The 57,671-nt window shown below is 59.8% G+C and carries 50 protein-coding genes and 1 pseudogene (1 of these 51 only partly in view); 26 read left to right on the forward strand and 25 right to left on the reverse strand.

Annotated features, from left to right (window positions below; all coding sequences use genetic code 11):
- Positions 1–65 precede the first annotated feature (65 nt).
- The gene (locus HQN82_RS20300) at positions 66–1,217 is read right to left on the reverse strand and encodes a glucoamylase family protein (protein WP_173616027.1); all 1,152 of its coding nucleotides are present in this window, start codon (positions 1,215–1,217) and stop codon (positions 66–68) included.
- Positions 1,218–1,542: 325 nt separating this feature from the next.
- Here HQN82_RS20300 and HQN82_RS20305 point away from each other — a divergent pair, with 325 nt between their 5' ends.
- From HQN82_RS20305 to HQN82_RS20315, 3 genes are read left to right on the forward strand one after another with little or no spacing between them, the layout of a single operon-like run.
- Entirely contained in the window at positions 1,543–2,202 is a 660-nt protein-coding gene (locus HQN82_RS20305; RefSeq protein WP_173615732.1) for an ABC transporter ATP-binding protein, read from the forward strand.
- Positions 2,199–4,607, forward strand: coding sequence for an ABC transporter permease (locus tag HQN82_RS20310; protein WP_173615733.1), 2,409 nt, complete (start codon positions 2,199–2,201; stop codon positions 4,605–4,607). The genes HQN82_RS20305 and HQN82_RS20310 overlap by 4 nt, the downstream gene beginning before the upstream one ends.
- The gene (locus tag HQN82_RS20315) at positions 4,597–5,664 is read left to right on the forward strand and encodes a lipocalin-like domain-containing protein (protein ID WP_173615734.1); all 1,068 of its coding nucleotides are present in this window, start codon (positions 4,597–4,599) and stop codon (positions 5,662–5,664) included. Before HQN82_RS20310 ends, HQN82_RS20315 begins: the two co-directional genes overlap by 11 nt.
- A gap of 68 nt (positions 5,665–5,732) precedes the next feature.
- Here HQN82_RS20315 and HQN82_RS20320 read toward each other — a convergent pair whose 3' ends face one another.
- A complete protein-coding gene (locus HQN82_RS20320; RefSeq protein ID WP_234823732.1) occupies positions 5,733–6,674 on the reverse strand; it encodes a GlxA family transcriptional regulator in 942 nt (313 codons plus the stop codon).
- 121 nt (positions 6,675–6,795) lie between these two features.
- On the opposite strand from HQN82_RS20320, the gene HQN82_RS20325 reads away from it, so the two are divergent.
- The gene (locus HQN82_RS20325; RefSeq protein WP_173615735.1) at positions 6,796–7,590 is read left to right on the forward strand and encodes an SDR family NAD(P)-dependent oxidoreductase; all 795 of its coding nucleotides are present in this window, start codon (positions 6,796–6,798) and stop codon (positions 7,588–7,590) included.
- 52 nt (positions 7,591–7,642) lie between these two features.
- On the opposite strand, the gene HQN82_RS20330 is transcribed toward HQN82_RS20325, so the two are convergent.
- The 6 genes from HQN82_RS20330 to HQN82_RS20355 form a co-directional block, all read right to left on the reverse strand.
- Positions 7,643–8,155, reverse strand: coding sequence for a 2'-5' RNA ligase family protein (locus HQN82_RS20330; protein ID WP_234904884.1), 513 nt, complete (start codon positions 8,153–8,155; stop codon positions 7,643–7,645).
- A 71-nt stretch (positions 8,156–8,226) separates the two neighbouring features.
- Positions 8,227–9,351, reverse strand: coding sequence for a zinc-dependent alcohol dehydrogenase family protein (locus tag HQN82_RS20335; protein WP_173615736.1), 1,125 nt, complete (start codon positions 9,349–9,351; stop codon positions 8,227–8,229).
- Between the two features lie 457 nt (positions 9,352–9,808).
- Complete coding sequence (locus tag HQN82_RS20340; protein WP_234904885.1) at positions 9,809–11,413, reverse strand: gamma-glutamyltransferase family protein; 1,605 nt, start codon at positions 11,411–11,413, stop codon at positions 9,809–9,811.
- 63 nt (positions 11,414–11,476) lie between these two features.
- Positions 11,477–12,499, reverse strand: a complete 1,023-nt coding sequence (locus tag HQN82_RS20345; RefSeq protein WP_173615737.1) for an ABC transporter substrate-binding protein — start codon at positions 12,497–12,499, stop codon at positions 11,477–11,479.
- A gap of 29 nt (positions 12,500–12,528) precedes the next feature.
- Positions 12,529–13,302, reverse strand: a complete 774-nt coding sequence (locus tag HQN82_RS20350) for an ABC transporter permease (protein WP_173615738.1) — start codon at positions 13,300–13,302, stop codon at positions 12,529–12,531.
- Between the two features lie 3 nt (positions 13,303–13,305).
- The gene (locus HQN82_RS20355; RefSeq protein ID WP_173615739.1) at positions 13,306–14,145 is read right to left on the reverse strand and encodes an ABC transporter ATP-binding protein; all 840 of its coding nucleotides are present in this window, start codon (positions 14,143–14,145) and stop codon (positions 13,306–13,308) included.
- A gap of 232 nt (positions 14,146–14,377) precedes the next feature.
- On the opposite strand from HQN82_RS20355, the gene HQN82_RS20360 reads away from it, so the two are divergent.
- A complete protein-coding gene (locus HQN82_RS20360) occupies positions 14,378–15,082 on the forward strand; it encodes a GntR family transcriptional regulator (protein ID WP_173615740.1) in 705 nt (234 codons plus the stop codon).
- Between the two features lie 23 nt (positions 15,083–15,105).
- On the opposite strand, the gene HQN82_RS20365 is transcribed toward HQN82_RS20360, so the two are convergent.
- Entirely contained in the window at positions 15,106–15,504 is a 399-nt protein-coding gene (locus tag HQN82_RS20365; protein ID WP_006698707.1) for a nuclear transport factor 2-like protein, read from the reverse strand.
- Between the two features lie 81 nt (positions 15,505–15,585).
- Here HQN82_RS20365 and HQN82_RS20370 point away from each other — a divergent pair, with 81 nt between their 5' ends.
- Positions 15,586–16,824 (forward strand): amidohydrolase family protein, encoded by a 1,239-nt coding sequence (locus HQN82_RS20370; RefSeq protein WP_173615741.1) that lies wholly within the window; start codon positions 15,586–15,588, stop codon positions 16,822–16,824.
- A gap of 104 nt (positions 16,825–16,928) precedes the next feature.
- Here the strand turns inward: HQN82_RS20370 and glgX are convergent, their stop codons facing one another.
- The 3 genes from glgX to HQN82_RS20385 form a co-directional block, all read right to left on the reverse strand.
- The gene (gene glgX, locus HQN82_RS20375; RefSeq protein WP_173615742.1) at positions 16,929–19,004 is read right to left on the reverse strand and encodes a glycogen debranching protein GlgX; all 2,076 of its coding nucleotides are present in this window, start codon (positions 19,002–19,004) and stop codon (positions 16,929–16,931) included.
- A gap of 282 nt (positions 19,005–19,286) precedes the next feature.
- A complete protein-coding gene (locus HQN82_RS20380) occupies positions 19,287–19,475 on the reverse strand; it encodes a DUF2934 domain-containing protein (protein ID WP_173615743.1) in 189 nt (62 codons plus the stop codon).
- A 318-nt stretch (positions 19,476–19,793) separates the two neighbouring features.
- Positions 19,794–20,630 (reverse strand): helix-turn-helix domain-containing protein, encoded by an 837-nt coding sequence (locus HQN82_RS20385; protein WP_006698704.1) that lies wholly within the window; start codon positions 20,628–20,630, stop codon positions 19,794–19,796.
- 135 nt (positions 20,631–20,765) lie between these two features.
- Between HQN82_RS20385 and HQN82_RS20390 the strand changes: the two genes are divergently transcribed.
- Together HQN82_RS20390 and HQN82_RS20395 are read left to right on the forward strand one after the other, a co-directional pair.
- On the forward strand, positions 20,766–21,800 hold the full coding sequence (locus HQN82_RS20390; protein ID WP_173615744.1) for a fatty acid desaturase: 1,035 nt from the start codon (positions 20,766–20,768) through the stop codon (positions 21,798–21,800).
- A gap of 20 nt (positions 21,801–21,820) precedes the next feature.
- Positions 21,821–22,567 (forward strand): phosphate/phosphite/phosphonate ABC transporter substrate-binding protein, encoded by a 747-nt coding sequence (locus HQN82_RS20395; protein ID WP_173616030.1) that lies wholly within the window; start codon positions 21,821–21,823, stop codon positions 22,565–22,567.
- A 63-nt stretch (positions 22,568–22,630) separates the two neighbouring features.
- Here the strand turns inward: HQN82_RS20395 and HQN82_RS20400 are convergent, their stop codons facing one another.
- The 6 genes from HQN82_RS20400 to HQN82_RS20425 form a co-directional block, all read right to left on the reverse strand.
- A complete protein-coding gene (locus HQN82_RS20400) occupies positions 22,631–24,118 on the reverse strand; it encodes an HAL/PAL/TAL family ammonia-lyase (RefSeq protein ID WP_173615745.1) in 1,488 nt (495 codons plus the stop codon).
- Positions 24,119–24,205: 87 nt separating this feature from the next.
- Positions 24,206–24,946: a histidine utilization transcriptional repressor HutC gene (gene hutC / locus HQN82_RS20405; protein ID WP_173615746.1), complete on the reverse strand. Its 741-nt coding sequence runs from the start codon at positions 24,944–24,946 to the stop codon at positions 24,206–24,208.
- A 100-nt stretch (positions 24,947–25,046) separates the two neighbouring features.
- Complete coding sequence (locus tag HQN82_RS20410; protein WP_172873720.1) at positions 25,047–25,961, reverse strand: ABC transporter substrate-binding protein; 915 nt, start codon at positions 25,959–25,961, stop codon at positions 25,047–25,049.
- A 62-nt stretch (positions 25,962–26,023) separates the two neighbouring features.
- Complete coding sequence (locus tag HQN82_RS20415; RefSeq protein WP_004438136.1) at positions 26,024–26,695, reverse strand: ABC transporter permease; 672 nt, start codon at positions 26,693–26,695, stop codon at positions 26,024–26,026.
- Complete coding sequence (locus HQN82_RS20420; RefSeq protein WP_006698697.1) at positions 26,692–27,342, reverse strand: ABC transporter permease; 651 nt, start codon at positions 27,340–27,342, stop codon at positions 26,692–26,694. Before HQN82_RS20420 ends, HQN82_RS20415 begins: the two co-directional genes overlap by 4 nt.
- Positions 27,339–28,451: an ABC transporter ATP-binding protein gene (locus tag HQN82_RS20425; RefSeq protein ID WP_173615747.1), complete on the reverse strand. Its 1,113-nt coding sequence runs from the start codon at positions 28,449–28,451 to the stop codon at positions 27,339–27,341. Before HQN82_RS20425 ends, HQN82_RS20420 begins: the two co-directional genes overlap by 4 nt.
- Positions 28,452–29,100: 649 nt before the next feature.
- On the opposite strand from HQN82_RS20425, the gene HQN82_RS20430 reads away from it, so the two are divergent.
- The 4 genes and pseudogenes from HQN82_RS20430 to HQN82_RS20445 form a co-directional block, all read left to right on the forward strand.
- Positions 29,101–30,720 (forward strand): GMC oxidoreductase, encoded by a 1,620-nt coding sequence (locus HQN82_RS20430; protein WP_173615748.1) that lies wholly within the window; start codon positions 29,101–29,103, stop codon positions 30,718–30,720.
- 112 nt (positions 30,721–30,832) lie between these two features.
- Complete coding sequence (locus HQN82_RS20435) at positions 30,833–31,012, forward strand: hypothetical protein (protein ID WP_006698694.1); 180 nt, start codon at positions 30,833–30,835, stop codon at positions 31,010–31,012.
- 78 nt (positions 31,013–31,090) lie between these two features.
- Entirely contained in the window at positions 31,091–31,948 is an 858-nt protein-coding gene (locus tag HQN82_RS20440) for an SDR family oxidoreductase (RefSeq protein ID WP_034498416.1), read from the forward strand.
- 181 nt (positions 31,949–32,129) lie between these two features.
- Positions 32,130–32,438 (forward strand): annotated as a pseudogene (locus HQN82_RS20445) (thiamine pyrophosphate-binding protein); the annotation flags it as partial.
- A gap of 380 nt (positions 32,439–32,818) precedes the next feature.
- Here the strand turns inward: HQN82_RS20445 and HQN82_RS20450 are convergent.
- Positions 32,819–34,414, reverse strand: a complete 1,596-nt coding sequence (locus HQN82_RS20450; RefSeq protein WP_173615749.1) for an EAL domain-containing protein — start codon at positions 34,412–34,414, stop codon at positions 32,819–32,821.
- A gap of 454 nt (positions 34,415–34,868) precedes the next feature.
- Positions 34,869–35,717 (reverse strand): LysR family transcriptional regulator, encoded by an 849-nt coding sequence (locus tag HQN82_RS20455; protein WP_173615750.1) that lies wholly within the window; start codon positions 35,715–35,717, stop codon positions 34,869–34,871.
- A gap of 103 nt (positions 35,718–35,820) precedes the next feature.
- Here HQN82_RS20455 and HQN82_RS20460 point away from each other — a divergent pair, with 103 nt between their 5' ends.
- Positions 35,821–37,155 (forward strand): aspartate aminotransferase family protein, encoded by a 1,335-nt coding sequence (locus tag HQN82_RS20460; protein ID WP_037090986.1) that lies wholly within the window; start codon positions 35,821–35,823, stop codon positions 37,153–37,155.
- Positions 37,156–37,185: 30 nt separating this feature from the next.
- Here the strand turns inward: HQN82_RS20460 and HQN82_RS20465 are convergent, their stop codons facing one another.
- Together HQN82_RS20465 and HQN82_RS20470 are read right to left on the reverse strand one after the other, a co-directional pair.
- Complete coding sequence (locus HQN82_RS20465; protein WP_037090987.1) at positions 37,186–37,812, reverse strand: GDSL-type esterase/lipase family protein; 627 nt, start codon at positions 37,810–37,812, stop codon at positions 37,186–37,188.
- A gap of 55 nt (positions 37,813–37,867) precedes the next feature.
- Positions 37,868–38,779: a 2-dehydro-3-deoxygalactonokinase gene (locus tag HQN82_RS20470; protein ID WP_173615751.1), complete on the reverse strand. Its 912-nt coding sequence runs from the start codon at positions 38,777–38,779 to the stop codon at positions 37,868–37,870.
- A gap of 116 nt (positions 38,780–38,895) precedes the next feature.
- On the opposite strand from HQN82_RS20470, the gene HQN82_RS20475 reads away from it, so the two are divergent.
- From HQN82_RS20475 to HQN82_RS20515, 9 genes are all read left to right on the forward strand, one after another.
- Positions 38,896–39,804 (forward strand): dihydrodipicolinate synthase family protein, encoded by a 909-nt coding sequence (locus HQN82_RS20475; protein WP_173615752.1) that lies wholly within the window; start codon positions 38,896–38,898, stop codon positions 39,802–39,804.
- Complete coding sequence (locus HQN82_RS20480) at positions 39,801–40,967, forward strand: mandelate racemase/muconate lactonizing enzyme family protein (RefSeq protein ID WP_173615753.1); 1,167 nt, start codon at positions 39,801–39,803, stop codon at positions 40,965–40,967. Before HQN82_RS20475 ends, HQN82_RS20480 begins: the two co-directional genes overlap by 4 nt.
- Before the next feature lie 24 nt (positions 40,968–40,991).
- Positions 40,992–42,263, forward strand: a complete 1,272-nt coding sequence (locus HQN82_RS20485) for an ABC transporter substrate-binding protein (protein WP_044459758.1) — start codon at positions 40,992–40,994, stop codon at positions 42,261–42,263.
- A gap of 66 nt (positions 42,264–42,329) precedes the next feature.
- The gene (locus tag HQN82_RS20490; RefSeq protein ID WP_006698684.1) at positions 42,330–43,256 is read left to right on the forward strand and encodes a carbohydrate ABC transporter permease; all 927 of its coding nucleotides are present in this window, start codon (positions 42,330–42,332) and stop codon (positions 43,254–43,256) included.
- A gap of 10 nt (positions 43,257–43,266) precedes the next feature.
- On the forward strand, positions 43,267–44,097 hold the full coding sequence (locus HQN82_RS20495; RefSeq protein ID WP_004438176.1) for a carbohydrate ABC transporter permease: 831 nt from the start codon (positions 43,267–43,269) through the stop codon (positions 44,095–44,097).
- A gap of 2 nt (positions 44,098–44,099) precedes the next feature.
- Positions 44,100–45,182, forward strand: coding sequence for an ABC transporter ATP-binding protein (locus HQN82_RS20500; protein ID WP_173615754.1), 1,083 nt, complete (start codon positions 44,100–44,102; stop codon positions 45,180–45,182).
- A complete protein-coding gene (locus HQN82_RS20505) occupies positions 45,179–46,159 on the forward strand; it encodes an NAD-dependent epimerase/dehydratase family protein (RefSeq protein WP_173615755.1) in 981 nt (326 codons plus the stop codon). The genes HQN82_RS20500 and HQN82_RS20505 overlap by 4 nt, the downstream gene beginning before the upstream one ends.
- Positions 46,087–47,838, forward strand: coding sequence for an SMP-30/gluconolactonase/LRE family protein (locus tag HQN82_RS20510; RefSeq protein WP_172965675.1), 1,752 nt, complete (start codon positions 46,087–46,089; stop codon positions 47,836–47,838). Before HQN82_RS20505 ends, HQN82_RS20510 begins: the two co-directional genes overlap by 73 nt.
- Before the next feature lie 3 nt (positions 47,839–47,841).
- Positions 47,842–48,603: an SDR family NAD(P)-dependent oxidoreductase gene (locus tag HQN82_RS20515; protein ID WP_107340162.1), complete on the forward strand. Its 762-nt coding sequence runs from the start codon at positions 47,842–47,844 to the stop codon at positions 48,601–48,603.
- Positions 48,604–48,696: 93 nt separating this feature from the next.
- Here the strand turns inward: HQN82_RS20515 and HQN82_RS20520 are convergent, their stop codons facing one another.
- Positions 48,697–49,923: an MFS transporter gene (locus HQN82_RS20520; RefSeq protein ID WP_173615756.1), complete on the reverse strand. Its 1,227-nt coding sequence runs from the start codon at positions 49,921–49,923 to the stop codon at positions 48,697–48,699.
- Positions 49,924–50,043: 120 nt separating this feature from the next.
- Between HQN82_RS20520 and HQN82_RS20525 the strand changes: the two genes are divergently transcribed.
- The gene (locus tag HQN82_RS20525; RefSeq protein WP_004438189.1) at positions 50,044–50,637 is read left to right on the forward strand and encodes a TetR/AcrR family transcriptional regulator; all 594 of its coding nucleotides are present in this window, start codon (positions 50,044–50,046) and stop codon (positions 50,635–50,637) included.
- A 37-nt stretch (positions 50,638–50,674) separates the two neighbouring features.
- Here HQN82_RS20525 and HQN82_RS20530 read toward each other — a convergent pair whose 3' ends face one another.
- Positions 50,675–52,783 carry a sensor histidine kinase gene (locus HQN82_RS20530; protein WP_173615757.1) on the reverse strand — a complete coding sequence of 703 codons (2,109 nt, stop codon included), beginning with the start codon at positions 52,781–52,783 and terminating at the stop codon, positions 50,675–50,677.
- A complete protein-coding gene (locus HQN82_RS20535; RefSeq protein ID WP_107340158.1) occupies positions 52,780–53,520 on the reverse strand; it encodes a response regulator transcription factor in 741 nt (246 codons plus the stop codon). Before HQN82_RS20535 ends, HQN82_RS20530 begins: the two co-directional genes overlap by 4 nt.
- Positions 53,521–53,729: 209 nt before the next feature.
- Here HQN82_RS20535 and HQN82_RS20540 point away from each other — a divergent pair, with 209 nt between their 5' ends.
- The 3 genes from HQN82_RS20540 to HQN82_RS20550 all read left to right on the forward strand — a co-directional run.
- Positions 53,730–54,758, forward strand: a complete 1,029-nt coding sequence (locus HQN82_RS20540) for an ABC transporter substrate-binding protein (protein ID WP_486598865.1) — start codon at positions 53,730–53,732, stop codon at positions 54,756–54,758.
- 113 nt (positions 54,759–54,871) lie between these two features.
- On the forward strand, positions 54,872–55,897 hold the full coding sequence (locus tag HQN82_RS20545; protein WP_173615758.1) for an ABC transporter substrate-binding protein: 1,026 nt from the start codon (positions 54,872–54,874) through the stop codon (positions 55,895–55,897).
- A gap of 85 nt (positions 55,898–55,982) precedes the next feature.
- A protein-coding gene (locus tag HQN82_RS20550; RefSeq protein WP_173615759.1) for an ABC transporter permease crosses the window boundary here: on the forward strand, positions 55,983–57,671 show its 5' portion. Its footprint extends 543 nt past the window's final position; 1,689 of the gene's 2,232 nt are visible here — the first part of the coding sequence; the start codon lies at positions 55,983–55,985; the stop codon falls past the right edge of the window.

The following is a 57,671-nucleotide window of genomic DNA, read 5'->3' on the forward strand; positions in this document are numbered from 1 at the left end:
TCAAGTGATTAAACTCTGCCTCCCGGGGGGCGCTGCAGCCGATCATAGGGAGTGGCAGGTCTCCCTTACCGGGACGCCAGGAGATCATCTGCTCCCCGGTACCTGTCCGTGTGAAAGCCCAGCTTGATCAAGCCACGGCTGACCTCCGCCGCATTCATGAATAAATCCCAGATCAGGCCGCTGCGATGGTTTTCCATCATAGCAACCACCGGCCCCTGATCGATGGCGAGATGGGTTTTTGAAACCCAGCCGGTGGAAGGCTGGAAGGAATCCATCAGGCCGAAACGGCCCCTCAGCGCGCCGCCACGCCATTGCAGAAAGCGCACCGCCGCCCGTATTGATCGAACCGGCAGGAACGGTATGCTGGAGAGTGCAGCCGTCGTGGCAATGATGCCATGATCATCGGTTGGAGAATTGACGGCATACCCCTTCGGCCCGTCGCAGGCCGATAGACCCCATCCATCTTCCGGCGCGTAACGGGTGCTGCAATAGCGATAGTTGATGAGGCTATGGGCATGGACCTGCTCGAGATAATCACTGCAATAGGCATCACGCAAGCCGCGTGGATCGAGAGTGCAGAATGAATATTGCGACAGGAAGAGCGGACCTCCATACGGCTCGCCGAGCGGCAGCCTGACGCCAAGATATCTCGCGCCGTTTCTGATCTCGCCATCGCGCGCCCAGCCGGAGTGGTAGGAGACCGGGTTTATTGCATGCGCGGCCGATCCTGCCGCAAGAACGTAAGTGACAAGAGCCTCGTTCCATCCCACAATCGGCAGGTTCTTCGCCCAGCCGAAGCGGGGGCTCCAATGCCAGTAGAGAGGGCCGGGCTTTCCCTGTGTAAACCAGTTCCACTCCACTGCCTCCACGATGTGGGTAACCGACCGGCGCAGATCCATTTCCGTTGATGTCGGCTCGTCAAAGAACTCGCGGGCGCAGATCAGCGCCTGAACCAGAAGTGCAGTCTCAACGAGATCGCCGCCGTCATCGAACTTCGCAAATGGAATTGTCTTTCCGCCGGAGCTGTGGACAAAATGCGGAAAAGCGCCGTGAAATCGTTTCACCGCGCCGAGAGATCGCAGCATAAGGTTCGCCCGATCGATCGCCTCCTGCCGCGTAATCCAGGACCGGTGAACGCCGACAATGAGCGCAAGAAATCCGAACCCCACCCCCGATATGGATGTGATTTCGTAGATCGGCTGACCATCTGATCCCATGCGGTCCCTGGGAAGTCCGCTCTCGGGATGGCTGCCGGACCAGAAGTAGTCGAATGTAGTGCGATGCAAGTCATCAAGTTCAGCAGAAAATTCGTCCGTCACCTCAAACCTCGAATGATCCGCAGCAAATCGCAACCACATCCGCAAACAGGCTTATCCGACTTGGCCATTGATTCCAAATATCCGTGGAAGTGGTGGACATCGGATTGGTAGACAAAATCGGGGCCGGCTTCTCTCTCGCGCCAAGGGAACATCGTCGGGTCAGCTTGGTTGAAATCTGTGACCACATCCGATCATATAAGATCAGTTAGAGACCGAAGCTCCCATGATCCTATCAATTTCCGGCCTCAGAAAGACCTATCAGACCGCCGAAGGGACGATACCGGTTCTCAATGGCGTTGATCTGAGCGTTGACGCAGGAGAGAGCCTTGCATTGACGGGAGAATCCGGCAGCGGGAAAAGCACCCTCCTCCATCTTGTCGGCGGCCTTGATCTGCCCGACAGCGGCACCATCCTGGTGAACGGCCGTACGATCACCGATCTTAACGACAGAGACCGGGCAATATTTCGCCGGCATGACGTCGGTTTGATTTTTCAGCAGTTCAATCTGATTCCGAGCCTCGATGTCGGCTCCAATGTCTCTTTCCACGCAAAGCTCGCGGGCCGTTTTGATCGGACGTGGGAAAAGACACTGGTCGAAGCCCTGGGAATTGCGGCGCTCCTCGACCGCTATCCCGAGCAGCTCTCGGGAGGGCAACAGCAGCGGGTTGCGATCGCAAGGACGCTTGCGGCCCGGCCGCCGCTGATCCTTGCCGACGAACCGACCGGCAACCTCGACGAGAACACCGCAGATATCGTTATCGACATCATGCTGCGACTGACGACGTCAGCGAAATTGGCGCTTCTGCTCGTCACCCATTCCAGCCGGCTCGCCGCAAAACTCGATCGGCGCATTACCCTCAGCGGCGGGAAGGTGTCGCAATGAACGCGACCGCTTTCAGTGCGCTGCTCTCGCACTGGCGCCACAGACCCCTGCAATTCTTGATGCTCGTCATGGGCGTGGCGCTCGCGACAGCGCTATGGTCTGCCGTACAGGCCATCAATTCCGAAGCGCGTGCCAGCTATGACAGGGCGGCCTCGGTATTGTCTCAAAACCAGCTGGATCAGCTGGTAGCCAAAGACGGCGGCATGATAGCCTTGGAAACCTACGCCAGACTTCGCCGGGCCGGCTTGGATGTCTCTCCGGTGATCGAAGGTCAACACCGGTTCGGGACGACGCGTATCAGGCTGATCGGGATTGACCCGTTGACGATGCCCTCGGATGGATCGGTACTTCCCCCTTCGGACCGATCCGGCCTTATCGACTTCATGACGGCGCCCGGCGTTATGATCGTCTCACCGGCGACGGCCAGCGCCTTAAAGGATACAGCGGGTCTTGCCGTCAGACCGACGGCCAATATTCCCGACGGGGCGGCTTTCGTCGACATTTCCACTGCCGCCCGCATCCTCGAACGCAAAGGAGATCTCAGCCAGATCGTCATTTCACCCTCACAAGCAGTGGATCGTCAGGCGATCGCGGTTGCCGCACCGGACCTGACAATAAGAGAAGCGGGCGGGCGATCGGATGTTGCGCGGCTCACCGACAGTTTTCATCTCAACCTCACGGCATTCGGCTTCCTTGCCTTTGTCGTTGGTCTGTTTATCGCCTATTCCGCAACCGGTCTGTCATTCGAGCAGAGGCGAGGCACCTTCAGAACCTTGAGATCGCTCGGCATCTCGCTCAGCTCACTCACGCTGATGCTTGTTTTTGAAATTACGCTTTTTGCCCTCTTGTCCGGCGCCTTTGGCGTCGTTCTCGGCTATGTCATCGCTTCTGCACTTCTGCCAGGGGTTGCCGCAACGCTCAGTGGGCTTTACGGGGCGAGCGTTTCAGGCTCACTTTCCATCAGGCCTGAATGGTGGCTGGCTGGTCTAGGCATGGCGCTGATCGGGACGTGGCTTTCCTCGCTGCAACATCTATGGCGTGTCTGGCGGATGCCGATATTGTCCGCAGCGCATAGCCGGGCATGGACAATGGCATCGGTCAGGGGGCTGGTGCTACAGGCAACAATCGGCACATTTCTGATCGTGCTGTCCGGCCTGCTTGTCTGGACTGGCAGTGGGCTCCTATCCGGATTTGCGGTTCTGGCCGCGCTCCTGCTCGGCGCGGCGTTCATTCTCCCTCCTTTTCTCTCCTTTGCCATGAAGGCAGGCGAACACGTTTCCCGACACATACTGGTGCGATGGTTCTTTGCAGATACGCGTCAGCAATTGCCCGGGCTCTCCGTTGCTTTGATGGCATTGCTGCTTGCGCTGTCGGCCAACATCGGCGTCGGCACGATGGTCTCGAGCTTTAGAGAGACATTTCTGGGTTGGCTCGATCAGCGACTGGCAGCAGAGGTTTACGTGACAGCGCGAGACGAGACGGAAGCCGAGAAGCTACGCCAGTGGTTTCCTCAACATACGCGCGCGGTTCTGCCCATCTGGAGCAGCCGTGGTGACGTTTCAGGCGAACAGGTGCAGATTTTTGGTGTCGCCGATGATCCTACCTACAGGGATCATTGGCCGTTGATCCTTCGCTCGCCGACGACCTGGAATGAAATTGCGAGCGGCCGGGGCGCAATCGTCAATGAGCAGTTGTGGCGGACCGGCAAGGCTTCACCTGGCCAGAAAATCCAATTGCCAGGTGGCTGGAGCGCTATCGTGGTCGGCGTATTTTCGGATTACGGCAATCCGTCCGGACAGGTGATTATCGGCATTGATGCTCTTGTTGAGCACTATCCGGATGTCGAAAAACTGCGATATGGCCTTCGCCTTGCGCCGGAGGAGGTGGCGGATTTCCGACGCAGCCTGATGGACGAATTCGGCCTGCCGGAAGCCAATATCGTTGACCAGGCATCTCTTAAGCGGCAATCCGCAGCCATTTTCGAGCAGACCTTTGCGGTGACGGGCGCCCTGAACGTCCTGACGCTCGGCGTTGCCGGTTTTGCGATGTTTTCAAGTCTCTTGACGCTCGCCTCACTCCGGCTGCCGCAACTGGCCCCGGTCTGGGCGCTCGGACTTCGCCGTCGTGATCTGGCGTGGCTGGAGTTTATCCGCACCCTCGCTTTGTGGTTCATAACGTTCGTGGCCGCCATTCCCGTCGGGCTTGCTCTGGCCTGGGTTCTCCTCGTGATCATCAATGTGGAAGCGTTCGGATGGCGGCTGCCGATGATCCTTTTCCCGATGGAATGGCTGAAACTGGGCCTTGTCGCCCTCGTCGCCGCCATCATGTCGGTTTTGATCCCGGTCCGGCGATTGGCGAAAACGACGCCCACGGACCTTCTCAGGATATTTGCCAATGAACGCTAGGCCCATCATTCGTCTTTTTTTCGTCTGTTGTCTTCTCGCACCGGCGGCATCGGTAGCGCAGGGTTTCGCCGGACTGGGGTCGAATGCGGAAGGCTTCAGCGTTCCACGACGAGGGGTGCCGCTGGTTTTTCCACGGGAGCATGGGCCGCATCCGGACTTCAGGATTGAATGGTGGTACGTCACCGCAAATCTCCAGACCGCCGACGGTGAGCAGCTAGGAGCTCAATGGACGCTTTTTCGTTCGGCGCTTAAGCCCGGCGAGCGCGCCGGCTGGGCGGATCCGCAGATCTGGCTGGGCCACGCCGCCGTGACAACCGCCAGCCGCCATTATGTTGCCGAAAGACTGGCGCGCGGCGGCATTGGACAGGCGGGTGTCGGGGTCGCTCCTTTCAAGGCGTGGATAGATAATTGGGAGATGAAGACGGCAGTGACTGGACATGCCGACCCTCTCGATAAAATTGAATTGAACGCCAGCGGTAAAGGCTTTCATTATCAGCTCGAACTTCAGGCAAACGGCCCCTTGGTTCTGCAGGGGGACAGGGGCTTTTCGGTCAAATCAGCCGCCGGGCAGGCCAGCTATTATTATTCCCAGCCCTTCTACGAGGTCAGCGGCAACGTCGTTCTTGAGGGCCGGGTCCTGCAGGTGACAGGCAAAGCCTGGCTCGATCGTGAGTGGTCATCCCAGCCCCTCGCTTCCAATCAGACGGGATGGGACTGGTTTTCGCTCCACCTCGCATCCGGCGAAAAGATGATGGCGTTCCGGCTGAGAGATGACGAAGGAGGTTATACTTCTGCCAACTGGATTTCGGCCGATGGCACGACGTCGCCGGTCGATCCCCGGGAGATACAGATTTCGCCCTTGCGGACCGCAACGGTGAACGGCAAGGCGGTTCCGGTGGAATGGAACCTCAAGATTCCAAGCCGGGGTCTCGACATCAAAACGACGGCGCTGAACGAGCAGGCATGGATGGCGACTTCGACCCCTTACTGGGAGGGACCAGTCGAGTTTACGGGAACGGCCTCGGGACGAGGCTATCTGGAAATGACCGGTTATTGAACTCGGCTCTAAAGCGTCCGGGGTCTCACCCGGGGGAAAGGGCACCTATCTCTCTTCAGACTATTTAATCAGGCGGTCCTTGCAAGCCGCCTGATGGTTTGCGGCGGTTGTCCATACTGCCGCATGAAGGCATCGCGCATGCGCCGAAGATCGACGAAACCACTTTCGCGCGCGATCTGATCCATCGGGTGCCGGGTCTCCTCGATCATCAGGCGAGCTGCCTCAAGGCGGATTTGCTCCACGGCCTTGGCGGGTGTCTGGCCGGTTTCGGCATGGAACGCACGACTGAACTGGCGGGGCGAGAGTGCCGCGACCTCAGCCAGTTCCTCGACGGTCAGCGGGTTGGCAAGATGTGTCTTTGCATGGATCAGCGTCTTCTGGATGCGGTCACTGCTGGGTGCAAGTTGGAGCAATTCTGAATGTTGCGACTGACCACCGGCCCGGCGATGATGCATTACAAGTCTTCGGGCTATCGCGCCTGCCACATCGCGTCCCAGATCTTTTTCGACCAGTGCCACTGCGAGATCCAGGCCGGCGGTCAGGCCGGCCGATGTCCAGACCGGTCCCTCGTTGATGAAGATGCGGTCGTCTTCAACGCGCACCTTCGGGAAGGACCTGCGCATCTCCTGCGCATAGGACCAGTGAGTGGTTGCGCGCCGTCCGTCGAGAAATCCCATTTGCCCAAGCAGAAACGATCCGGTGCAGAGCCCTGCGACCCGCCGCGATGCCCTGGCCATTGCGCGCAAGGTGGCAAGCGTTGCTTCATCCTGCTGCGGAGGCGGAAGGAGGCCTGCCAGAAGAAGCAGTGTATCCACCTGTCCCACCTCATCGAGTTTTGTGGTCGGCACGGAAAAACCGCTGGACGACATGACGGGGCCACCTTCGACCGAGGTGATTGAGAGCGTATAATAGGTTTCATCCCTCAACACATTGGCCAACTCGAAAGCAGCCTGGACGCCCAACGCGAGAAACTGGAAACCCGGCGTCAGCACCATGGAAATATGAGGCACCCGTTCCTCCTATCCTGTGTCTTAAAAACGTAGTTTATACGTCATATCGGACAAAAGTCTTTTGGTCCATAACGTCCTTGTCGAAAGCGATGGCGCTTTTTCCCGAACAAGGAACAGACCAATGACCACAAAGGGAACTGCACTCATCACCGGCGCCTCAACCGGCATCGGCGCGATCTACGCTGACCGTCTAGCCGCGCGCGGTTATGACCTGATCCTTGTAGCCCGCAATAGGGACAAGCTGCAGTCGCTCGCCTCTGAGATATCGAACAAGACGGATCGTGTGGTTGAAGTGCTTGCCGCCGATCTGGGCGATACGGCCGATCTTGCCCGCGTTGAAAAAGTGCTGCGTGAAGACGCCGGCATCACGGCGCTGGTCAACAACGCCGGTATCGGCACCCACACGACGTTGCTGGAAAGCGATGTCGATCGTATGGAAGCCATGGTCCGGCTCAACGTGACCGCTTTGATGCGCCTGACATACGCGGCAGTGCCAGGCCTGGTGGCGCGCGGCGGCGGCACGGTGATCAATATTGCTTCGATCGTGGCGGTTGCGCCAGAACTGCTCAACGGCGTGTACGGTGGTACCAAGGCTTTTGTGCAGGCGTTTACCACATCGCTCAATCACGAACTCGCGGACCGTGGCATCCGGGCGCAGGCTGTCCTGCCCGGTGCCACCCGCACCGACTTCTGGGCAATCGGAGGCCTGCCGGTCGAACATCTTCCCGACGAGATCGTCATGCAGGCCGAGGATATGGTCGATGCCGCGTTGGCCGGGCTCGATCAGGGGGAAACCAGCACCATTCCCGCGCTCAGGGATGTCGAGCTATGGCACGCCTATGAGGCGGCACGTCTCGCGCTCGGCCCTCAGCTTTCCGCCACCCGGCCGGCAACGCGTCTGATCGCGGCAGCCTGAAACGTCCGCGCCTTTATGGTTTGAGACATTCCGAAATCTTCGTCGCAGCGTATCAATCGGTGAACGGCACGGTGGCCTCGCTTGCCCAGGGACCACCGAGATATCTCCACAGGTCAAGCCCTACAATCGTGATGTCGCGGGGCGAGAAGCCATCTGCAAGCGTGTGGTAAAGCTCGTTCGCCTTCGCTCGCGAAGCCTTGTTTTGAACCGTGATGTGCGGTCGCCACGCCTGCATGTCTTGGGAGCCAAGCCATTGGACGAAATCGCTCCGCAGGGCAGCACGAACCGAGTTCAGCGTCGCGCTTTCAATCGTGAACGCGACGCCAGCACCGAGGTGACGGACACCGCTGACTTGGGCCGAAATCACGCTGGTACCTTTCGCAATGGATCGAAGGCTTTCGCCAATTACGTCCACATATTCGCCTGGCAGGCGGTAAAACATCGTCAGATGCGCCCGCAGGAAATTCCGGTCCTGGGGGAAATATTGCTGACGAAGCAGGTCGAAGGGCATGAGATCGTGCTCTGCGATGCGGGCTGTCAGGATCATCGGATGGCGTGTCTTCAAATTAGCGGATCCGGGCTCGTCGCCCGGATTTCCGAAGCGATCTCGGTGGCAGTGGCATCCCGTTGCAGCTCCTAGAACTCGATGACCTGGCGTACCGCGCTGCCGTCATGCAGGCGGTCGAAACCTTCGTTGATATCCTCGAGCTTGAGCCTTGCACTGAGCAAACGGTTCACCGGCAGCCGCCCATCACGGTAAAGCGCGATGAACCGTGGAATATCGCGGACGGGCACACAGGTGCCGATATAGCTGCCTTTGAGTGTCCTCTCCTCGGCAACCAGCTGCACGATGTTCACCGGCAGGGTCGCGGACGGCGGCGGCAGGCCTGCGGTCACGGTCGTGCCGCCGCGTTTGGTCATCCTGAAGGCATTTTCGAGAGCGCGAATGGAACCGGCCATCTCGAATGCATAGTCAGCGCCACCGGAGGTAAGCTGTCGAACCTGTTCGACGGCATCTTCATCGCGTCCGCTCACCACTGCTGTCGCGCCAAGTTCACCGGCAAGCGCCAGCTTTTCCTCTGAAAGATCGACGGCGACGATCTTGCTTGCGCCAGCCGCCCGGGCTCCCAGCACCGCGGCGAGGCCAACGCCACCCAGCCCGATGACGACGGCGGTCGAGCCGGCCTTGATCTCAGCCGTATTCACGACTGCGCCCACGCCCGTCAGAACCGCGCAGCCGAAAAGCGCGGCTTCCACAAATGGCAGGTCGCGGTCGATCTTTATAAGCGAATTGCGCGAAACGACGGCATATTCGGCAAAAGCGGATACCCCGAGATGATGATGGACGGTTTGGCCGCGATAATTCAGCCTCATCGCGCCGCCGACAAGTGTTCCTGCTGCGTTGGCCGCAGCACCCGGTTCGCAAAGCGCTGGCCGACCTTCCGCACAAGGCAGACAATGCCCGCAGCTCGGCATGAAGACCATGACGACGTGATCACCCGGTTCGAGGTCCCGGACGCCATCCCCAAGGGCCTCGACAACGCCGGCAGCTTCGTGCCCCAGCGCCATCGGCATTGGCCGGGGCCTGTCACCGTTGATGACGGAAAGATCGGAGTGGCAAAGGCCGGCGGCGCGGATGCGAACGAGGACTTCGCCGGGGCCGGGCGGCGAAAGTTCGATTTCCTCAATCGCAAGAGGCCTGCTTTCGCGGTAAGGAGGAGACACATTCATCCTCTGCAACACAGCTGCTTTGACCCGCATTATTCCCTCCTTCACCGAGTTTCCCCAGAAATACACGATATCCGTCCACCAGTAATGCAAGGAGTGGCATAAACTGTTTTGAATTGGATTGACCAACCCGTCCGGAGTGCAAAAACCGGCGAGGAGCGTCGTCCTGTCCCTATAGCCAGCGCGGTCTGAATGCGATGGTGTCGAAAGCGATACGCGCTTCGAGCGATCTTTGCGCGTGGACGCGAAAGCAATGGCCAGATGCTACAGACCTGCTCTGGAGCAACGCTGTGAACACTCCGCTCGATATCGATGGAATACGGCGGAGAACTGGGTGCGCTCGATCCCGCAATGAGCGCCCGCTCAATCGCGAGTTTCGAAGGACAGTGGCAAGATCAGGATTTGCTCTTCACGAAAATCGCGCCGATGGCAGGAAAACCATTCGATACTCTTTGAGACCAGGGAGGGCGCCATGAGAGCTGCTGCTTGATCACGGAAACTGCGTTGCTGATTTTCGATCGGTGGAAACACGGAAGGCAACGCCTTCACCACGTGGATCGTGGGATCCAAGAATCGTTTGTTGATCCTGGATGCAGATGACGCCCGCCTGTCCGAAAATCGGCGACAGTGCCGGCAGTGGCAAGACGTCATGCCCAAGCGCAGTCAGTCCCCCGATAATGTTCGCGCCAGGCGACTGCTCGACTTTCAGGCTGTGGTGCACGTCGGAAAAGGTCTTGCCAAGCAGAAAGCGAGGTTGCGCCAAAGCCTGTTCGGGCGTCATGCCGTAGTCGAGCAGGCCTGTGAGCACCAGCGACAATGTCTGCGGCTGGCCATCTGCCCCTTGCGTTCCGTAAAGCAAATAGGGGGATCCATCCCTGAACGCGATGCCCGGGTTGAGGGTATAGAAGGGCCGCTTTCCAGGCTTTATGGCGTTCGGATGGCCGCATGCAACCGAAAACGCCGCGCCGCGGTTCTGCCAGATGACGCCGGTGTCGCCAACGACCACGCCGCTGCCCCAGTCGAAATATGTGCTCTGAAGCACGCTTGCACAGCGCCCCTGCTCGTCGGTTGCCGCGAAGAAGACCGTGTCACCATGCTGGTAAGCATGAGGCCATTCGAGCGCCCGCTCGTGGTTGATGGCCTGAGCTTTCTTCTCAAGCCGGGTTGGGTCAAGAAAGCCGGGAGTGTTGCCGTCGGCGACATCCGGGTCGGCGATATACTCGCGATCGAGGAACGCCTGTTTCACGGCTTCAACCAGAAGGTGGTAACGCGCTGCGCTTGATGGCGATAGTGACGCCAAATCCAGCCGGGACAGAACGCCAAGGATTGCAAGTGTGGAAACCCCCTGCGTCGGCGGGGGCGGCGCGAAAAGCGTTACGCCGCGATAGTCCTGCGACACGGGTTCCGCATCGCGGGTGCGGGTGAGCTGCAGGTCGGCAGCGGTGATCGGCGAGCCCAGCGAAGCCATCGCCTCTCCAAGGCGGCGCGCCAACTCTCCCTCATAGAAAGACCGGTAGCCATGCTCGGCGATGTGTCGAAGGGTTCGAGCAAGCGGACGTTGCGTGAAAATGCCCATGCTTGCTGGATGATCAAACGCGACTGCGAAACCCGGCCATTGGGCTATTTCGGTGCGTCTGAATTCAAGCCAGAAATCTTGTGTGCTGCCCGGCTGGTATCCGTTTTCCGCAAAAGCTATTGCGGGCATGAGAAGATCGGAAAGCTGCTCGCGGCCTTGCCAATGCTGCTGTCCAAACGCCAGGGCATGACCCCAGCTATCTACGGCGCAGGCGGTCGTGATCATGGAAGAGGGGCCGCGCAGCGGGATTGCCGTCTGATAGTCGGGAAGGACCGCCGCGGCCTGACCTATTCCCAGAAAGGACCGGCGGAGGCCCTGCCTGTCGGCGACCAGCCATACGGCATCGCCGCCCAGACCGCAAAAATGCGGCATCACCACCGCAAGTGTCGCAGCGATCGCAACGGCCGCCTCGATAGCATTGCCGCCACGACTTAGTACTGCTGCGCCGGCTTCGCTTGCCAGGGGATGTGGACTCGTGACCATTCCCGGCAGGGCAGCTTCCGGCACACGTAGCGACATGATATTTCCTCTCTTGACCGACTGGCCGGAAACTTCCGGCCAGGGATGTACATCGTGGCCCGCTCAGTCGATCTTGTAGGCGAGCTTGCGGTCGTCCAAGGACGGCAGGAACTGGCGGGTGAATACCTGTTCGGGCCTTGGCTTGGAGGGCAGCTGATAGCCTTCGGCGACGATATCGATCGAGCGCGCAAGACGAGCGTCATCAACGTCGCCGAGGCCGAGCCTTTCGACTTCCGGCGAGATGATCAGGTTCTCGTAGGAGAATTTCATGCGCGCAAGTTCGAGTTCTTCCTTGGCAAGATTGTCGTAGGCCAACACGGCCTCTATGCCTGCCTTGGAATTCTCGGCGATTTCCCTGGTGGCCTTGTTCACCGCGCGTACCAGTCCTTCCACCGCTTTCGGGTTTTCCTTGACGAGTTTCTGCGACACCATCATGCCGTTGGCGTAGAGATCAAGGCCATAATCGCCGAAGGACAGCCAGTTATAGTCCTTTGCCGGGTCCTGGCGGTTATTGATGAGGTTGAACCAGCTGGTGATGTTGAACACGAGGGCTCCGTCGATATCGCCCTTGATGAGCATCGGCTCCTGCAGGTTGGGACCCATGTTCTCGATCGCGACCTTGGTCATGTCAACCTTGTTGATCGTACCCAGCACGTTGACGAGGCGGGTTGTAGGTGTGCCCTGCGCGCCGCCCAGCTTCTTGCCTTCCAGATCGGTCGGCTTGGTAATGTTGGTTTCCTTCTTGCTGACGATGGCGAAGGGCGGCTTGCTCCACAGCTGGTAGACCATGATGGGCACGTCGTTCGGCCGCGTGGCGGCATTCTGGATGATGGCATTGATATCGCCGAAGCCGGCATCGTAGACGCCCGACATGATACGCGTGACCGTTGCCGCCGAACCTTCGCCCTGATCGATGGTGACATTGAGGCCCTCGTCCTTGAAGTAGCCCTTCTGCAAGGCGAGCAGGAAGGGGGCGTCCGAGCCTTGCGTCTTCCAGCCGAGCGTGAACTTGATATCCGTGTCAGCCCGGGCGACACCGCCGAGGCAAAGGCTAAGTGCAAGAGTCGAGATCAGTTTCTTCAGCATGTCTGGCTCCATTTGTTTTGAGTAGATGTTCAGGCGGCAGTGAAATCCTGGCCGCGGGCGGCCCAGCCCGTGACGCGTGCCTCGATAAGGGAGAAGGCGACGTAGAGAAGCACACCCAGAAGGGCGAGGATGAAAAGGCCGGCAAAGACCAGCGGCACATCGAAATTGGACGAGGCCGACATCATGACATTGCCGATCCCGCGGTTGGAGGCCACGGTTTCCGACAGGACAGAGCCGACGAAAGCGAAGGTGACGGCGATCTTCAGCGAGGCGAAAAAGAAGGGCATCGTACGCGGCAGTCCGACATTCCAGAGGATGTCGAGCTTGCTTGCGCCCAGCGATTTAAGCACGTCCTCCAGCTCCGGCTCGGTCGTTGCAAGGCCGGTAGCGATGTTGACTACGATCGGAAAGAAGCACATGGCGAGCGCAGTGAGGATTGCCGGCACGGAGCCGGAGCCGAACCACAGAACGAAGATCGGCACGACCGCTACCTTGGGGATCGACGAAAAACCGATCAACAGGGGGTAAGCCGTATCGTAAGCAACGCGCGACACGCCGATTGCAGCCCCAATGGCAACGCCGACCGCCACTCCGAGGACAAAGCCAACCATCGTCGTCCAGAGTGTCTGGATTATATGTGGCACGAGGATCGGAAAGCGCTCGACAAGCGTCTGGAAGACCTGGCTTGGACGAGGCACGACGAGATCGGACACCTGCAAGGCGATACAGAGGATTTCCCAAAGGACGAAGAACGCGAGGATGAGAGCGGCGGCCCAGAAGCGGCGGCGCAAATCATAGGTCATGGGTCAGGCTCCCTGGATAGCGGTGTCAGACCGGGCATCGATGATGAGTTCGCGCAGGCGCTGGTTGAGCGCGACGAAATCGTGCTCGAAGGTCATTTCGATTGTGCGGGGGCGGCGGAAATCGACGGGGCTATCATCGATAATGCGACCGGGCCGCGCACTCATGACGCAGATGCGGGATGCCAGGAAACCTGCTTCCTTCAGGTCATGGGTGATGAGCAGGACGGTCGGCTTGCGCTTCATCCAGAGCGACTGCATCGTGCCCCATAGTTCTTCGCGGGTAAATTGATCGAGCGCGCCAAAGGGTTCGTCGAGCAGAAGCAGCCTGGGTTCGTGAACGAGCGCACGGCAGAGATTGGCGCGCTGGAGCATTCCACCGGAGAGCTGCCATGGGTAATGGCTGGCGAACCTGTCCAGGCCGACATCTGCAAGCAAGGCGCGGACCCGGTCGCGGAATTCACCGTTCTTCTTCGCTCGGTATTCGGCACGGAATGGCTTCACGATCTTGAGTGGCAACATCACGTTGCGCTCTATCGTCAGCCAGGGGAGCATGGTCGGGTTCTGGAAGGCCATGCCGATGCGCAGCGCCTTGGCGCCAACCTCTCGCCCACCAACGATGACCGCGCCCCTGGTCGGCTGCAGCAGGCCGGCGGTAAGCCGCATGATCGTTGACTTGCCGCAGCCGGAGGGGCCGACGAGTGCCACAAATTCCCCGTCCGCAATGCGCAGATTTGTCTCTTGCAGCGCAACGACTGCCTGTTCCTTGCGGCCGAAGGAAACCGCGGCTTGCGAGAGCTCCACGGCGGGAGCGGCAGATGTCGTCAGTTGAGGCACAGTCAGCATTAGGTCACCGTGAAAAGCGTTTCGATAACTGTATGCAATCTGCGTGCCAACATACATGCATACTCAATTGTCTTATTCTGCGTGCGATATCTTTGGCGTGTAAAATGAATGCACTAACTGTATGCATCTGTTTTGGGCATTTTTGATTTGCCTTGCATTTAAATGCGGCAGCGCGCCGAGTTGATTTTCCCCGTCGCCTCGCTTATCGATTGGCCGGAGAAGAGGGTTGGCGATGACCGGCAGTAAACGTTCGGTAAGAGGTGAAGGGGATCGCGTCGCAGCGATTTGTACGGCTCTGCGCCGTGCCATCATCGAGCGGGCGCTGCAGCCGGGTGACCGGCTGCCGGAGGATGCGCTCGGTGAGCGATTCGGTGTCAGTCGCACTATTGCCCGTCACGCGCTCGGCCAGCTTGCGGCCGAAGGTCTCGTCGACCTTCGGCGAAACCGTATCGCCGTGGTCGCTACGCCATCCTTCGAGGATGCACGGGATATTTTTGACATCCGCCTCGATCTGGAAAAGCAGGTGGTGAGACGTCTCGCGGGCAAGTTGACGGACGCGCAGGCCAAGCAGTTGAAGGCAATCGTCGAGGCCGAGCATGAGGCCCGGCACGGGCCTGAGGGCGCTTCGATCCGTCTCGCCACAGGCTTCCACGTGCTTCTGGCAGAGATGACCGGCAAGCCTATCCTGATCCGATATGTCACGGAAATCTGTTATCGTGCAGGCCTGTCGCTTGCTGCCTTCGGGCGGCCACACTCTTCCGACTGCGCGGTCAGCGAGCATCTTGACCTGATCGAGGTGATCCGCACCGGGCCGGCGGAGAAGGCTGAGGCGATGATGGTCGAGCATCTTGAGGCGGTTGCCTCGCGGGCGTTGTTGCAAAGCTCAGGCGCCAAGCCACGCGACCTGATGGATATCCTGGCGCCTTATGCAGACTGAAAGGAGCCGGGCTCCTCTAACGTTTAGCGGGCGACGGATGGGTCGAGTATCCATTCGGCGCTGTCGTTCCAGACGTCTGTATCCAGGATCAGGCCGTCACGCACGGTGAATCGGTCGATATATCGGTTGTTGTCGAAAGGGGTGCCGTCCGGCCATTCGCCGTAGAGATAGCCGAGGCTATAGATGATGGTTTCCGTTTCGCCAGGCACGACGTCGTAACGCTCGATACGCTTCTTCACCCATTTATAACGAGCCGCGTTGAAGTCGGTTGGGCCGCTCGGTGTGTCAAAAAGCCGATTGCCGGTAAAGCGGCAGATGAAGCCCGGGGCGACATAGGTCGCGGCGCGAGCAGGATCGCGCGCCATTGAGGCGGCGAGATAGTCCTTCACCGATTGCAGATCGCGTTCTGTTGCCTCGTTCATGGGAATCTCCAAATCTGTTGCGAATGTTTCGTCAAAAGTGCATACATTTATTGTTACGCAAACTACCCATCGAGTTGCAATATGTCATTTCAAGAATCCTTCGATCTTGTGCTGCGCGATGCACGCGTGAACGGATGCGCCGCGCTGCAGGATATAGGCGTCACCAATGGCCGCATTGCCGCTATCGGTCAGATCGCAGCGGGAGCAGGCCGGAAGGATGAGGCAGTCGGCGGGAGGCTGGTGCTGCCGGGTTTCGTCGATACCCATGTTCATCTCGACAAGTCGTGCCTCTTGTGCCGTTGCAGCGATGCAGGAGGCGGGCTGAAGGGCGCGATTGCCGCGGTTGCCCGTCTGAAGCGGGACTATACGGTCGAGGACGTCTATGCCCGCGGAGCCCGGACGATAGAGATGGCAATTGGCAAGGGTACGATGCACATGCGCACCCATGTGGAGGTTGATCCGCGGGTGGGCTTGCGCAGTTTCGAGGCGATGAAGCGGTTGAGACAGGATTATGCTTTTGCACTCGATCTTTCCATCTGCGTGTTTCCGCAGGAAGGGCTGACCAATGATCCGGGCACGGAGGAATTGCTCGAGCAGGCGCTTGTCGAAGGTGCGGACCTTCTCGGCGGTTGCCCCTATACCGACAGCGATCCGTCCGGCCAGATGGAACGGCTTTTCGCCTTGGCCACGCGACATGACGTGGATCTGGATTTCCATCTGGACTTTGACCTCGATCCAAGCTGGGGGCATCTTGAGGAGATTTGCGACCGGACGGAAAAGGCGGGTTGGGGCGGGCGGGTGGCTGTCGGCCACGTGACCAAACTTGCAACCATGAATGAAGCAATATTTGAACGTCGGGTCGCGCGGTTGTCCCAAGCGGGCGTCGCGGTAACGGCGCTACCTTCGACCGATCTCTATCTGAACGGCCGGGAAGCCGGTTTTCGCGCCGTGCGAGGCATAGCACCCGTGCATATCCTCAAGGATCGGGGTGTCACGGCATCGATCGCCAGCAACAACATACTCAACCCGTTCACGCCTTTTGGCGACTGTTCACTTCTGCGCATGGCCAATCTCTACGCGAATGTGATGCATCTCGGGCCAGAGGATTTCGCGGCTTGCCTGGATCTCGTCTCGGAGGATGCAGCCCGGCTGATGCGGATCGACGGTTACGGGCTGGTTGTCGGCGCGATGGCCGACATCCTCGTAATGGAAGGCGAAGACGAGACCGAGGTCTTCGGCGGGTTGGGCGAGCCCGTCATGGGTTTCAAGCGGGGGCGCAAGAGTTTTGTCAGGCCAGCCGCTACGGTGCTCCGGCCTTGACATTTTTGGAGCACCGCTGCGTCGTTCTGGTTCTCCTCCGACCTGCGGTCCCGGTGGGCCGGCTCCGAACAGGATACTATCCTGCGAAGCGCTCTGATTCCGCTTTAAGATTGTTTTCCCGCACGCAATAGCACGAGGCTACGGTCGATCAGAACATATTCGGCGGCTTCGATTTTTCGGTCAGTCGCTTCGGGATCGACTGTCGTGAGGACTTCCACCCATCCTCCGCTCACCTCCGGAAGAGCGAATGGAACGGACCCGTCATGGGGATTGAACAGGATGAGGATATCATCCCAACCTTCTTCCTCATCGTGATCGCGGCGAACACGCAGCCCGATGGTGGTGGCACCGGGATCATCCCATTGCTCCCGGGTCTGCTCGCTGGCCGCCGGGTTGTACCACGTTATGACCATTCCGTCGCGCCAGTCGTCGCGCCTCAAAATCGAGTGTTCATGACGCAGCGAAATCAATCTGCGGGCGAAATCGCGCAGTTGTGCGGCGCTTGCGGGTAGATCCTCCCAATGCACCCAGCTCAGTTCGTTATCCTGGCAGTAGGCATTGTTGTTGCCCATCTGGCTGCGGCCAAACTCGTCGCCAGCCAGGAGCATCGGTGTTCCGTGAGAAAGAAAAAGCGTTGCAAGAAAATTTCGCTTTTGACGGTCGCGGAGAGTAATCACTCCCTCGTCATCGGATGGCCCTTCCACACCAAAATTAAAGCTTCGGTTGTCGCCATGACCGTCCTTGTTATCCTCGCCGTTCGCCTCATTGTGCTTGTCGTTGTATGAAACGAGGTCGTTGAGCGTGAAGCCGTCATGCGCTGTCAGGAAATTTACGCCGGACCAGGGACGACGACCGCGCAAGTCATAGACATCGCCGGAGCCGAGGATACGGGCGGCGAAATCCCGGGTCGTGCCATCCCTGTTTCTCCAGTAATCCCGCACGGTATCGCGGTACTTGTCGTTCCACTCGGCCCAGCCTGGGGGAAACCCACCGACTTGATAGCCGCCTGGCCCAATGTCCCATGGTTCTCCGACAAGCTTCAGACGTGACAGCACGGGATCCTGCCCGACGGCATCGAAGAATCCGCCGCGCTGGTCGAACCCTTCCGGCTCGCGTCCCAGGATCGTGCCGAGATCAAATCGGAACCCGTCGATCTCCATCTCCTGCGCCCAGTAGCGCAACGAGTCTGTAACCATCTGCAAAACACGCGGGTGGGAAGTGTTTACCGTGTTTCCGGTGCCGGTGTCGTTGATGTAGTAGCGCGGCTCGTCCGGCATTGTGCGGTAATAGGAGAAGTTGTCGATGCCTCTGAAGGAGAGGGTTGGTCCCATCTCATTGCCTTCGGCGGTGTGATTGTAGACGACGTCCAGGATGACTTCGATCCCGGCGCCATGGAAAGCGCGAACCATGTCCCGAAAGCCCTGGACGCCCCGCGGACCCATGTAGCGGTTCGCCGGAGCGAAGAAGGCAAGCGTATTATATCCCCAATAGTTTTTCAGACCTTTTTCCAGCAAATGGGCGTCGTGCGGAAACCAGTGTACCGGAAGCAGCTCAATGGAGGTGACCCCCAGACTTTTGACGTAGTCGACAATCTCTTTCTCCCCAAGGCCCTCAAATGTGCCTCGGAGAGCTTCCGGAACGGCGGGGTGAAGCTGCGTGAAACCCTTGACGTGGGTCTCATAAAATATTGTCTTCGACCAGGGAACGTCGGGGCGCTGTTGACCCCTTGGCGCATCGGACCTGGCGATCACGCGAGCCTTTGGCACAAACGGCGCGCTGTCAGTGTCGTCGAAGGACAAGTCCTTGTCCGGACTGTCTGTCACGTAAGCAAATTGCGGCTGGCCCCACTCTATGTCGCCTACGACTTCGCGCGCATAGGGATCGAGCAGAAGCTTGTTAGAGTTGAACCGGTGCCCGCTTTCCGGTTCGAACGGTCCGTAAACGCGGTAACCGTAAAGTGCGCCTTCTTTCAGGCCCGGCACATAGCCGTGCCAGACTTCGTTAGTGTATTCCGGAAGCTCGATGCGTTCGATCTCCGCGGTCCCGTCGCTTGAAAACAGGCAGAGTTCCACCCGCTCCGCATGGGCGCTGAACAGCGCGAAATTTACGCCATCTCGGTCCACAGTCGCGCCGAGTTGACGGTGGTCACCGGCGAGAATACGGGAGTTTCTGCTGATCATGGATGCCTCTGGAAAACGCGTGGGATATTGCGGGTGAGTGGAGACGCGGTGTTTTCGTCGCATGAGAAACACGGATGCGTCAGGAACGTTCCCTCCCGTATGGCGACAATCTTGCAGCCAGAGGCATGGGCCATTCCGTTTCGCGAGTGAGTTCTCCGATGTCGGCCGGAACAGACAAAGACCGACGGGCGCTGATATTATCGCCCCGGCGATGAGCGACTGTTCAGGACGTTGCGCCGCTCCTGAACAGTCTGGCAGTTTTGTGGTGAAATCGAGCTTCTGTTACGTTTGCGGTGACAGGTTGTCCTCCGCTGCGCCGTCCGGGACCGGGGCGTCGACCGGACCGAATTCATTCTCCCACTCGGCACTTGCGGCATGCCACTGCTCTTCGTCCTGTCCTTCCGGACGACCGGCCTGCTCCCACAGTTCGTAAGCGCGCTTCGAAATCCATTCCTCGCGATCGGTGCCCATTTCGTTCTCCCTTTGAGGTGTGAAGCAATATTCTCCTGCCCCAACCTTCGCCACCAGCGAAAGTTCCAGTCGCGCCGCGTGGGCATCAGGCAACCGTCACCACTGTTGTCCGCGAATATGGCGATCTCACTGAGGCTGACGGCGCGCCCGGTATTTTGGGAACAGGGCGAGTCCGGAACGGCGGAAGCAGCCGGAGCGTGTGAGGATGATCCCAAAGGCGGGCAAAGCGTCAACGACGCGGCGGCTCAGTCCGGATTTAGATGGCGTTGCAGGCCTTGTGTCGGATGATTTCCGGACGGCGGATGCCGAGGGCTCGCTTCACGAAACTTCGAGCGTCCTGACGAAGTCGGCAGTCTGATGCGCGTGAACACGCGTGAAGCGGATCAACTCATCGAAGTGCCGCTGCATCTTTCGGATGGATTCGGCATTGTTCAGCACGAGATACATGCCGCCGACGAAAATCGCAGCGCGTTGCGATCCGAAGATCGTGTAGGGCACGGAAAACCGCTCTTTCTCATTAAACAGGAATAATCTGAACGACGGATAGAGTTCATTGATCAGGTTTGACATGTACTGAAGCTGCTCGGCACGTATCTCCCTTTTCAGTCCCCGCCACATGCCGCTCCCCTGGGCAAAGGCCTCAAGTGTCTCGCGTGGCATACACACTTCCATGTCCGTGCCGGGTTGACGATTGTAATCGAGCCTGAATGCCGTTTCGCTTGCTTGTGCCTTGACGCTTTGATGCGCGGATCTCGCCTCGAAGGCGATGATCTGTGGCGTGCGGAGCAGGTCGGGAATGCGGGCCGGCACGTAGCGTATCTTGGAGCCGGCGGCCTCTGCATGCCATTTCATCAGGAGGGTGTCGGTGTAGTCTTCGCCACCTTCCTCTATCTCGAAGCTCGGGCGCAGTTCGCCCATCAGCCCGGGATCGTGCGAAATGCCAAGCAGCCAGTCCAGTGAAACGGAATGACGTTCGGCAATATTCAGAAGCGTTTCAACGCGCGGCAGCCGCGCCGAATCGCTTGATAGAAGCTGCGACAGAGCCGATCGGTCGATCCCGATTTCGGCTGCAAAGGCCGAATGACTCAATCCAGAGCGGGAAACCAGCTCCGTCAGCCTGATGCGAAACAGGTTGGAAAGCGCGCGCTTGTCCACTTTTCACCTCGTTGTTTACAATTATCACCATATTCTACTTTTTGTGATCAGAATCAACGGTCGGTAACCATAATCCCGTTGTGTGCCGCGCCCTGGGGTGAAAATCTCTCGTTACCTTTCCAATAGAGGGATATTATGAGTGACATTGCCAGTGAATCCAACGCAGTAAGCCGGCCGCGCCCGAAGTCGCTCAGGATCGAGTGGCCGACGATAGGATTGCTGATCGTCTGTTACGGTCTCTGGGCCGGCGCTGGTTACGCCCTCTATCCGCTTTATCCGTTTGCAGCGCTTGTCTTGATGGGCATCGCTGTCGCGTTGCATTCATCACTTCAGCACGAGGTGCTGCATGGGCATCCGACCCGCAACGCAAGGCTCAATGAAGCGCTGGTGTTTGCACCGCTTGGCATTTTCTATCCCTACCGCAGCTACAAGCGGACACATCTGCAGCACCATGCGGATGAGCGGCTGACGGACCCGTTCGATGACCCGGAAAGCTATTACCGCGCCATGGGCGACTTTGAGACTTTGCCCGGGTTTTTAAAGACATTGCTCGGATGGAACAATACGCTCATTGGACGCCTTCTCATCGGTCCGCCGCTGATGGTCGTCGGATTCACGATATCGGAGTGGCGAAAGATCGCCAAAGGCGACCGGCGGGTCATCTATGCCTGGGTCCTGCATGTGGCTGGTCTCATTCCCACGTTGCTGGTCATATCCCTGCTGTTCGGTATTCCGCTCTGGCAATATATCGGTGTCGCTGCCTATCTCGGCATTTCCATCATCGCCATCCGCTCCTATTGTGAGCACCAGTGGGCCGAGCGGCCGGACGGGCGAACGATCATCGTCGAGAACTCCGTTCTGGCCCCCCTGTTTCTCTACAACAACCTGCATTTCGTGCATCACAAGCTGCCGACTGCGGCGTGGTATAAGCTGCCATCGCTTTATAAGGCCAGACGCGCCGAATGGCAGACGATGAACGAGGGCTATGTTTTTGCCAATTATTTCGAGGTTTTCCGCGCTTTTGCCTTCCGTGCAAAAGAGCCGGTAGTGCATCCCGTACTGGGACGGCCCGAATTAGTTACCGCAACACCGTCCGTGGCCTATGTGCCAACTGATTTCGTAGCCTACGTGATGCCCGATAATTCCTTGAGATCGGACGCCTCAACGTGACCTTGATAGCGGCGCTGCCGATGTATGACTGGCCGGAATTGCGTGTGGAGACCGATGCTGCGTGGGCGGAAATGCGCGTAAGACTTCTTGCGCAGGGCATCGATGCTCCCGAGAGTCTTGTCCGGCGCAACGCAGATATGCCACCCGTTCCCGGTGGCATTCGTGATGAGGCAGGATCCGTCATCGCTCCGGATCCTGCCACGCTTGATCCTATCTCCCTCGATCTCGCAGTCTTGTGGCGCCATCCGAACCTTCTCGTTTCCCAGACATGCTGGGGTCCCATGGAGCTTGGCCTCGAAGACCACGTCGAAGTCATCGGTCAAGGCAATTATGACGGGATCACAGGCGGTGCGGGTGCATTTTACTCAAGTGCCCTCATCGCCCGGATTGGTGAAGGCGGCGACGATGTCGCCCCGTCCGAGGAAGGCGAGGCGATTCTGCCGCTCGGATTTTTCAGTCAGAAAAGGCTGGCGTTTAATGAGCACCGGTCCCTCTCCGGTTATCTCAGCCTCAAACGCGATTTACAGGCGGCCGGTCGAGGCCTCGATATGTTCCGGGAATTGGTCGAGACTGGCTCGCATCGCGCTTCGGTGATTGCCGTTGCCCACGGTGATGCCGATATTGCCGCGATTGATTGCAAATCCTGGATGATTGCCCAACGATATGAGCCGGCAGCAGCAGGCCTTCACGTTGTCGGCTGGACCGCGCGGCGCAGAGGCCTGCCCTTCATCCGCGCTAAGGGTATGGATATCAAAATCGCGATGTGACGGAGAAGCTGGAAACAGTGTGGCCGCCAACGGTTTTGCATGTGCCTGTAGCGCCGCCTGATATCAGTTTGGCGGCGTGTTTTGCGACATAAGGGATCGGATAGCCTCGATGTCCGCCGAAGGCGGCCGGTCATCCGAGTAAGGGGCGACATGGGTGCGGAGCAGGCCGTAGAGCGCGTCGGTACCGGACGCCCTTGCCGCAACGGATTCAATGAAATCATGCGCCTGTGTCGCCGCCATCCATTCTATCGACAGGATATATTCGGCATTTTCGATAATTGCGAGGAGCTTGTTGGCGGCGGCGGTCGGATGGGCCAGGAAGTCTTCCTGCAGAGCGGAGGTCAGTCCGCCATCGGTGGAAGCGGGCGCCGCAAGCCGCCGGTTTTCGTTGGACAGCGCAGCTGCGGTATATTGCGCGATCATGAAACCGGAATGGCTGCCGGGATCGGAAGCGAGAAATGGAGGAAGCCCGCTCACCAGAGGGTTGACGAGCCTGTCGATCCGCCGTTCGCTCATCGCCGCGATCTGGGAGAGTGCGATGGCAAGACTATCGGCTGCCTGTCCGAGGGCCGGGGCCACCGCGTGAGCCTGCGACCATACGATGGGCTCTTCCGGTGACCCGGCGAGCGCCGGATTGTCTGTCACGGAGGCCAGTTCTCGGTCGATGATGGTCGCGCAGCTATCGAACACATCGCGTGCCGCGCCATGCGCGTGGGGAATGGCGCGCAGGCTGAGGGCATCCTGTGTACGCTTGCCAAGCGACGCTTCGATGAGACCGCTGCCTTCAAGACGCGTCCTAAGGGCTTTTCCCACCGTTGCGATGCCCGGTGAGGAGCGTAGCGAGAGCACGGCTTCTCCGAAGGCCGACATCTGGCAACCGACCGCTTCCAGCGTCAGCGCGGCAATGGCATCCGCCCAATCAAGCAGTCGTGCCGCGCGTGCCAGAGCGACACTGGAGAGGCCCGTCGCGCATGACGTGCCATTGACGAGGCTCAAGCCTTCCTTGGCGCCAAGAACGAGTGGTTGAAGGCCCATTTCCGCCAGAGCGTCCCGACCGCTGAATGGTTTGCCACCGAGCTTTGCCCTGCCTTCGCCAATCAAGACGAGTGCAATATGGGCATTATGTATCAAATATCCGGCTGACCCTTTTGACGGCACATCAGGGATACAATCGCATTCCAGGAACCTCGTCAGATGGGTAACGATCTCCCTGCGGACACCGGAGTAACCATGGGCAAAGTTGGCTATTTGTGAGGCAATGATTGCGCGTACCTCGTGGCGGCCAAGCAATGGGCCGACGCCGCAGGCGTGACTGAGGACGATACTGCGGGAAAGCTTTCCCTGGGCAGCGCGATCGACCACCGTGTCAGCCAGAGCGCCAACACCGGTGTTGACGCCATAGGCACGGATACCGTTTTCAACGATGCCGTCGACAATTCGGCTTGCCCTTTCGATCCGTCGGTAGGCTTCGTCCGAAAGGGCGAGATGATCGCCTTGGCTCACAAGGGCGACATCGTGCCAGCTCAGGGCTTTGTCCAGCATGACCGTCATGAGGTTCTCCTCGGGAACGCCGTCTGGACGGAAGACGACGACATTGTGTTGCCATTGACTGATCCGGTTTGTACGCCTGTCTGTGTATCAGGTGCTGTACAGGCGGTAGCGGCTTCCGGGATAGAGCAGGCGCACCGACGAGATGACGCCAACGTCAGACCATGTCCGGCGTCGCACCAGAAGGCAGGGCTCTGCTTTGGAGATCGCCAAAAGCTTGCATTCCCAAGGCTGCGCCGTAACGGCCTCGATATGTTGTTCAGCCCTGATGATCGGTGCCACGGCGGTGAGATAGCCGTTCGGCGTTCTGGTGCTGAAGTCCTGATTGACGTAATCCGGGACGATCCCGTGGTTTACGAAACGATCTTCGATCTGCATCGGGACGGAATCTTCCGCGTGGACGATAATCGAATGAGCAACGGTCGCGCCCACATCGACAGAGAGCGCTTCGGCGAGTTCGGCATCGCATGTCTCCGTGCGAAGTAGAACGATCTTTGCCGTGTGAATGCCGCCATTCTGGTTGATCTCGTCGGCAATATTGGGAACACTTTGGAATTGGGACGTTCGCTTTTTACTTGCAACGAACGATCCCTTGCCTCGGACACGGACCAGAAATCCCTCGTCCGCCAGTTCGCGCAGTGCCCGGTTGGCGGTCATGCGGCTGACACCGAGCATGTCCACCAGTTCATTCTCCGATGGTACACGCTGGCCGATCGACCATTCGCCCGTTTCGACGCGGCTGCGAACGTAGTCCTTGAGTTTGACGTAAAGCGGCGGGGGAATTGCCGCTTCATCCTGCCGATTTTCGACCTGTTTCTTTACCGTGTGCATGGGTTCCAAGTCGCTTGGTCGTCACAGCCCGAAATCTCGGCGTCTGACATACGGAAATGCATGGATGCGGGTATGGGTGTGCCATACCCGCAAATGATGGTCAGTTCAACTTGTGGGCCGTGAGCCACTCTTCGGCGACGACGTCGAAGCTGTCATGATTGGCCAGTCGACCGTTCATGACGATGAGATCCTTGGTGGTCAAGGCTGAGGATACGGCGTTGAGCGTCGTTGTCACGACATCGCTGACCTTTGGCGTCGCGATAACCGGGACAATGTTCTGCGCGGGGAAGAGGTTCTTCACATCTTCCAGAATGATGAGATCATTGGCGGCAATGGCGGGATCCGTCGAGAAAAGGTTTGCCGCCTGTACCTGATCGTTCACCAGCGCAGACAGCGTCAAGGGACCGCCGACATCGAGGGACTTGAAGGACTTGAACTCCAGGCCGTAAATGTCCTTGAGGCCGATGATGCCTTCTTTACGGGTTTTCCATTCCGGCGGACCGCCGAGCACCAATTCTGAGGCGACCGGTGCCAGATCGGCAATTGTCTTCAGCTTGTATTTCTCGGCGGTTGCGCGTGTCACGGCGACGCCGTCCGAGTCCTGTGCTTCAGATGGCGTCAGCATCGACACGCCCTTTGGCAGAGCGGCCTTGAGCGCAGCCGCCACGTCCGCCGGTGCGTGCGCTGTGGCGTTTTTGTCGAGATAGCTCAGTGTCGCACCCGCATATTCGGGCAGGAGATCGATCGAGCCGTCGAGCAGGGCGGGGATGTAGACCTCACGGCTGCCGATGCTGAGTTTCGTCTCCACCTTGATGCCCTTTGCAGCAAGCGCCTTGGCGTAGATGGTCGCCAGAAGCTGGCTTTCGGGGAAGTCGGCAGAACCGACGATGATGGTCGAGGTGTCCGTTCGCGCCGCCGGGGCCGCGCCCAGCGGGTCGGTCTGGCCGAACGATGTGGTCGCCGAAAGCGCCATGAAGGCCAATGCGCCAGCGGCTTTTAAAATCCTGAATGCCATGCAGCTGCTCCTCTTGTTTTTTACTTGGGTGAAAATGCGTCGGTCTTTCAAGCATGTCGCGCCTAATGGCGGCGCGTCAGTCCGGGTGAGATCGTCAGCTTCGAGATGATGCCTATCGTCAGGTCGACGGCCAGCGCCAGAGCGCCAACAAGCACGGCGCCCGCTGCCATCTGATAATAGTCGTTTTGCGCCCGCCCATCGATGATCAAGCGGCCCAGTCCGCCGAGTGACACGTAAGCGGCGATCGTTGCGGTTGAAATGATTTGCAATGTGGCGCTGCGCAGACCGGAAAAGATCAGCGGCAGTGCGCATGGCAGTTCCACGTCGAAGAGAATGTCGAGCGGGCGTTTGCCCATGCCACGCGCCGCATCAACCGCGGCCGGATCAACCGCCGCCACGCCGGCATATGTGCCATTCATGATGGGCGGCACCGCCAGAAGCACCAGAACGACGATGCTGGGGAGAATAAAGGCCATGTCTGACGAAAAGACGGGTCCGAACAGGATTACCAGCAGAACAATCAGGCCAAGGCTCGGAAGTGCACGCAAGGCATTGGCGAGACCGGCAATCAGGAAAACGCCACGGCCGGTGTGTCCGACATAGAGGCCGACCGGCAGGCCGATCAGGCACGCAAAAAAGAGGGCGATGGAACTATACACCAGGTGCTGCACAATAAGTGCGAAGACACCGTCATTGCCGGTCCAGTGTGCCGGGTTTGAAAACCAGTCGATCATCTTTCAGCACCTCCAGCCTGCCACGGTGTGAGACGACGCGCGATGAAAAGCACAATGCCATCCAGAAGGACCGCCAGAACAATACACAGGATAATGCCTGCAATGATGGGTGTCAGAAAGCGCAGTTGCAGTCCCTGTGTGAAAAGCAGGCCAAGCTGGGGTGTCCCCACCAGCGCCGCGACCGAGACGATGCTCACATTCGAAACCACGGCTACGCGCAGGCCCGCTGCAATGACGGGAACGGCGAGGGGAAGCTCGACGAAGAGCAGACGATGCATGGGGCGATACCCCATGGCATTTGCGGCCTGGACAACATCCGGCGACACCGACTCCAGTCCGTCGCTGACGGTTCGCACCAGAAGAGCCAGCGCATAGATCGTCAGCGCGACGACGACGTTCAGAGGATCGAGGATGCGTGTACCCAACACGAGCGGCAGAAGGACGAAGAGCGCCAGCGAAGGAATGGTGTAAAGCAGCCCGGCTGCGCCGAGCATTGCGGAGCGAAAAAGACCTGCCCGCTGCGCGAGCCATCCGAGGGGCAGCGCCAGGATGAGTCCGATCACAACGGGGATGACGGAAAGCCATACGTGCCAGGCGAACAGTTCGGCGATGCGGCCGGATTCGCGGTATAACCAGTCGAACCTCATGACCTCGTCCCCTGACGGCCGTTGCGCGTGGCCTCAATCGCGGCCACAACATCAGGCAAGGTCACAGTGCCAACGAGTTCGCCGGACGGCCTCACAATCACGCCCCGGCCTGAAGGTGAACTGAGCGCCGCGTCGAGGACGTGGCGCAGGCTGCTCCCCTCGACAGCGAGGGTTCCGCTGAGATTAAGGTCGCCTTCGCGCACGGTATTTCCGGTGCTTTCGACGTCCACCCAGCCGAGCGGACGATTTGCGGCGTCGGTTATCAGGACCCAGCGGTCTGTAGCAATCTGACGGAGTGACTCGGGACTGGTGCCGAGGGCCGCCGTCGGCTCCTTGCCAAGAGAAATGCCTTCCTTGAACTCGGCGAAACCGAGGATCCGGTAGCCGCGATCGCGGCCGATGAAGTCTGCGACGAATTCATCCGCCGGCCGCGCAAGCAACTCCCGTGGCGTGGCAATTTGCGCCAGCGTACCGCCGGTGCGCAGCACCGCCACCTGGTCCCCAAGCTTCAGTGCCTCGTCGATATCATGTGTCACCATGATGATGGTTTTGCCGATTTCGCGCTGAAGACGCAGGAATTCATCCTGTAACTGTGCGCGAACGACCGGGTCGACCGCACTGAAGGGCTCGTCCATCAACATGAATTTCGGATCCGACGCCAAAGCCCGGGCAACGCCAACACGCTGTTGCTGTCCACCGGATAGCTGCCACGGATACCGATCGGCAAAGGCAGCCGACAGTCCTACGCGCTCCAGCAGATCGTGCGCGGTGCGAAGCGCCTGCTGCTTGGGGGTGCCGTTCAGGCGCGCTGTCGTCGCTATATTCTGCACCACCGTTCGATGGGGAAAGAGACCCGCATTCTGGATGACGTACCCTATCCGACGCCGCAACAGCGCTACGTCCATCTTGTCCGTGGGTTCGCCGTCAAGAAGGATCGACCCGGACGAAGGCGTGATCAGCTGGTTGATCATGCGCAGCGATGTGGTCTTGCCGCAGCCTGAGGGGCCAACGAAAATGGTCAATTTTCCTGTCGGCGCGGTGAGCGACAACCTGTCTACAGCCGTTGTCGCGCCACGATAATGCTTGCTGACCTGATCGAACGTAATCACGCACACAATCCTTTGTAGCCGGGGTTTTTGACCACCCTCTATTGCTGCCCTCAAGTTGTCTATACAATCACGAAGTTTTCGATTTCGCAAGCGGGTGTGCCTAAAGATTTCGCGTGTCGCGATTTTGATAATTCTTTGGGCGATTTGCGTGGAGTGTTGGGAACGTGACCGTTTGAAATTGAAAGAGAAATCGCCCCGCACTGTCTTTCGCCCAAGTCGGTGGAAAGGGGGACTGCCCCAGTTAGCAATCACGATGTCGAGAAAAAATTCTGCCCGGGCTGAGCGCGGGGGGCGACGGTTAACGCTGGCTTCGTTTCGGAAACTCAGCGGCAGACATTGTGTGTTGCCCGTGAATGATGCCGCTCGCATCGTTCCCGCAGATGAGCCGCTGGAAGCTCGCCCCCGGGTCGTGGCCCGCTGGCTGGAACGGCGCGGCTTTGAAATTACTCTTCATCTGCATCGTTCCGAAGCCGCTGCCGCATAAGCTCTTCTCTTGCACTCGGGTCAGCGCCCGGCGAGCTCTCTGGCTAGCCTGTACGGCGCTCCCGCCCGGGGGGCGAGTGGCGCGAAGTGAACGGTGAAAACTTGGCGTTGCAAGGCACCCCCTACCTTCCGTTAGTGTGGAAATGATCCGTGGAAGCGAGGGGTGATGGTCGAATACAATCCGGGCGCGTCTTCGATATCGTTTCAGGTTTGCGTTATTGGGGCGGGGCCGGTCGGGCTCGCGCTGGCCTTTGCCCTCGAAAGGCAGGGCGTAAGTGTTCTGCTGGTGGAGGCGGGCCGAAATGGCCATCATAGACGGCTTGCCAGCGTTACAAACCACCACCATGCGCCTCTGGCTTCTTCGACGGCAGGAGGGCTTGGAGGAACCACGTCACTTTGGGGCGGGCGTTGCGTGCCGTTCGATGACATTGATTTTCTCGAGCGTGCGCATGTTCCCAACTCCGGATGGCCGATCGGGCATGAGAGTATAAGCCGCTATTATGCCGATGCCCTGCACTTCCTGAATGTCAGGGCTTCGCCTGTCTCGCCGGGCGTCGGTGCTTCACCGGCGGGAGATGTCCATCTTGACTCTATCGAGTGGTGGAGCAGCCAGCCGGACCTTGGCGTGACATGCCGGGAGCGAATTGAAAAATCCCGTTTGATACATTTTCTTTCGGATACATCCGCAACGACAATCGATGTCGACGCCACGGGGGCGGTTACGCATATCCGGCTCAGCAACGGGCATGGCGACATGCGTGTTCCGGTAAAGACCCTGGTGCTGGCCTGCGGCGGCGTGGGCAATGTCCGCTTGCTTCACGAACTGCGCAAGAAACAGCCCGAGCGTATTTCTCAGACACTCGGGCATTATTATCAAGGCCATCTTACCGGTTATATTGCGGTGATCGAGCTTGAGAATGACGCCACGGTGGAACAGCTGTCTTTTCAAAGAGCGCCTTCCGGTGGAATTTTCCGTCGAAGGTTCCAGCTTTCAGGCGATGTCCAGCAGCGTCTGGGTCTGCTCAATTCCGTCTTCTGGCTCGATACCATCTCCATATCGAACGCCATTCACCATTCTGCCGGTCTTTCCGTCCTCTTTCTCGCCCTGCAATTAACCGGACTTTATGGGCTGCTGGCCAAGGGTAAGGCCGCAGGGTCCCGCCTGACTACAGGCGTTCGTTATCGCGAGCATTTCCGGAATCTGGTCCCTACATTGTCGGCTTTTCGCGATCTGCGGGCCACAGTCGGCCAGTTCCTCCGCCGCCGCGATCGCAAAACACCGCTCGTGAATCCGGCACGGCGCTATCTCCTGCGTTATCACGCAGAGCAGATACCTGATCACGCCAGCACGGTTCTGCCGCCTCCCGCCGGCGTGGAGGATCGGCCTGCCGCTGTTGCGATAGACTATCGGGTCAGCGAGGAAGATCTGGAGTCGATCGAAAAATCCCATGCTTTTCTGGATCAGTGGCTGCGGGGAAATGGGGTAGGGAAGCTCGACTTTCTACACCCGTCTTCGGAGCGGCGGCAGGCTCTTCGTGTTCAGGCCTATGACGGGTTCCATCAGATCGGCTTGACCCGGATGGCCGCAACAGCCGATGCGGGCGTGGTCGACAGTGACTGCAAGGTCCACGGTGTCGCCAATCTCTATGTCGCCGGGAGCTGCGTGTTCCCGACGGGCGGGCACGCCAATCCCACCTTGCCGGCCGTGGCGCTTGCCATGCGGCTTGCCGACCATCTGGGCCAAAAGCTCAAGGGCCACGAGCCAGCGTTCCACGCCGGTCCCTGAAATACGTCCTCACGAAATGTTAAATCTCGGAACTCCTTTCGAGTCGCGCAGTTCGACTGGTGCGGGCCATGAGGCGCGCGAGTGATAAATCACCAACATGAGGAGACATACCATGGCAAATCAGGGTGGTACGCACGAACAGCACGTGAAAGCAGGCCAGCAGAGCCATAAAGGCAGCGATAAGCGTTCGCAGTCTGCGTCGGCCTCCGGCAGCGGTGACAACGGCAAAACCCGCGGCGGCACGCATGAGCAGCATGTGAAGGCCGGCCAGCAGAGCCATAAAAACTCCTAGTGACTACCGATAGCCGAAAGATCCCCGCGCGCGCCGCGGGGATTTCTTTGTTTATTTTGTGAAAGACAGGAAAGCTCCATGACCGGTTACCCGCAGCCCCCTTTTCCAGAACAGCAACAGAAAATCCCGGGCCGTACCAATGAGATGTCACCTGTTCCTGATCACGGTGAAAAGACCTATGTCGGGTCTGGCCGACTGGAAGGAAAAAAGGCGATCATTACCGGCGGCGACAGCGGTATCGGACGGGCAGTCGCCATCGCTTATGCACGCGAGGGCGCCGATATATTGATAGCGTATCTCGACGAGCACGACGACGCTGAAGAAACGAGGCGTCTGGTGGAGGAAGCCGGACGCAGGGCGGTTCTGGTGGCGGGCGACATCCAGTCATCCTCCCATTGCCGCCAGATTGTCGAGAAGGCCCGTACGGAACTCGGCGGCATCGACATCCTCGTCAACAACGCGGCCCATCAGAACACCTTCACCGAAATAGAAGACATCAGTGACGACGAGTGGGAGATGACTTTTGCCGTCAATATCCACGCAATGTTCTATCTGACGAAGGCAGCCGTTCCACATATGAAGGCCGGGGCGGCAATCATCAACACCGCCTCCGTCAATTCCGACAGTCCCAATCCTACTCTCCTTGCTTATGCGACCACAAAGGGCGCGATCCAGAATTTTACAGCTGGCCTGGCGCAGCTGCTGGCGGAAAAAGGCATCCGGGCGAATGCGGTCGCACCCGGCCCGATCTGGACACCCCTCATACCGTCCACCATGCCCGCGGAGAAAGTAGCCGAGTTTGGCAAGCAGGTGCCGATGAAGCGCCCGGGCCAGCCGGCCGAATTGGCGACAACCTATGTCATGCTGGCCGATCCTCTTTCGAGCTATGTGTCCGGCGCAACCATAGCCGTGACCGGCGGCAAGCCGATCATCTGAACCCGGTGGGCAAGCCGTGTGGAGGGGCGCGTGCCTGGGTGACGGGTTTGCTGCCTTGGGGCTCGCTTCGGCCGCCTCGATGACCCCGACAGCGTCGTATCGTGGAGCCGAATACAACTCTCTTGAAAAATGAGCATCCCGACCGCAATCGGCGGGGTGCGACAGGAGCGAGGAACGGACAATGACCACAGCAGCCGATATTCTGGTGGAGACATTGATCGCATGGAACGTCGATACTGTCTTCGGTCTTCCGGGCGATGGTATCAATGGCGTGATGGAAGCGCTGCGCAAGCGTCAGGACGCCGTAAGGTTTATCCAGACCCGGCATGAGCAGTCTGCGGCCTTCATGGCGACGGCCTACGCCAAATGGACGGGAAAGCTGGGGGTCTGTCTCGCGACCTCGGGACCCGGCGGCACCAATCTGCTGACAGGCCTCTATGATGCCAAACTCGATCAGGTTCCCGTCCTTGCGATCACCGGGATGCAATATACTGCGACACGTTGCTGATTGTCGGATCGACTTTTCCCTATATCGAATTTTATCCCGATCACCGGGCAGACAAGGCAGTCCAGATCGACCTCGATCCGCCACGCATTGGGCTTAGTCATCCCGCGCAGTGTGGCCTTGCTGGCGACGCGCGTGAAAAACGCCTGGCAGGGAACAATTGCCGCAGTGCCCGGTTCGAGAGCGGCCCGTCCGATGGGCTTTGTGGCCAAGCGCTCCGAAACTGCCCCTGGCTTGGTCACCGTGGACGACCTCCCCAACTGGCCTCCTCCAAGATGCTTTTGGGGAGGTCTCTTTTTGAGATATCGCAGTTTCAACCTGTGTTGCCTGCCAGCCCGGGATTCGACCTCGCACACCACAATGTCCTATTGGCCCGCCGCCTTGATGATTTCGGGAGAGGCGCCGTATTTCTGCTTTGCGTGACGGTGATAGGCAAGGAATTCGCTGGCGGGAAGCGCTTTCGCAAACAGCCATCCTTGACCGAAATCCACACCCTGACCTTCCAGATAGTCCCGCTGGTCTTCCGCCTCGATACCTTCTGCCACGGTGAACAGGCCCAGCGCTTTCGCCATGCCGATGATGTGTGATGTGACCGAACTCGTTGCGGTATCCTTGCCCACCGTGTCGACAAAGGATTTGTCTATCTTCAACGCGTCCAGGGGGAGGCCCTGCAAATATTGAAGGCTGGAGTAGCCGGTTCCGAAATCGTCGATCGCCACCGAATGGCCGCGCTGGCGCGCCTCGGCAAGGGTGACCTTTGCAGCGTTGATGTCGATGAAGCCGCGCTCGGTGGCCTCAAGCCAGATCTGCTCGGGCCGGATGTCCGTATGCCGAAGCTTGCTGGCGATGACCGCAAGAACACGGCCAGACTTGATATCGTCGGCGCAGAGATTAATGGCGATGTGCAGGGTTCGGTCCTCGACAAGCACCTTGCGAAGATCGGCAATGACGGCGTCGATGACCTGATCGGTGATCGGCATGATCAGGCCGCTTTCTTCCGCCAGGGGGATAAACAGGTCGGGGCGGACAAGCGTACCGCCCGGCCGCCTCCATCGCACCAGCGCTTCCGCCCCCACGCAGATGCCCGTCTTCAATTCCACGATTGGCTGGTAATGAACGATGAATTCCCGTTTGCGAACGGCGATCTCAAGCTCCGCGAGTGGCGACAGGCGCTTCTTCGACAACCACGCCACGATGCCGACCACAAAGGCAGCGACAATCGCCCCGGCGGGAAGAAACAAGATCCGTTCACGCCGCACCTGCTCTGCGACGTTGGAACGTGGCTCCATCGCAATCGCTACCAGATCGTCACGGCGGCTGACAGCATAGATGGTGTCTTCCGTCATGCCCTTCTCGGGCTTGCCGACCGGCGCCGGCACCAGGGCGCGGTCGGGTGCATTCAGTTCATTTATCAAAATGCCCCGCTCGTTCGTAAGAGCCAGGGACATGCTGTCATCCATAAGGATGTCGACAAACCGCGAGGGTTTGACAAGTGCGCCGTGCGCGCCGTGGTGAAGGGCGATCATCCGTGTGCCGCGACTGGCGCTTGGCTCCACGCGGATAGCCACCTCTAATCCCTGACCGGTCGTAAAATCGATCGGCGATTGGCGTATCGTTTCCTGGGCAATTCCCCAGGAGGTGCATTTCAGGACGCCGTTTTCGAAATATCCGATTTCTTCCACTGACGGTGCATTTATCGTCAGTCTGCGCATCAGTTCTATGTGGTCGTTGGAACAGGAAGGCAAGCGGGCAGCTTCCACCTCATCGAGCGCATTCTCTGCGTCCCTGAACGTGTCCGACGCCCGTTGAATAGCCTGATCGGCAAGCGTCTTCAAAATGTCCTGGTCCTTCCTGACCGCGATGATCCATGACGCATAGGCCATGGTGGCGATCGGTATCATCGCGCCGAGAAGCCCCAGAATTATTCCAGTCGTGATGACGCGGTTTCGTCTTGTTTCCATCACCGGTCCTTCGGCATGTGCAATGCTGGCCCCATAGCCATCAACCCCATGAGATATTCCTGCCGCAGATGGTCGCCTGCCGATGTGCACCCGGAAGGGGCGTCCGAAGGTTTGACCAAATGGCTGCGCTGATCGCTGGATACACGTTTTCGTTGAGCGGGTCTTGATCCGATCTGATCCCTCGACGCAATTTCTAAGCTTTGCCGGAATTATCTCAACGATCCGGCCTGCCGTTACGCCGGATTCTTACGGGTGGTTTCTCGGGCTTTGTTAAAGGTCATCGTTCATCTGAGGTTCATGTTCAGGAGGCGAATTTGTCTTCGGTCGCTCCGCCAAGCGGCACGATAGAGGCTCGTTGTTTGAAAAGAACAACGGGCCTCTCTTGGTTCTGGGGCGAAACTGCATTGCGTTCATCCAAAAGCCGCGCGAATGCGGTGGCCTTGGGTGGAATGTATCAAGGGGTCAAACCTGGAAGAACGGCACGGATGTGATCACCCAAAGCCCTGGCCGCCGGGGAGCTCTGCGGGCCGGAGCATTCGATTGCTATGCCGAGTGTCGGCAGCGGAGGCAGCCAGCTTTTAACGACATGCAGATCCGGTGGGACAGCGGTTCTCGTGAGCACGCTGATGGCATGGCCGGATCGCGCAATTGCGATGAGACCCGAAAGGCTGTTGCTGGCAAAGGCGATCCTGTAGCGGCGATTGGCTGTTTCCATGGCGTTGCACGCTGCGCGATGATCCAGCGTCGCCGGCGCCGAAAGAGCGAGCGGCAGCACATCCTTGGCAAGAAGTTCCGTGTCCGGCCTGTCCGCCACCCAGACGAAGCTTTCCCTTCGAAGAACCTCAGAGTGATCCGGTTCCGAGCGCGAGACCAGCGCCATGTCGATCTGACGGCGCTGAAGGAGAGGGCGCAGCTCTATCGTCGGCGCGCAGACCATACGCAAATCGACTTCCGGATAGGTGGCGCAGAAGCCCCTGAGCAATTCGGGAAGAAAGGCGATGGAATAATCTTCGGGACATCCGAGGCTAACCGTGCCCTGAACCGTGGCGCCGTTCATGTCGGCGAGGATTTCGTCATGACGGGCAAGCAGGGTGCTGGCATGGGCCAGCAGTTTTTCGCCCGCTGCCGTCATCCGCACGCCCGCACCGGTTCGTTGCAGCAACGGTTGACCCACCTGTTCTTCCAGCCGCTGCATCTGTGTGCTGAGCGCCGATTGCGTGCGCCCCACCTGCGTCGCTGCGGTGCTGATGGAGCCTGCGCGGCAAACGGTGACAAAGTTCTTCAGAAGTGTGAGATCAAGCATGGCGATATCAAGATTATCTATATCCGCTTGAAATACTATCAATTGGACTGCCGCTGCAAGAGCCTGTTATTGTCCGGCAAAATCAGACACAGGGAACCTCGGCATGGACGATCTTTCGAAGAACTTCACATCGTTGAATGAGGAGCCGGCCTTCTGGGCGGCGGCCAACAGACATCTCACCCGTTATGGGCCTGCCTTCGAGGAGATCATCGTTGAGCGGGCCGAGGGGAGTTTCGTTTATGATGCGGATGACCGTGCCATCCTCGATTTCACCTCCGGCCAGATGAGCGCCCTGCTCGGGCACACCCATCCCGACATCGTCGCCACCGTCAACCGGCAGATGGCGTCGGTTGCGCATCTGTTTTCCGGGATGTTGTCCCGTCCCGTGGTCGAGCTCGCGGCGAGGCTGGCAGCCCTCGCGCCGGGTCTCGACCGGGTACAATTGCTGACCACGGGCGCCGAATCCAACGAGGCGGCCATCCGTATGGCGAAGCTCGTCACCGGTGGCCACGAGATCGTCGCTTTCGCCCAGAGCTGGCACGGAATGACCGGCGCTGCGGCTTCCGCAACCTATAGCGCCGGCCGCAGAGGCTATGGCCCTGCAACGGCTGGCTCGCTCGTCATCCCAGCGCCGAATGCCTATCGTCCGCGATTCAGGAATCCTGACGGATCGAATGACTGGAAGGCAGAGCTGGATGACGCCTTCGAACTGATCGACCGCCAGTCCACCGGCAATCTTGCCGCCTTCATTGCCGAACCAATTCTGTCGAGCGGTGGCATCCTCGAATTGCCCGTCGGCTATCTTGCCGCGCTCAAGAAGAAGTGCGTCGAGCGCGGCATGCTGCTCATCCTGGATGAAGCCCAGACAGGGGTCGGAAGGACCGGGCACATGTTCGCCTTTCAGCGGGATGGCGTTACACCCGACATTATGACGCTTTCAAAAACGCTGGGGGCCGGCCTCCCGCTCGCCGCGGTAATGACCAGCGAGGAGGTGGAGCAGAAAGCCTTTGAGAGAGGTTTTCTCTTCTATACGACCCACGTGTCGGATCCGTTGCCTGCCGCTGTCGGCGTTACGGTTCTCGACGTGGTGGCCCGCGATGGCCTTGTCGAGCAGGCAATCGCCCGTGGCAACCGCCTGAAGGAAGGCCTTCTGTCACTTCAACAGCGGTTCGAGTGTGTCGGCGACGTGCGCGGCCGCGGGCTTCTGCTGGGGCTTGAGGTCGTGGCCGACAGGCATACGAAAGCGCCCGGTTTCGAGCTGGGCGCCCGCATCATGCAGGAGGCGATGCTGCGAGGGCTCAGCATGAACATCGTCAAGCTGCCCGGCATGGGCGGTGTTTTCCGCATTGCGCCGGCGCTCACCGTATCCGATGCCGAGATCGACCTTGGGCTGGAAATACTGGCGGACTCAATCGAATCCGCCCAGGCGACGCGGTAGCATGTCGATGCCGGGCTTCTTTCCTGAAAGTCAGGCGAGAAGCGCCGGCGTTTTCCGAAGTGCTTCCGCCCAGACCGCGTAACCTGCGGTGTTAAGGTGAACCAGGTCGGGAAGATAATAGCGGAACATCGGCAGGCCGTTTTCCCCCATGAGGCCAGCATTCGGGTCCAGCCAGACGGCGTCGTTGGAGTTTTCGCACCAGTCCTGCGCCATGCGGTTGAAAAGGTCGAATTCGCCACGATAAATCCAGCGCGCGGGGCTGTGCTTGATGGCCAGAACAAAAACCTGCGTCTGCGGCAGCGCCTGCAGGATGCGATGCCTGAGCGCCTGCAGATGTTGCAGCGCCGTGGCCGCCTTGAGGCCATCGCTGGCTATGTCATTCTCGCCGAAATAGAGCGCCACTCTCCGGGGTCTCAGCGGCAGCAGGAGTTTTTCCATGTAGTGAACGGCCGAGAGGCAGGTGCCGCCGCCAAAGCCGAGATTGACGATGTCGAGCGTGCCCAGATCCTCGGCTATGGAGTTCCATATCCGGAAAGATGAGGAGCCATAAAAGGCAATCGGGTCCTCCGGCAGCCCGAGGCGCTGAAGGCGCGTCAGGATGGTGAGGATATCGTTTTCGTGGCGGCTGGTGCCGATGCTGGCCGGGTAATCGTACATGTTGGTCCCTGGTATTGTGAAGGCCGGACACCGGGTGTCCAGCCGGCGTTTCCATTCAGGAAAGCGTCTTCTGCAGAACCGCCAGGGCTCCCTTCGTCAACGCGTCGTCATCGCCCATTGATGTTCTGAGGCCAAATACGCCTGCGGCAATCAGATAGAGATCGTTCAGCCCGTCGTTGCCCACAATCGCCGCATCGTCTCCCTCCGCGTACCATCCCGCATCGCGGGCCTGCCGAAATTCCTGTCCGATGACCAGCCCACGGACATAAGACCGCAGCTGCTGTGCCGACAGTTTGCCGGCGAGCCCGCCTGTGCGTGCGGAAAACAGCAGCGACAGCATGGCTGCGGATTTTTTGGCCTCTTTCAAACCCCACAGATATGCCTCCGGATCGTCGACCGGCGGCTGTGCGGAACCGCGCGCGATGAAGGAGTGATTGATGAGGAGGTTGAAGATTTCGCCGGTCACGAATGTCTGGAAACCGTCGATCCGCCCTGCCTTCACCCGCGCCCATTTGCTGTGGGTTCCGGGGATGATGAGGGTGGCGTCTTCCGTAAGGCCGTGGCCGACGATCTGGGTTTCCTCGCCGCGCATGACATCCGGAAACGGCTGGCGGCCGGGGCCGTTCAGGCCGGGCAGGAATACAAGGTCGGACCCGTTGGGCAACGTCCTGCGCACCGTGCCGGCGGCAAGTTCCGCCGGTCCCGCCGGGCAGGGGACATAGGCCACCTCGACCCAGCCGTTGCGGCTGGTGATCATACCGAGCGCGGCCACGGGCAGAGCGCCGTGTTTTGAAAACCAGGGGGCGAGTGCGCTCATGAGGGCGGGCTCATGTTGCCCTTCGGCAAGGCTCGAAATGCCGTCGGCGGTTTCCAGATGTTCAAGTTCCGCCCCGTCGTTACCGACGAGCGCCGCTCGCAATGATGTCGTTCCCCAATCGACGATGATCGATGTCGCCCGTGCTGCCATTTCCCTGAACCTCCTCGTTCATTTCATCTGGGGGCTTGTCATAGGGCTCAAGTCTATGTAGTGTCAATTAGTGAATTCAAGGTATCAACATATGATACTTAATTGGGAGGAGTAAGATGGTGGCTGGCCTGAAGGGGATTTTGCCCGTTTTGCCAACGCCTTTTCTGGCGGATGGCGGTATTGATGAATCGGGTATGGAGCGACTGGTGATCTTCGCGCTCGAAAAGGGCGTGGATGGTGTGGTGTTCCCGGGTTTTGCCAGTGAGGTTGAGACCTTGGATGCTGCAGAGCGTGCGTCGCTGCTGAAGATCGTTGTTGATGCTGTTGCTGGCCGGGTGCCGGTCGTGGCGGGCGCGAGCGCGGCAGACTGGAGAGACGTGGTTGAGCATGGCCGCGCCGCATCTGATCTCGGTATTCGCCACCTGATGGTTCAGCCGCCAAAATCGGTCGGGACGGATGCGCCGGCGTTGATCGAGTTTCTGGGTAAGGTTGTCGAGGCGCTGCCCGGGGTTGAAATCATCCTGCAGAACGCGCCTGCGCCGCGCGGGTCTGATCTGTCGCCGGAGGCGATTGTCGAGATCGTCCGGTCTCTGCCGCAGGTCACCTACGTCAAGGAAGAAACGCTGCCGGCCGGTCCCGCCATCAGCCATATCATCGCCCATGCGCCCTCGACATTGAAGGGTATCATCGGCGGCGGCGGCGCCCGTTACATTCTGGATGAATATGCGCGTGGCGCGACAGCTGCCATGCCGGCGCTGGAGATCGTCGAGGAACACGTGGCGATAGATCGCGCTCTCCGCGCGGGCCGTCAGGATGAGGCCCGGAAAATCTATGTCCGCACTCTTCCGCTTCTGGTTCTGCAGGCGGTTTATCGCATGCGGCTGACCAAGTACGTGCTGGCCCGCCGTGGGGTGATCGAGGGTCTCGGTGTCCGCGCGCCCACCCCGGAGCTCGACAAGGCGGCGATTGCCGATATCGACGCCAACCTCGTCGAACTCGGCCTTGTCGCCGCGGAGGCCGCATGAGCAGCCCCGTTGCGACAATCGAAGTCTTCACGCTGACCCAGCCACGCAAGGTTCCCTATCTCGGAGCGCTGCGGGAAGGTGAAGTGGTCAACCCCAATGGATACATCGTCAGAAAGGGCAACCGCACGGTCTATCCAACCTTCGACCGCAGCGTGCTTCTGCGCATGACGACGGAAGCCGGCACTGTTGGCTGGGGTGAGACCTATGGCATCGTTGCGCCCGGTGCGGTGGCGGCTCTCATCAACGACCTGCTGGCCGGTTTCGTGATCGGCCGCGATGCATCCGATCCATCGGCGATCTACGACGATCTTTACGATATGATGCGCGTGCGCGGTTATACCGGTGGCTTTTACGTGGATGCGCTTGCTGCAATCGATATCGCTCTCTGGGATATTGCCGGACAGGAAGCCGGAAAACCCATTCGGGAATTGCTGGGTGGCGGCGTGGACAACTTTTCGGCCTATGTTTCTGGCCTGCCGGAGAAGACGCTGAAGGCGCGCGGGGAACTGGCGAAATACTGGCAGGATCGTGGCTTCGACGCCTTTAAATTCGCCACGCCCGTTGCCGATGATGGACCGGCGGCGGAACTTGCCAATCTCCGGCAAGTGCTCGGCCCGCAGGCGAAGATCGCCGCCGATATGCACTGGAACCAGACACCGGAGCGGGCGCTGGAGCTCATTGCAGAAATGCAGCCATTCGATCCATGGTTCGCCGAGGCCCCCGTCTGGACGGAGGACATTGCCGGGCTGGAAAAGGTTTCGAAGAATACCGACGTGCCGATCGCGGTGGGCGAGGAATGGCGCACCAACTGGGATATGCGCGCCCGCATCGAACGCTGCCGCATTGCGATCGTGCAGCCGGAAATGGGCCATAAGGGTATCACCAATTTCATCCGTATCGGCGCTCTCGCAGCCGAACACGGCATCGACGTTATACCGCACGCTACCATCGGCGCCGGCATATTCCTTGCCGCCAGCCTGCAGGCATCGTCGACGTTGCCGACGCTGAAGGGGCACGAATTCCAGCATTCGATCTTCGAGCCGAACCGCCGCCTGCTGGAGGGCGACATGGATTGCCGCGAAGGCAGGTATCACCTGCCGTCGGGTCCGGGACTGGGTGTGAGACCGTCGGAGGCGGCGCTCGCCCTTATTGAACGTATCTGATTTGGTTCTTTGGAGGAGGAAACCATGACCAAAAGAATGAAGAAGCTGGCGCTGGGTACGGCGACCGCCGTTTTGATGACGATGAGCGCCGTTGCCCCTGCTATGGCCGATACCGTCCTGAAATTCATTTCCTGGCAAACGGATGACGCCGGAACGGGAGAATGGTGGCGTTCCGCAATTGCCGCCTTCGAGAAGCAGCATCCCGGCGTGAAGATTGAGTTCACCAAGGCGGAGCGCAGCTCCTACGCGGATACGATGACCACGCTTTTCGCTGCCAACCAGCCGCCGCAGATCGTGCATCTCGCATCCTTTGAGTTCCAGATGTTCGCCGACAGCGGCTGGCTGGAGCCGCTCGACCCGTGGCTTAAGAAGGACGGCATCGACATGACCGGCTGGGCCGGTCAGCAGAAATGCGAATGGAACGGTGAGACCGTATGTATCATGACGAACTACTTCGGCTTCGTCATGGCTTATAACAAGAAGATCCTGGATGAGGCGGGCGTCGCGGTTCCGAAGACCTATGACGAGTTTCTGGCGGCCGCGAAAGCCACCACCAAGGATTTGAACGGTGACGGTATCATCGACCAGTTCGGGACCGGCCACGAGACCAAGGGCGGTCCCGGGCAATATCTGACGGAGATGCTGAACTATGTCCTCGATGCCGGCGCATACTGGACCGACAAGGACGGCAACATAACCATCGACACGCCACAGATGGTGGAGGGGTTGACCCGGTGGAAAACCGTGATGAAGAGCGGTATCAGCCCGGTCGACATGAGCGCCAGCGACGTGCGCAAGCTTTTTGCCGATGGCAAGATGGCGATGCGTCTCGACGGGCCTTGGCTTTACGGCACCACCGAGAAGGGTTCAGCCAAGGCTGACATCGTTTACGCGGCACCCCCGCTTCATCCGCCGCTGGGTGGATCGTCCAACGTGCTCGCCATGCCGGCCGATATTCCCGACGACCAGAAGGCGCTCGTCTGGGATTTCATCAAGCTGACGATGTCGCCGGAGTTCCAGCGCAGCTATGCCACCCTTGGCGGCAACACCCCGCCAAGCCCAAAGGCCGACGTGTCGGGTGTCGAAAAGACAATCCCGCATTTTCCGGTATTGATCGAGACGATGAAGGCCGCATCCGAGGCGGGTATCGACCGCATTCCGACCGGACTTGAGCTCTTCTACAATGAATTCAGCAAGATGGTGATGGAAGAAAGCCAGCGGATGATCATTCAGGACCTCGATCCCGCGGAGGTGGCAAAGACCATGCAGGCGAAGGCCGAGGCCATCAAGGGCTGATCCCGTTTTGCCATGGCCCGCCTGGCGGGCCGTGGTTACCATCCGCATCCGGCAGGAGGACCATCCATGACCGCACCCGCTCGGGCCGGGCGCCGCAAGTTCTTTGATCTTGCGCGTCCCAGCCGGCAACATCTCCTCGGCTATATTCTGATCGCACCCGCGGTCCTGATGGTTGCCGCCATCATCGTCTGGCCGCTTGTGCTGGCCATCGACCTGTCTTTCCAGCAGGTCAAGATACCGCGGCTCGGTGGCGCAAGCCGGCCGTTTTCGCTGAGCAATTACACATGGCTTTTCTCATCGCCGGAATTCTGGCTCGCCTGCTGGGTGACTCTGAAGCTGGTTGTCGTCGTCACCGCCGGCAGCGTCGCCGTCGGTCTCAGCACGGCGCTTCTGGCCAATAACCGTTTCAAGGGCCGCACCGTCGCGCGGCTGGGAATGGCGCTGCCCTGGGCAGTGCCGGAAATCATCGCGGTCGTCATCTTTGCGTGGATGTTCGACACCTCCTTCGGCCTGTTCGGCTGGCTGGCGATAAAGCTCGGTTTCACCGACCAGATGATCCCGTGGGTGAGCAGTTCGACAGCCGCCTTCTGGGCTGTCGCTATCACCATGGTCTGGAAGGGTTTTCCTTTCGTGTCGATCATGTGCCTCGCTGGTCTGCAATCCATTCCGGCCGATTATTATGCGGCCGCCAAGGTGGATGGCGCGAGCGTCTGGCAGCGTTTCCGCTGGATCACCATGCCGCTTTTGATGCCGGTGCTGGGCGTGACGCTGGTGCTGACGCTTCTGTGGGTGTTCCGCGACTTTTCCATCATCAAGGTTCTGACCGGTGGCGGCCCGCTGCGATCAACGCAGACCCTGTCGATCATGACCTATGACCAGGCCTTCCAGTATCACAATTTCGGCCGCGCCGCCGCCGTCGGCGTACTGACACTGGTGATCTGTATCGTCGCGAGCCTTCTGATGCTCGGCCGGCGTTCGAAATCGATCTATTGAGGAGGCTTTGATGAAACGGACATTTTTACAGAGCCTTGCCCTTTACGCGACTGTCATCTTCACGCTGGTGATGATCCTGTTCCCGGTCTACTGGCTTCTGGTCACGGCGCTCTCCACCACCGATGAACTGTACCGCCTGCCGCCGACCTTCTGGCCGGATGATGCGCAATGGGACATTTTCGCCAGGGTCTGGGCGGCGAAGCCGATCCTGCTATGGCTTTGGAACTCGATGCTTGCGGCCGTCGGCTCGGTGGCGCTGTCGATGCTCGTCTCCGTCAGCGCCGGTTATGCGCTGTCGCGTTATTCCATGCGGGGTGGCGCGACCATGGGTCTCTTCGTCCTGACGGCGAAGATGCTGCCCGCGACCCTGCTGGTCATTCCGCTGTTTTCGATTTTTTCAAGCTTCGGCCTGATCGGCAGCCTCTGGACGCTGGTTCTGGCGCATTCAACCATGATCATTCCTTTCGCCACATGGATGCTGAAAGGCTATTTCGACACCATTCCGAAGGAACTGGAGCAGGCCGCGATGGTCGACGGTTGCTCGCCGATCGGTGCAATGGTCCGGGTCGTGCTTCCGATCGCCACACCCGGTCTTGCTGCCACGGCACTTTATGCCTTCGTGCTCAGCTGGGCGGATTACGCCTATGCCCGCACCTTCCTCGTCAACTCGCCGGACAACTGGACGGCCAATCTCGGCATCACCACGATGCAGGGCGAATACGTCACCTACTGGAACGACATTTCCGCCGCATCCGTGTTCATCGCGCTGCCGATCATCGCAATCTACCTGTTTCTGGAACGCTATTTGGTCGGCGGACTCACCGCTGGCGCGGAGAAATAAGCATGGCCAATATTTCCATTCGCAATGTCAGCAAGTCCTATGGCGCCCTCAACGTGCTCAGGCCCTTTTCGCTCGAGATCGAAAACGGCGAGTTCGTGGTGCTGGTCGGGCCTTCCGGCTGCGGCAAGTCGACGATGCTGAAAATCCTTGCGGGCCTCGAACCGGCAAGCGAAGGGCAGATATTCATCGGCGAAAACGAAGTCACGGATCTGGCGCCGGGTGACCGCGACATCGCCATGGTGTTTCAGAATTACGCGCTTTATCCGCACCTGACGGTCCGGCAGAACATCGGCTTCGGCCTGAAGATGCGCGGCACGGACAAGACGGAGATTGATCGCCGGGTGGATGACGCGGCGCGCATTCTCGAGGTAACGCCCTATCTCGATCGCAAGCCGAAGGATCTGTCGGGCGGGCAGCGGCAGCGCGTGGCGCTCGGCCGCGCCATCGTGCGTCAGCCGCAGGCCTTTCTGATGGACGAACCGCTGTCCAACCTCGATGCAAAACTGCGCGTCCACATGCGTGCCGAAATCGGCGCGCTGCACAAGCGTATCGGTGTCACCACCGTTTATGTGACGCATGACCAGGTGGAAGCCATGACCATGGCGGACCGGGTGGTTATCATGCAGGGCGGCATCATCCAGCAGATCGCGGCGCCCGATGAGCTTTTCAACAATCCGGCCAACCTCTTTGTCGCCGGTTTCATCGGATCGCCCGGCATGAATTTCCTCAACGCGGAACTGCGTGACGGCGCACTGACTGTTTTCGGCCAGAAGGTAAACCTGCCGGCGGCATCTGCCAGGCAGGGTAGCGTGATCGTGGGCTTGCGGCCGGAGCATCTCGTTCTGGGCGATGGGCCGGTGACCTTCAGCGTTCGCCCGACGCTGGTGGAAAGTCTGGGATCGGAAAAATATGTCTATTTCGATGCGGAAGGCGCAAGGGTCGCAGATGGCGAGGAGGGCAGGTCCAAGGGGCTGATCGCCCGCGTCTCGCATAGCGGCAACCTTCGGGCTGACGAAGCGCTTCAGCTCGGCTTCGATCCGGCACAGCTTTACCTTTTCGATGCAAAGACCGGAGTACGGCTATGATCCTCGTCACCGGATCGGCAGGCCGTGTGGGTCGTGCTGTCGCAGATGCCTTGCGTATGGACGCTCGGGTGGTCCGCGGCTTTGACCTTCGTCCGTCGGGTACGGGCGGTGAGGAGGTCGTCGGATCGTTGGAGGACGGGCAGGCGCTGTCCAAAGCCATGGAAGGTGTGAGCGCCGTTCTTCACCTCGGGGCCTTTATGTCATGGGCGCCGGAGGACCGGGACCGCATGTTTGCGGTCAATGTCGAAGGTACGCGCCGTCTTCTGGATGCGGCCGCAGCCGCAGGTGTGCAGCGGTTCGTCTTTGCCTCTTCAGGAGAGGTCTATCCGGAAAACCGTCCCGAATTCCTGCCGGTCACCGAGGATCATCCGCTTCGCCCCAATTCGCCCTATGGCCTGACCAAGCTTCTGGGCGAGGAACTGGTTCGCTTTCACCAGCGGACTGGCAGCATGGAAACCGTGGTCCTGCGCTTTTCTCATACGCAGGATGCGGCTGAGCTGCTGGATGAAGACAGCTTCTTCTCCGGCCCGCGTTTTTTCCTGCTGCCGCGCATTCGACAGCAGCAGAATTTAGGGAACGTTGCGATTGCCGAACTGCTACAGTCCCGGGATATCGGCGAAGCGTCGCATATATTGGCGCGCAATGAAAACGGCCGGCCATACCGCATGCACATAACCGATACACGCGATATGGTGGCCGGGATCCTGCTCGCCCTCGATCACCCTGACGCGGCGGGCTGCATCTTCAATCTCGGCGCGGATGAGCCGTCCGATTTCGCTGAGCTTTTGCCGAAAATGGCCGCGGTGACCGGCCTCCCCATCGTGACTGTCGATTTTCCAGGCGACGGCGTTTATTACCATACGTCCAACGAGCGGATCAAAAACACCCTGGGGTTTGAGGCACAATGGACGATGGACCGGATGCTGGAAGAGGCGGCCGCCGCAAGGCGGCAGCGTCTCGCGAAGGAGACGCGATGAAACCCGAGACACCGGGCGGCACCGCTGCGCTGGCGAAGGGGTTGACCCTGCTCGACATGGTGGCCGATGCGCCGGAGCCGCCGCGTTTTGCAGAACTGTTGCGCGCCTCCGGCCTGCCCAAGCCGACTTTTGCCCGGATACTGCGCACCCTCATAGCCTATGGGCTCGTCCGTCAGGATGAGGCGCGTGGAACCTATGTTCTGGGCCAGCGCTTTCTCGAAATGTCCCACAAAGTCTGGGAGAGCTTCGATCTGGTATCGGCTGCGACACCCGAACTCGAGAGGTTGGCTGCCGAACTGGGCGAGACCGTAGCGCTCTGCCGGCTGGACGGTATCATGACGCAATATCTCGCGGAACGTTCTCCAAACGGTCTCTCCGTGCGGGTAGAAGTGGGACGCCGGGTTCCTTTGCATTGTACCGCGCCGGGCAAGGCGCTGCTTGCCTTTCAGGACCCTGCTGTCGGCCGTTCCCTGCTCGATCGGCTGACGCTCGATGCGCAGACGCCGCGGACGATTACCACGCTCGATGCACTTCAGGCCGATCTGACGCTGACGCGGGCGAGGGGTTACTCGATCTCCTATGAGGAGCACCTGCCAGGGGTGAATTCCGTTGCCGCACCCGTCATGGGCCGTGACAATACGCCGATGGGTGTGCTTGTCGCGCTCGGGCCGTCGTCGCGGCTCGATGCGTCCAACATTCATCCTGCCGGGCGTGAACTGATTGCCGCTGCGCGCCGGATTACCGGCGCCGCCGGTGCTGTCGCCATCAGCTCGCGGCCACGACCGCGTTCGGCAACAGGACGCCCCAGCGCCGAACTCAGCTGCATTCTTCCCTGGGGGGCGCAGCTTGGGGAAAGCCCGGTCTGGCATGAAGGCGAAAACGCGCTCTACTGGGTGGATATTCTGCACCCCGCCGTCCATCGTTTCGATCCCGCCACCGGCCGCAACGAAACCTGCGAGACAGGCAAGCTGGTCAGCGCCGTCATTCCAGTCTCCGGAGGGCGATTGCTGGTGGCGTCGCAGGATGGCGTCGAATGGCTGGACTTCACTTCGGGCCGGCTGACACCCTTCGTCAGCCCGGAGGCTGGCATTGGCGATAACCGCTTGAACGATGCCAAATGCGGGCCGGACGGCGCCATCTGGGTCGGGTCGATGCGCATCGATGCCTCCAAGCCCACCGGCGCGCTTTATCGGATCAATGCCGATGGAGCATTCGAACGCAAGGAAGGCGGCATCGTCGTCTCCAACGGTCTCGGCTGGAGCCCCGATGGCAGGACCTTCTATTTCGTCGATACGGTGCCCGGCCTTATCCATGCCTATGATTGTGATCCGACGACGGGCGCCCTGTCGCAGCGTCGCGAATTTGCCCGTATTCCCGTGGCCGACGGCCGTCCGGACGGCCTCGCCGTGGATGCGGAAGGCGGGGTGTGGTGTGCGATCTGGGACGGCTGGTGCGTGCGCCGCTATCTTCCGAACGGCAAGCTGGATCAGGTGATCGAGATGCCGGTGCCGCGCCCGTCGAGTGTGGCCTTCGGCGGGCCGGACCTGTCGACGCTCTTCATCACCAGTGCCCGCACGCGCCTGCCGGCATCCACGCTCGCCGACGCCCCGCTGTCTGGTGGCCTGTTCTCCTGCCGCCCCGGAATTGCCGGCGCGCGCATTTCACTGTTCGAAGGATAAATTATGCGTCTTGAAAGCGTCTTTGGTTTGAAAGGCCGCACGGCGCTCGTCACCGGTTCCAGCCGCGGCATAGGGGCAGCCATAGCGGAAGGGCTGGCGGGGGCCGGCGCGCATGTCATCCTGCATGGCGTGAAGCCGGGTGCCACAACCGCCGTGCGGCAACGCATCGCGGACGGCGGTGGCTTGGCCCAAGAGCTGGCGGGTGATCTCTCCGAACCGGGCGCCGGGCGCGATCTTGTCGAGCGCGCCGAGACGATCGCACCGGTTGATATTCTCGTCATCAATGCGAGCGCCCAGATCAATGCGGTACTGTCGGAGCTGAACCCCGATGATCTGGCGTTTCAGCTGGCTGTCAATCTCGGGTCGACAGTGGACATGCTGCAGACGATCCTGCCGCGCATGGCGTCGCGAAAATGGGGAAGGGTGGTTTCCATCGGCTCGGTCAACCAGTTGCGGCCGAAGGGCATCGTCACCGCCTATGCCGCCACCAAGGCTGCGCAGCATAATCTGATCCAGAGTCAGGCGCGCGACTATGCGAAGGACAATGTTCTCCTCAACACTCTAGCGCCCGGCCTGGTCGATACGGATCGCAATGCCCATCGCCGGGACGAAGACCCCGAAGGCTGGGCTGAATATGTCCGGACCCTGAACTGGATGGGACGAGCCGGTCAGCCGGAGGAAATGGTGGGCGCCGCCATCTTCCTGTCTTCGCAGGCCTGCAGCTTTATGACCGGCGAGAGTATTTTCCTGACGGGCGGTTATTGACTTCTCCGCATATCCTGCGCGGAGAAGCGTTTTTGAAGCGTCTACTCATGAGAAGCGGTGCGGTCCGTCCGTTTTAGTGTCCGCCCGCCCGGATCATTCGGCGGGCTGCGCTGCCGGAGACCCACCCGGATGCCTGCGCTCCGCCGAGAGGCTGCGCTGACCAAGCCCAATGATCGTCACCGTTGAAAGGCTTGCGGCGACCGACACCCAGAAGCCATTGTCCGGGCCGAAATTGTCGATCACCCATCCCGAGACGAAAGCGCCCAGTGCCATGCCGATACCGATACCGGTCATGACCCAGGTCACGCCTTCCGTCAGCATCGATTCCGGCACCCGGCGTTCAATCAGGCCGAAAGCGGTGATGAAAATGGGAGAGATTGCCACACCGCTGAGGAACACGGCAAAGGCAAGCAGGGCGACACTGGATGCCGCGACGAGGAGCGGCAGCGCCGTCAGGGCAAGAACGCTGACAGCGATCAGCAATTGCCGCTGCAGCGGCGTTTTCGGGTTGAGCGCACCAAGAAGCAGGCCGACGACGAAGGAGCCAATGGCATAGACGCCGATGACGAGGCTGGCCGCTTCCGGCTGGCCGAGTTCCTTGGTGATGGCGACGGCGCTCACCTCGGCGGTGGCGAAAGTCGAGCCGACAAAGATCAGCGCGACCGTGATGATCTGTACCGGACGCAGCCATATTGCAGAACGCTGCCGACGGCCGCCCTCGACCGGACGCACTTTGGGTTCTGTGGATCGCTGCAGAAGAAAGGCAAATGTTCCGACCGCCAGAAATGCCGTGCTGATCATCATGCCCGCTTCCGGGAAAAGCGAAACCGCAAGCCCGACGGAAAGCGATGCACCCGCAATGTAGACAAGTTCGTCAGCCGCGGATTCAAAGGCAAAGGCCGTATTCAGTTCCGGCCGGTCCCGAAAGAGTTCCGTCCAGCGGGCCCGCATCATGGCGGGGATGCTTGGCATGGCGGCGGCGAGGAAAGCGGAAAGAAACAGCGTCCACGCCGGCCATCGCTGATTGGTGGCGATGATCAACGCCGCAAAGGCGAGGACGGATAGAATGGTCGCGGGGATGAGAACGCTGCTTTGGCCCCGGCGGTCCACCAGCCGCGAGATTTGCGGCGCGACGGCGGCATTGGTCAGCGCGAAGGTTGCCGATACGGCGCCTGCCAGCCAATATTCGCCATGCGTTTGCGACAACATGGCGACGATGCCGATCGGCGCCATGGCGATGGGGAGGCGGGCAAAGAAACCTGCAGCTGAAAAGCCTTTGGCGCCTGGAACCCGGAAAATTTCGCTGTATGGATTAGACATCGGATGCACCTTGCTTGGGGAGTATCCACCACACACATACGTGGCGTATGTGAATGAAATAATTGCATACGCGGCGTATGTCAACTAATATACGTGACGTATGTGGATGCTGGAGCAAAAATGCGCAAACCTCGCAGTGAAATGATTGCTGAAACGCGGGCAAAGCTGCTGGCTGCCGGACGCAGGGCGTTTGGCAGTATTGGTTATGCTGAGGCCTCCATGGATGATTTTACCGCCGAGGCAGGGCTGACCCGTGGTGCGCTCTATCATCATTTCGGTGACAAAAAGGGTTTGTTGCTGGCGGTGGTGGCCGAGATCGACGCGGAGATGACAAAAAGGCTTTGCGAGATTTCTTCGAGAGCCTCGACGCGTTGGGAAGGGTTCGTCGAGGAGAATGTCGGCTATGTCCGCATGGCGCTTGAACCGGAAATCCAGAGGATCATGTTTCGCGATGGACCGGCCGTCCTTGGCGATCCATCCCGCTGGCCAAATGCCAATGGCTGTATTTCCGCTGTTTCACGCAGTCTCGATGCGCTCAAGCAGGAGGGAACGATCGCCGATATCGATTCCGAGGCGTGTGCCCGTTTCATCAATGCGGCGAGCAGCAGCGCAGCCCAGTGGATTGCCAATTCTGACGATCCGGAAACAACGTCGGAACGGGCCGTAAGGAGTTTCCGGACCTTTCTGGATGGATTGCGCATCAGCAAAGGCTGATACGCGCACCGGTGTCCCGATACCCGATCCTGCAATTTTATCTCGCCTGCCCGGCATGAATCGGGAAAAGCAGCTGCACCCTTGCGCCCTCCCCGGGCTTTGAATGGATGTGGGCTTCGCCACCGCTCTGGCGCACGAAACCATAGACCATGGCAAGTCCCAGGCCTGCGCCTCCATGGTCCCCCCGGGTGGTGAAATAGGGTTCGAAGGCCTTGTCCACGGCCTCCGGCGTCATGCCGATGCCCTCGTCCGAGACGGTTATCGCCAGAGTATCTTTCTCGCAGCCCGCCTCGATTGAAATCCGGCCGCCCTCCGGCATGGCGGCCGCGGCGTTGAGGCAGAGATTGAGGATGGATTGCTCGAAGAGGGCGGGGTCGAGCGGGATGGCCGGAAGATCGTCATCGAGGTCGAGTGCAATCCGGCATTTGGGGCCAACCGCGATCTCGAGAATATCGGCCATGCCGCGCAGGAGATTGGCCACATTAATGCAGCTTGGATGGATGGGCTGCTGGCTGCCGATGGTCAGCATGCTGCTGGCCAGGGAGCGGCCGCGATCAGCTGCCTTGCGAATGCGGGCAATATGCCGGTTCTGGCGTTCATTGAAACCGGTCTCTCGCTCCAGAAGTCCGAGGCTGCCGGTGATGATGCCTATCATGTTGCCCACCTCGTGGCTGACCTGGTGGGTCATGCGCATGATGCCGTCCAGCCGCTGGGCCTTGACTGCTTCCGCCTCCTGCCGGTCTAGCGCGGTGACATCGCGGGCAAGCAGCACGATGCCGCCATCCGGCTGGCGCGACATCGATATTTCTATAACCCGCTGGTCGGCAGTTCGATGCCGCACCACGGCGCGCTCCAGCAGGTTCCCATGCCCACCATCGAAGGGCAGCAGCGTCGAATCGATTTCGGGAATGGGCTCGACGAACCGGCGGATCGGCAGCTTTCGGGACGAGCCGGAACGCCCGACGAGTTCGATGATGCGGCGGTTCATGGTGATAGGCCGCCCGGCCGGATCGAACAGCGCTATTCCCTCATTCATGTTGCGGAATGTGGAGCGGATGGTGCGGGCTGCGGCTTCGGCCGTACGCCTGAGGCGAGAGACGCGGTCGACGCTGTCGTGGAAGGCGCGAAACGCGTCGAGCAGGCGGATGAGCTCCGTCTCGGGACCCGTATAGGAGGGCGGCCCGACATCCGCTTCCCCCTTGGCGAGGGCATTCATGCCGTTGGAGAGCGTCACGATCCCGCGCGAGACACGCATCACAGACCGGATCGAAAAGATCGCCACGATGAGAACCAACAGCGAGGCAACGGCGACAATGATCAGCAGCCTGTTGAGAGCATCGGAGGTGGAGATAAGGTCTTCGTTCAGACTGCGCGCGACCGCATCGCCCTGCGTTTCGGTCACATGCGAAAGATCGCGCGAGACGGTGTGAAGGCGCGAGACCGAGGCGCGGATCGCAAACATTTCCAGAAGGTAACGGCTCTGGGCCTCGAAAACCCGCTCATAGGGCTGAAGCTCGGCAATGGGCAGGCGCTCGCCGGGATAACCCTGCTGACGCGCCGTTGTTTCCGCCACATAGCGGCGGCGCAGTTCGCCAAGCTGAAAAAGACTGTCGGACGCGGACGCGGCCTGTACGATGCCGTTCATCCGCCGGCGCAGCTCCGGATCGAGGATACCCTGACCGGTGGCGATTTCGCCGAGCGCGGCTGCCGCCTCCGCCTTGTGGCCCTGCGCGGCATCGGCATCCTTAGCGAGATCGAGTGTCTGCGCTCGGATACGCTGCAGCAGTTCAACGATACGCTCACTCGCAAAGCCGCGTGCTGCCCGCTCGCCGCTGCCCGGGTCTGTCATCTGCAGAAGCAGGTCGACCTGCTGGACCACGGAGCGGCTTTCGCTGGAAACGCGATAGGGCGAGGCGGCATTCATCAGGAAAGGTGCACTGGAGACGAGATCGGAGACCTGCCGAGAGACCAGCGAGGCCTTGGCGAGACTGGAGAAGGCCTGCAATCCATAGGCCGCCATTTCATCGCGGGCGCGCTGCAATCCGTAAATCGCGATGGCGGACAGGCTGAAGACGAGGACGCAGGTAAAGACGATCGCAAAGGGCAGGCGAAAGGCGATGGAGGAAAGGAAGGAGCGGCTGATCACGGGTAGGGCTCGCCCTCATCGGTGTGGAGCACGTAACCCTTGCCGCGCCGGGTCTTGATATGGCGCGGCAGATCGGGGTTTATCTCGATCTTGCGCCTCAGCCGCAGCACCAGCACGTCGACATTTCTGTCGATATAACGGTCGCTCTCCGAACCCAGCCTGTCGAGAATCTGGGAACGGCTGACGGGCTGGTTGGGCGTCTCGGCAAGAATTTCCAGAAGCGCGAATTCGGCGCTCGTCAGTGTCCGGCTGCGGTCCGAGAGGCAGACAGCGCGGCGTGCATCAAGATCGATCGCCCAGTCGCCAAGCCGCAGCGCCGCGCGCCCGTGGTCACGCTCGCTGTCCTTTTCCTGCTTTAGCGAGGGAATTGTCCGGCGCAAGACGGCCTTTATCCGCGCCGTGAGCTCGATTGGTTCGAAGGGTTTGACCACGTAGTCATCGGCGGCGGTTTCCAGGCCGAGCACCCGGTCGGCGGCACTGCCGGCGGCGGTGACCATGACGATGCCGATGTCGATCTGGCTGCGCAGCCGCTGGGCGAAGGTGCGCCCGGACGTGCCAGGCAGATTGTGATCGACGAGGACGAGCTGCATCCTGTCCTTTGCCAGTATCTCGTCGGCCTCCTCTGCGGAGCGCGCACAGGTGGGCAGCCAGCCCTCGGCCTCGACGAGATCCGAGATAAGCTCGGCCATATCCGGATCGTCCTCGACGATCAGAATGCGAACCTTCTGATTAAGCACTGCAACTTCCTCCCGCCACCATCATAGGCATGGTGGCGGCTATCTTCAAAGGTTCGCTGGTTATCTCTCCTGTCATAATTGTAATATCTGTAATCTTGTTCGGCAGTGCGGTGAAAGATTGGTAACCATTCTTCGATTGCGGTGCGGACAGGATGTGACATGCTGTTGATGGAGACTGGAACGGGGAGGTTCCAGGCAGGGAGGCATAATTGAAAGCATTGACCGCACTTGCGGCGAGCATGGTCCTTTGGCTGTGCGGCGCAGGGCATGGCATGGCCGAGCCGAAGTTGAACGTCCTGTGCGGCGTCGATGAGGCCTGGTGCGTGACCATGCAGCGGGCATTCGAAGCCAGGACCGGCCTTGAAATTTCGATGGTTCGCAAAAGCACCGGCGAAATTCTCGACCAGATTCGCGCCGAGCGATCCCATCCGACCGTCGACGTGTGGTGGGGCGGCACCGGCGATACTCATTTGCAGGCAGGTTCCGAAGACCTGCTGGACGAATATCGGCCCGCCAATCAACAGGATCTGTTGCCCTGGGCGCAGAACTTCAATGCGATGTCCGGGTCGAAATCGGCTGGAATTTATGCTGGCGCGCTCGGTTTTGCCTATAATTCGGAACTGCTTGCCAAAAACAGCTTACCCGCACCCACCTGCTGGAAGGATTTGGCCAAGGACGTCTATCGTGGCCATATCCTGACCGGCAATCCGAACTATTCCGGCACGGCCTTCACCATGCTCGCCACGTTGGTGCAGCTGTTCGGCGAGGAAGAAGCCTTTGGTTTCATGACGAAGCTGAACCTCAATGTCGTGGGTTATACCAAGGTCGGTTCGGCACCCGTCAAGGCAGCGGCGCGGGGTGAGGTTCTTATCGGGATTTCCTTCATGCATGATGCCGTCACCCAGAAGATCGAGGGTTTCCCGCTGGTCATCGTCGCGCCCTGCGAGGGCACCGGCTACGAGATCGGAGCGGTCAGCATTGTCAAGGGCAACCACAATACGGCGCTTGCGCAGACCTTCGTGGAATTTGCGCTGAGCCCTGAAGGACAGGAAACCGGCGCCATAGCCGGCCAGAACCAGGTGCCGTCCAACGCCCGGGCGACATTGCCGCTGACGGCACCTGATATATCGATGATCAAGATGGTGGATTACGACTTTGCCACCTTCGGCCAGCCGGAAGAGCGAAGTCGATTATTGAGCCGCTTCGACAGCGAGATTCACCCGAGCCAGACCCAGTAGGGCCAAATACCAAAACCCCGAAAAGACATCACGCGCGCCACAAGGTGCCGCGACCGGCAGCGCCATGTCTGCGCGTGACCCGAAATTCAGACGCAAGCTACAGGAGGATAACCATGCGACTGACGATACTTTCCACTCTGCTTTTTGCCGGTACGGCACTGAGCGCCGTTTCCGCGCAGGCGGCCGGCGAACTGAACCTGATCTGCTCGGCCGATGTCGTCATCTGCGAACAGATGAAGGGTGATTTTGAAAAGTCTCATGACATCAAGGTCAATATGGTGCGCCTGTCTTCGGGCGAGACCTATGCCAAGGTGCGCGCGGAAGCCCGCAACCCGAAAACCGATATCTGGTGGGCCGGCACCGGCGACCCGCACATGCAGGCAGCCTCGGAAAACCTGACGCTCGAATACAAGTCGCCGATGCTGGATCAGTTGCAGGACTGGGCGGTCAAGCAGGCGGAAAGCACGGGTTACCGGACTGTCGGCGTTTATGCCGGTGCACTGGGCTGGGGTTACAACACCGAGATATTCAAGTCCAAGGGTTACAAGGAGCCAAAGTGCTGGGCCGACCTTCTGGCGCCGGAACTCAAGGGCGAAATCCAGATCGCCAATCCGAACTCTTCGGGTACCGCCTATACCGCGCTTGCCTCACTGGTGCAGATCATGGGCGAGGATCAGGCCATCGATTACCTGAAGAAGCTCAACGCCAATATCTCGCAATATACCAAGTCCGGCTCGGCACCGGTCAAGGCGGCGGCGCGCGGCGAGACGGCGCTCGGCATCGTCTTCATGCATGATGCGGTGGCCCAGACTGCGGAAGGTTTCCCGGTCAAATCAATCGCTCCGTGCGAGGGCACGGGTTACGAGATCGGCTCCATGTCGATCATCAAGGGCACCCGCAACCTCGACAATGCCAAGACCTGGTACGACTGGGCGCTGAAGCCGGAGGTCCAGTCGCGCATGAAGGACGCCAAGTCCTTCCAGCTGCCGTCCAACAAAACGGCGGAAGTGCCGAAAGAGGCACCGAAGTTCGAGGACATCAAGCTCATCGACTACGACTTCAAGACCTATGGCGATCCTGCCAAGCGCAAGGCGCTGCTGGAACGCTGGGATCGCGAAGTTGGCGCGGTCGCCAACTGATCTGAACTCCGGCGATCGGCATCCCGGCTTTTGAAGCCGGGGTGTCCGCCACTCTTTCATCGGCATGAAACAAGCGAGGTCGGCCATGACACGTGGCAATCGCAGGCTGGACATCGTCCTGGCGTTCGGGGCTTTTGCCCTCATTCTTCTTCCCTGGTATCGCATCGAAGGCGGCTTTTACAGCTTCCGCTGGCTGTCCGGGTTTTTCTCCTCCGCCAGCAATGCGCCAGGTGTGTTGCAGATACTGTCTTATGGAAAACCATGGCTGGTCGGCACTGTCATTTTCTTCCTTGCCGCATGCCTTGTCCGGCTGATCCGTGATCCGATGCGCCGGGGCGGTTTACTTGCATTCATTGGCGCTGCTGGTCTCGTCTTTCTTGCCTTGCAGGGGCTGGCCATCGGCTTTACCGGCTGGACCTGGACAATCAGCGAAAATCTTTTCGGCATGCTCGCCGATGGCCAGCCGTCCATGGGGGCGGGGGCCGTCGTCATGTCGTTCGTCTTTGTGCTTCTTTTTGCCTTCGGGCTTGCCGAACGTGGTGTCATGAAGGGCGATGCCTTTGTCGTCGGCGCCATTTCCGTTCTGGTTTTCCTCGTTGCGGTTTTTGTCTTCTATCCGATCGGCAGTATGCTGGTTGCGTCCGTTCAGGATTTTGACGGCTCCTTTAATGCCGATGGATTCATTCGCAATATCAAGGATCCCGGCATATGGAGCCTTGGCTGCGTCTTGGGTGAGGAACGCTGCGGTGTTGCCTGGCGCACGCTCTTCCTCGCGCTGATGACCGCTTTCGGTTCGACCGTGCTCGGCCTTGGCTTTGCCCTGATTGCCACCCGCACGCGCTTTCCCTTCAAGAAGGGGCTGCGGCTCCTGACGGTGCTGCCAATCATAACGCCGCCTTTCGTTATCGGTCTTGCCCTGACGCTGCTCTTCGGCCGCGCCGGCGTCGTCACCGAATGGCTTTCCTATCTCTTCGGCATTGAGCCAGGTCGCTGGCTTTATGGCATGACCGGCATCTGGATCGCGCAGGTTCTTTCGTTCACGCCCATCTCGTTTCTGGTGCTGATCGGTGTAGTCGAAGGGGTGAGCCCCTCCATGGAAGAAGCCTCTCAGACGCTGCGCGCCGACCGCTGGCGCACTTTCTGGCGGGTTTCCCTGCCGCTGATGAAGCCCGGTCTCGCCAATGCCTTTCTCATCGGCTTCATCGAAAGCATGGCGGATTTCGGCAACCCGCTGGTGCTTGGCGGCACACACGGCGTCCTGTCGACGGAAATCTTCTTTGCTGTCGTTGGTTCGCAGAACGATCCGTCGCGCGCCGCGGTTCTGGCGATCATCCTGCTGTGTTTTACGCTTTCGGCCTTCCTTGCCCAACGCTTCTGGCTGGCAGGCAAGAATTTCGCCACGGTGACGGGAAAGGGCGACAGCGGCGCGCATATCGCGCTTCCGCGTGGCCTGTCCATCGGCGTTCATGCCGTTGTCGTGCCGTGGATGGTCTTCACAATCGTCGTTTATGGCATGATCCTTGTGGGCGGTTTCGTGAAAACCTGGGGTCTCGACAATTCCCTCACCTTCGACCATTACCTGCGCGCATTTTCCGTGAGTTTCTCCAACGGCTCCATCGCGTGGACCGGCGTTGCCTGGAACTCGTTCTGGACGACCATGAAGATCGCGCTGATTTCCGCTCCGCTCACCGCCGCAGTCGGTCTTTTGACGGCCTATATCATCGTGCGGCAGAAATTTGCCGGGCGGAACCTGTTTGAATTTGCGCTGATGATG

Source organism: Agrobacterium pusense (genome assembly GCF_013285525.1).
Taxonomy (GTDB): Bacteria; Pseudomonadota; Alphaproteobacteria; order Rhizobiales; family Rhizobiaceae; genus Agrobacterium; species Agrobacterium pusense.

Excerpts from the sequence above, each read along its gene's own strand:
- HQN82_RS20475 (WP_173615752.1), top strand. The coding sequence starts at position 38,896 with ATGGTGGCTGGCCTGAAGGGGATTTTGCCCGTTTTGCCAACGCCTTTT.
- glgX (WP_173615742.1), bottom strand. The coding sequence starts at position 19,004 with ATGATCAGCAGAAACTCCCGTATTCTCGCCGGTGACCACCGTCAACTC.
- HQN82_RS20350 (WP_173615738.1), bottom strand. The coding sequence starts at position 13,302 with ATGACCTATGATTTGCGCCGCCGCTTCTGGGCCGCCGCTCTCATCCTC.
- hutC (WP_173615746.1), bottom strand. The coding sequence starts at position 24,946 with ATGCACACGGTAAAGAAACAGGTCGAAAATCGGCAGGATGAAGCGGCA.
- HQN82_RS20500 (WP_173615754.1), top strand. The coding sequence starts at position 44,100 with ATGGCCAATATTTCCATTCGCAATGTCAGCAAGTCCTATGGCGCCCTC.
- HQN82_RS20300 (WP_173616027.1), bottom strand. The coding sequence starts at position 1,217 with ATGGGATCAGATGGTCAGCCGATCTACGAAATCACATCCATATCGGGG.
- HQN82_RS20365 (WP_006698707.1), bottom strand. The coding sequence starts at position 15,504 with ATGAACGAGGCAACAGAACGCGATCTGCAATCGGTGAAGGACTATCTC.
- HQN82_RS20370 (WP_173615741.1), top strand. The coding sequence starts at position 15,586 with ATGTCATTTCAAGAATCCTTCGATCTTGTGCTGCGCGATGCACGCGTG.
- HQN82_RS20355 (WP_173615739.1), bottom strand. The coding sequence starts at position 14,145 with ATGCTGACTGTGCCTCAACTGACGACATCTGCCGCTCCCGCCGTGGAG.
- HQN82_RS20545 (WP_173615758.1), top strand. The coding sequence starts at position 54,872 with ATGCGACTGACGATACTTTCCACTCTGCTTTTTGCCGGTACGGCACTG.
- HQN82_RS20310 (WP_173615733.1), top strand. The coding sequence starts at position 2,199 with ATGAACGCGACCGCTTTCAGTGCGCTGCTCTCGCACTGGCGCCACAGA.
- HQN82_RS20480 (WP_173615753.1), top strand. The coding sequence starts at position 39,801 with ATGAGCAGCCCCGTTGCGACAATCGAAGTCTTCACGCTGACCCAGCCA.
- HQN82_RS20435 (WP_006698694.1), top strand. The coding sequence starts at position 30,833 with ATGGCAAATCAGGGTGGTACGCACGAACAGCACGTGAAAGCAGGCCAG.
- HQN82_RS20450 (WP_173615749.1), bottom strand. The coding sequence starts at position 34,414 with ATGGAAACAAGACGAAACCGCGTCATCACGACTGGAATAATTCTGGGG.
- HQN82_RS20505 (WP_173615755.1), top strand. The coding sequence starts at position 45,179 with ATGATCCTCGTCACCGGATCGGCAGGCCGTGTGGGTCGTGCTGTCGCA.
- HQN82_RS20345 (WP_173615737.1), bottom strand. The coding sequence starts at position 12,499 with ATGCTGAAGAAACTGATCTCGACTCTTGCACTTAGCCTTTGCCTCGGC.
- HQN82_RS20325 (WP_173615735.1), top strand. The coding sequence starts at position 6,796 with ATGACCACAAAGGGAACTGCACTCATCACCGGCGCCTCAACCGGCATC.
- HQN82_RS20415 (WP_004438136.1), bottom strand. The coding sequence starts at position 26,695 with ATGATCGACTGGTTTTCAAACCCGGCACACTGGACCGGCAATGACGGT.
- HQN82_RS20340 (WP_234904885.1), bottom strand. The coding sequence starts at position 11,413 with ATGTCGCTACGTGTGCCGGAAGCTGCCCTGCCGGGAATGGTCACGAGT.
- HQN82_RS20460 (WP_037090986.1), top strand. The coding sequence starts at position 35,821 with ATGGACGATCTTTCGAAGAACTTCACATCGTTGAATGAGGAGCCGGCC.
- HQN82_RS20470 (WP_173615751.1), bottom strand. The coding sequence starts at position 38,779 with ATGGCAGCACGGGCGACATCGATCATCGTCGATTGGGGAACGACATCA.
- HQN82_RS20420 (WP_006698697.1), bottom strand. The coding sequence starts at position 27,342 with ATGAGGTTCGACTGGTTATACCGCGAATCCGGCCGCATCGCCGAACTG.
- HQN82_RS20380 (WP_173615743.1), bottom strand. The coding sequence starts at position 19,475 with ATGGGCACCGATCGCGAGGAATGGATTTCGAAGCGCGCTTACGAACTG.
- HQN82_RS20400 (WP_173615745.1), bottom strand. The coding sequence starts at position 24,118 with ATGACGGTCATGCTGGACAAAGCCCTGAGCTGGCACGATGTCGCCCTT.
- HQN82_RS20525 (WP_004438189.1), top strand. The coding sequence starts at position 50,044 with ATGCGCAAACCTCGCAGTGAAATGATTGCTGAAACGCGGGCAAAGCTG.
- HQN82_RS20515 (WP_107340162.1), top strand. The coding sequence starts at position 47,842 with ATGCGTCTTGAAAGCGTCTTTGGTTTGAAAGGCCGCACGGCGCTCGTC.
- HQN82_RS20390 (WP_173615744.1), top strand. The coding sequence starts at position 20,766 with ATGAGTGACATTGCCAGTGAATCCAACGCAGTAAGCCGGCCGCGCCCG.
- HQN82_RS20315 (WP_173615734.1), top strand. The coding sequence starts at position 4,597 with ATGAACGCTAGGCCCATCATTCGTCTTTTTTTCGTCTGTTGTCTTCTC.
- HQN82_RS20495 (WP_004438176.1), top strand. The coding sequence starts at position 43,267 with ATGAAACGGACATTTTTACAGAGCCTTGCCCTTTACGCGACTGTCATC.
- HQN82_RS20455 (WP_173615750.1), bottom strand. The coding sequence starts at position 35,717 with ATGCTTGATCTCACACTTCTGAAGAACTTTGTCACCGTTTGCCGCGCA.
- HQN82_RS20430 (WP_173615748.1), top strand. The coding sequence starts at position 29,101 with ATGGTCGAATACAATCCGGGCGCGTCTTCGATATCGTTTCAGGTTTGC.
- HQN82_RS20520 (WP_173615756.1), bottom strand. The coding sequence starts at position 49,923 with ATGTCTAATCCATACAGCGAAATTTTCCGGGTTCCAGGCGCCAAAGGC.
- HQN82_RS20360 (WP_173615740.1), top strand. The coding sequence starts at position 14,378 with ATGACCGGCAGTAAACGTTCGGTAAGAGGTGAAGGGGATCGCGTCGCA.
- HQN82_RS20490 (WP_006698684.1), top strand. The coding sequence starts at position 42,330 with ATGACCGCACCCGCTCGGGCCGGGCGCCGCAAGTTCTTTGATCTTGCG.
- HQN82_RS20305 (WP_173615732.1), top strand. The coding sequence starts at position 1,543 with ATGATCCTATCAATTTCCGGCCTCAGAAAGACCTATCAGACCGCCGAA.
- HQN82_RS20510 (WP_172965675.1), top strand. The coding sequence starts at position 46,087 with ATGGACGATGGACCGGATGCTGGAAGAGGCGGCCGCCGCAAGGCGGCA.
- HQN82_RS20485 (WP_044459758.1), top strand. The coding sequence starts at position 40,992 with ATGACCAAAAGAATGAAGAAGCTGGCGCTGGGTACGGCGACCGCCGTT.
- HQN82_RS20335 (WP_173615736.1), bottom strand. The coding sequence starts at position 9,351 with ATGCGGGTCAAAGCAGCTGTGTTGCAGAGGATGAATGTGTCTCCTCCT.
- HQN82_RS20440 (WP_034498416.1), top strand. The coding sequence starts at position 31,091 with ATGACCGGTTACCCGCAGCCCCCTTTTCCAGAACAGCAACAGAAAATC.
- HQN82_RS20395 (WP_173616030.1), top strand. The coding sequence starts at position 21,821 with ATGTATGACTGGCCGGAATTGCGTGTGGAGACCGATGCTGCGTGGGCG.
- HQN82_RS20410 (WP_172873720.1), bottom strand. The coding sequence starts at position 25,961 with ATGGCATTCAGGATTTTAAAAGCCGCTGGCGCATTGGCCTTCATGGCG.
- HQN82_RS20465 (WP_037090987.1), bottom strand. The coding sequence starts at position 37,812 with ATGTACGATTACCCGGCCAGCATCGGCACCAGCCGCCACGAAAACGAT.